The 57,671-nt window shown below is 40.1% G+C and carries 57 protein-coding genes (1 of these 57 running past the window's edge); 12 read left to right on the top strand and 45 right to left on the bottom strand.

Going from position 1 to position 57,671, the window contains the following annotated elements; all coding sequences use genetic code 11:
* Together CUU64_RS15065 and CUU64_RS15060 are read left to right on the top strand one after the other, a co-directional pair.
* A protein-coding gene (locus tag CUU64_RS15065) for a PucR family transcriptional regulator (RefSeq protein WP_101634413.1) crosses the window boundary here: on the top strand, positions 1-1,267 show its 3' portion. 398 nt of this gene lie to the left of the window's left edge; the window shows 1,267 of its 1,665 coding nt (coding positions 399-1,665); its start codon lies beyond the left edge, outside the window; it ends in the stop codon at positions 1,265-1,267.
* A gap of 154 nt (positions 1,268-1,421) precedes the next feature.
* A complete protein-coding gene (locus CUU64_RS15060) occupies positions 1,422-2,390 on the top strand; it encodes a bile acid:sodium symporter family protein (RefSeq protein ID WP_101634412.1) in 969 nt (322 codons plus the stop codon).
* 269 nt (positions 2,391-2,659) lie between these two features.
* On the opposite strand, the gene CUU64_RS15055 is transcribed toward CUU64_RS15060, so the two are convergent.
* Together CUU64_RS15055 and CUU64_RS15050 are read right to left on the bottom strand one after the other, a co-directional pair.
* Complete coding sequence (locus CUU64_RS15055) at positions 2,660-3,061, bottom strand: YidH family protein (protein WP_101634411.1); 402 nt, start codon at positions 3,059-3,061, stop codon at positions 2,660-2,662.
* Positions 3,058-3,210, bottom strand: a complete 153-nt coding sequence (locus tag CUU64_RS15050) for a GrpB family protein (RefSeq protein ID WP_101634410.1) — start codon at positions 3,208-3,210, stop codon at positions 3,058-3,060. The genes CUU64_RS15055 and CUU64_RS15050 overlap by 4 nt, the downstream gene beginning before the upstream one ends.
* 273 nt (positions 3,211-3,483) lie before the next feature.
* Between CUU64_RS15050 and CUU64_RS15045 the strand changes: the two genes are divergently transcribed.
* Together CUU64_RS15045 and CUU64_RS15040 are read left to right on the top strand one after the other, a co-directional pair.
* Entirely contained in the window at positions 3,484-3,951 is a 468-nt protein-coding gene (locus CUU64_RS15045) for a hypothetical protein (protein WP_101634409.1), read from the top strand.
* A gap of 286 nt (positions 3,952-4,237) precedes the next feature.
* Complete coding sequence (locus tag CUU64_RS15040) at positions 4,238-4,555, top strand: winged helix-turn-helix transcriptional regulator (protein ID WP_101634408.1); 318 nt, start codon at positions 4,238-4,240, stop codon at positions 4,553-4,555.
* A gap of 458 nt (positions 4,556-5,013) precedes the next feature.
* On the opposite strand, the gene fsa is transcribed toward CUU64_RS15040, so the two are convergent.
* The 7 genes from fsa to CUU64_RS21725 form a co-directional block, all read right to left on the bottom strand.
* The gene (gene fsa / locus CUU64_RS15035; protein WP_101634407.1) at positions 5,014-5,682 is read right to left on the bottom strand and encodes a fructose-6-phosphate aldolase; all 669 of its coding nucleotides are present in this window, start codon (positions 5,680-5,682) and stop codon (positions 5,014-5,016) included.
* A 149-nt stretch (positions 5,683-5,831) separates the two neighbouring features.
* Positions 5,832-6,725 carry a phosphogluconate dehydrogenase (NAD(+)-dependent, decarboxylating) gene (gene gnd / locus CUU64_RS15030; RefSeq protein WP_101634406.1) on the bottom strand — a complete coding sequence of 298 codons (894 nt, stop codon included), beginning with the start codon at positions 6,723-6,725 and terminating at the stop codon, positions 5,832-5,834.
* Positions 6,726-7,134: 409 nt separating this feature from the next.
* Complete coding sequence (gene tkt, locus CUU64_RS15025) at positions 7,135-9,129, bottom strand: transketolase (protein ID WP_101634405.1); 1,995 nt, start codon at positions 9,127-9,129, stop codon at positions 7,135-7,137.
* A 31-nt stretch (positions 9,130-9,160) separates the two neighbouring features.
* Complete coding sequence (zwf, locus tag CUU64_RS15020) at positions 9,161-10,663, bottom strand: glucose-6-phosphate dehydrogenase (RefSeq protein ID WP_101634404.1); 1,503 nt, start codon at positions 10,661-10,663, stop codon at positions 9,161-9,163.
* Positions 10,664-11,016: 353 nt separating this feature from the next.
* Positions 11,017-11,667 (bottom strand): ribulose-phosphate 3-epimerase, encoded by a 651-nt coding sequence (rpe, locus tag CUU64_RS15015; protein WP_101634403.1) that lies wholly within the window; start codon positions 11,665-11,667, stop codon positions 11,017-11,019.
* Between the two features lie 210 nt (positions 11,668-11,877).
* Positions 11,878-12,564, bottom strand: a complete 687-nt coding sequence (gene rpiA, locus CUU64_RS15010; protein WP_101634402.1) for a ribose-5-phosphate isomerase RpiA — start codon at positions 12,562-12,564, stop codon at positions 11,878-11,880.
* 106 nt (positions 12,565-12,670) lie between these two features.
* Positions 12,671-12,805: a BA3454 family stress response protein gene (locus CUU64_RS21725; RefSeq protein ID WP_142383638.1), complete on the bottom strand. Its 135-nt coding sequence runs from the start codon at positions 12,803-12,805 to the stop codon at positions 12,671-12,673.
* A 505-nt stretch (positions 12,806-13,310) separates the two neighbouring features.
* On the opposite strand from CUU64_RS21725, the gene CUU64_RS15005 reads away from it, so the two are divergent.
* Both CUU64_RS15005 and CUU64_RS15000 read left to right on the top strand, forming a co-directional pair.
* Positions 13,311-13,799, top strand: a complete 489-nt coding sequence (locus CUU64_RS15005; protein WP_180954620.1) for a YndM family protein — start codon at positions 13,311-13,313, stop codon at positions 13,797-13,799.
* Between the two features lie 209 nt (positions 13,800-14,008).
* Positions 14,009-14,713: a thermonuclease family protein gene (locus CUU64_RS15000; RefSeq protein ID WP_219621876.1), complete on the top strand. Its 705-nt coding sequence runs from the start codon at positions 14,009-14,011 to the stop codon at positions 14,711-14,713.
* Positions 14,714-15,246: 533 nt separating this feature from the next.
* Here the strand turns inward: CUU64_RS15000 and CUU64_RS14995 are convergent.
* From CUU64_RS14995 to CUU64_RS14985, 3 genes are all read right to left on the bottom strand, one after another.
* Entirely contained in the window at positions 15,247-16,908 is a 1,662-nt protein-coding gene (locus tag CUU64_RS14995) for a glycerol-3-phosphate dehydrogenase/oxidase (RefSeq protein WP_101634400.1), read from the bottom strand.
* 150 nt (positions 16,909-17,058) lie between these two features.
* Positions 17,059-18,555, bottom strand: a complete 1,497-nt coding sequence (gene glpK, locus CUU64_RS14990; protein WP_101634399.1) for a glycerol kinase GlpK — start codon at positions 18,553-18,555, stop codon at positions 17,059-17,061.
* A gap of 236 nt (positions 18,556-18,791) precedes the next feature.
* On the bottom strand, positions 18,792-19,349 hold the full coding sequence (locus CUU64_RS14985) for a glycerol-3-phosphate responsive antiterminator (RefSeq protein WP_101634398.1): 558 nt from the start codon (positions 19,347-19,349) through the stop codon (positions 18,792-18,794).
* A 515-nt stretch (positions 19,350-19,864) separates the two neighbouring features.
* Here CUU64_RS14985 and CUU64_RS14980 point away from each other — a divergent pair.
* A complete protein-coding gene (locus CUU64_RS14980) occupies positions 19,865-20,026 on the top strand; it encodes an aspartyl-phosphate phosphatase Spo0E family protein (RefSeq protein ID WP_101634397.1) in 162 nt (53 codons plus the stop codon).
* A gap of 228 nt (positions 20,027-20,254) precedes the next feature.
* On the opposite strand, the gene CUU64_RS22070 is transcribed toward CUU64_RS14980, so the two are convergent.
* Entirely contained in the window at positions 20,255-20,416 is a 162-nt protein-coding gene (locus CUU64_RS22070; protein ID WP_180954619.1) for a hypothetical protein, read from the bottom strand.
* Positions 20,417-20,896: 480 nt separating this feature from the next.
* Between CUU64_RS22070 and CUU64_RS14975 the strand changes: the two genes are divergently transcribed.
* Positions 20,897-21,307: an excalibur calcium-binding domain-containing protein gene (locus tag CUU64_RS14975; protein WP_101634396.1), complete on the top strand. Its 411-nt coding sequence runs from the start codon at positions 20,897-20,899 to the stop codon at positions 21,305-21,307.
* Between the two features lie 65 nt (positions 21,308-21,372).
* Positions 21,373-22,002: a class D sortase gene (locus tag CUU64_RS14970; RefSeq protein WP_101634395.1), complete on the top strand. Its 630-nt coding sequence runs from the start codon at positions 21,373-21,375 to the stop codon at positions 22,000-22,002.
* A 271-nt stretch (positions 22,003-22,273) separates the two neighbouring features.
* Here the strand turns inward: CUU64_RS14970 and CUU64_RS14965 are convergent, their stop codons facing one another.
* The 4 genes from CUU64_RS14965 to CUU64_RS14950 are packed head-to-tail and all read right to left on the bottom strand — an operon-like array spanning position 22,274 to position 26,977.
* The gene (locus tag CUU64_RS14965; RefSeq protein WP_101634394.1) at positions 22,274-22,603 is read right to left on the bottom strand and encodes a cupin domain-containing protein; all 330 of its coding nucleotides are present in this window, start codon (positions 22,601-22,603) and stop codon (positions 22,274-22,276) included.
* A gap of 2 nt (positions 22,604-22,605) precedes the next feature.
* Entirely contained in the window at positions 22,606-24,348 is a 1,743-nt protein-coding gene (locus CUU64_RS14960; RefSeq protein WP_101634393.1) for a hydantoinase B/oxoprolinase family protein, read from the bottom strand.
* Between the two features lies 1 nt (position 24,349).
* Positions 24,350-26,395 (bottom strand): hydantoinase/oxoprolinase family protein, encoded by a 2,046-nt coding sequence (locus CUU64_RS14955; protein ID WP_101634392.1) that lies wholly within the window; start codon positions 26,393-26,395, stop codon positions 24,350-24,352.
* 39 nt (positions 26,396-26,434) lie between these two features.
* Positions 26,435-26,977 (bottom strand): helix-turn-helix domain-containing protein, encoded by a 543-nt coding sequence (locus tag CUU64_RS14950; protein ID WP_101634391.1) that lies wholly within the window; start codon positions 26,975-26,977, stop codon positions 26,435-26,437.
* 779 nt (positions 26,978-27,756) lie between these two features.
* Between CUU64_RS14950 and CUU64_RS14945 the strand changes: the two genes are divergently transcribed.
* Positions 27,757-28,062: a helix-turn-helix domain-containing protein gene (locus CUU64_RS14945; RefSeq protein WP_180954618.1), complete on the top strand. Its 306-nt coding sequence runs from the start codon at positions 27,757-27,759 to the stop codon at positions 28,060-28,062.
* A 344-nt stretch (positions 28,063-28,406) separates the two neighbouring features.
* On the opposite strand, the gene CUU64_RS14940 is transcribed toward CUU64_RS14945, so the two are convergent.
* From CUU64_RS14940 to CUU64_RS14845, 21 genes are all read right to left on the bottom strand, one after another.
* Complete coding sequence (locus CUU64_RS14940; protein ID WP_101634389.1) at positions 28,407-30,398, bottom strand: oxidoreductase; 1,992 nt, start codon at positions 30,396-30,398, stop codon at positions 28,407-28,409.
* An 18-nt stretch (positions 30,399-30,416) separates the two neighbouring features.
* Positions 30,417-31,424: an ABC transporter permease gene (locus CUU64_RS14935; protein ID WP_101634388.1), complete on the bottom strand. Its 1,008-nt coding sequence runs from the start codon at positions 31,422-31,424 to the stop codon at positions 30,417-30,419.
* A gap of 3 nt (positions 31,425-31,427) precedes the next feature.
* Positions 31,428-32,921 (bottom strand): sugar ABC transporter ATP-binding protein, encoded by a 1,494-nt coding sequence (locus CUU64_RS14930; RefSeq protein ID WP_180954617.1) that lies wholly within the window; start codon positions 32,919-32,921, stop codon positions 31,428-31,430.
* A 63-nt stretch (positions 32,922-32,984) separates the two neighbouring features.
* On the bottom strand, positions 32,985-34,094 hold the full coding sequence (locus CUU64_RS14925; protein WP_101634386.1) for a substrate-binding domain-containing protein: 1,110 nt from the start codon (positions 34,092-34,094) through the stop codon (positions 32,985-32,987).
* 98 nt (positions 34,095-34,192) lie between these two features.
* On the bottom strand, positions 34,193-35,209 hold the full coding sequence (locus CUU64_RS14920; protein ID WP_101634385.1) for a LacI family DNA-binding transcriptional regulator: 1,017 nt from the start codon (positions 35,207-35,209) through the stop codon (positions 34,193-34,195).
* A 902-nt stretch (positions 35,210-36,111) separates the two neighbouring features.
* Positions 36,112-36,345, bottom strand: a complete 234-nt coding sequence (locus CUU64_RS14915) for a hypothetical protein (RefSeq protein ID WP_101634384.1) — start codon at positions 36,343-36,345, stop codon at positions 36,112-36,114.
* A gap of 151 nt (positions 36,346-36,496) precedes the next feature.
* A complete protein-coding gene (locus tag CUU64_RS14910; protein ID WP_101634383.1) occupies positions 36,497-38,023 on the bottom strand; it encodes a glycine betaine uptake BCCT transporter in 1,527 nt (508 codons plus the stop codon).
* A 69-nt stretch (positions 38,024-38,092) separates the two neighbouring features.
* Entirely contained in the window at positions 38,093-38,761 is a 669-nt protein-coding gene (locus tag CUU64_RS14905) for a hypothetical protein (protein WP_101634382.1), read from the bottom strand.
* A gap of 203 nt (positions 38,762-38,964) precedes the next feature.
* A complete protein-coding gene (locus tag CUU64_RS22065; protein WP_180954616.1) occupies positions 38,965-39,129 on the bottom strand; it encodes a hypothetical protein in 165 nt (54 codons plus the stop codon).
* Between the two features lie 132 nt (positions 39,130-39,261).
* The gene (urtE, locus tag CUU64_RS14900) at positions 39,262-39,957 is read right to left on the bottom strand and encodes an urea ABC transporter ATP-binding subunit UrtE (RefSeq protein ID WP_101634381.1); all 696 of its coding nucleotides are present in this window, start codon (positions 39,955-39,957) and stop codon (positions 39,262-39,264) included.
* A 2-nt stretch (positions 39,958-39,959) separates the two neighbouring features.
* Positions 39,960-40,703: an urea ABC transporter ATP-binding protein UrtD gene (urtD, locus tag CUU64_RS14895; protein ID WP_101634380.1), complete on the bottom strand. Its 744-nt coding sequence runs from the start codon at positions 40,701-40,703 to the stop codon at positions 39,960-39,962.
* On the bottom strand, positions 40,672-41,742 hold the full coding sequence (gene urtC, locus CUU64_RS14890) for an urea ABC transporter permease subunit UrtC (protein WP_101634379.1): 1,071 nt from the start codon (positions 41,740-41,742) through the stop codon (positions 40,672-40,674). Before urtC ends, urtD begins: the two co-directional genes overlap by 32 nt.
* A 10-nt stretch (positions 41,743-41,752) precedes the next feature.
* Positions 41,753-42,652: an urea ABC transporter permease subunit UrtB gene (gene urtB, locus CUU64_RS14885; protein WP_101634378.1), complete on the bottom strand. Its 900-nt coding sequence runs from the start codon at positions 42,650-42,652 to the stop codon at positions 41,753-41,755.
* Positions 42,653-42,733: 81 nt separating this feature from the next.
* Positions 42,734-43,960, bottom strand: coding sequence for an urea ABC transporter substrate-binding protein (urtA, locus tag CUU64_RS14880; protein WP_101634510.1), 1,227 nt, complete (start codon positions 43,958-43,960; stop codon positions 42,734-42,736).
* A gap of 356 nt (positions 43,961-44,316) precedes the next feature.
* Positions 44,317-45,141 carry an urease accessory protein UreD gene (locus CUU64_RS14875; protein ID WP_101634377.1) on the bottom strand — a complete coding sequence of 275 codons (825 nt, stop codon included), beginning with the start codon at positions 45,139-45,141 and terminating at the stop codon, positions 44,317-44,319.
* Positions 45,134-45,751, bottom strand: coding sequence for an urease accessory protein UreG (gene ureG / locus CUU64_RS14870; protein WP_101634509.1), 618 nt, complete (start codon positions 45,749-45,751; stop codon positions 45,134-45,136). Before ureG ends, CUU64_RS14875 begins: the two co-directional genes overlap by 8 nt.
* Before the next feature lie 30 nt (positions 45,752-45,781).
* Complete coding sequence (locus CUU64_RS14865) at positions 45,782-46,450, bottom strand: urease accessory protein UreF (protein WP_101634376.1); 669 nt, start codon at positions 46,448-46,450, stop codon at positions 45,782-45,784.
* Positions 46,443-46,889 (bottom strand): urease accessory protein UreE, encoded by a 447-nt coding sequence (locus CUU64_RS14860; protein ID WP_101634375.1) that lies wholly within the window; start codon positions 46,887-46,889, stop codon positions 46,443-46,445. Before CUU64_RS14860 ends, CUU64_RS14865 begins: the two co-directional genes overlap by 8 nt.
* Positions 46,890-46,903: 14 nt before the next feature.
* A complete protein-coding gene (gene ureC / locus CUU64_RS14855; RefSeq protein WP_101634374.1) occupies positions 46,904-48,613 on the bottom strand; it encodes an urease subunit alpha in 1,710 nt (569 codons plus the stop codon).
* A 1-nt stretch (position 48,614) separates the two neighbouring features.
* Positions 48,615-48,938: an urease subunit beta gene (locus CUU64_RS14850; RefSeq protein ID WP_101634373.1), complete on the bottom strand. Its 324-nt coding sequence runs from the start codon at positions 48,936-48,938 to the stop codon at positions 48,615-48,617.
* 18 nt (positions 48,939-48,956) lie between these two features.
* A complete protein-coding gene (locus tag CUU64_RS14845; RefSeq protein ID WP_101634372.1) occupies positions 48,957-49,259 on the bottom strand; it encodes an urease subunit gamma in 303 nt (100 codons plus the stop codon).
* 130 nt (positions 49,260-49,389) lie between these two features.
* On the opposite strand from CUU64_RS14845, the gene CUU64_RS14840 reads away from it, so the two are divergent.
* Positions 49,390-50,004, top strand: a complete 615-nt coding sequence (locus CUU64_RS14840) for an urease accessory protein UreH domain-containing protein (protein WP_101634371.1) — start codon at positions 49,390-49,392, stop codon at positions 50,002-50,004.
* A 221-nt stretch (positions 50,005-50,225) separates the two neighbouring features.
* Here the strand turns inward: CUU64_RS14840 and CUU64_RS14835 are convergent, their stop codons facing one another.
* Positions 50,226-51,485, bottom strand: coding sequence for a sensor histidine kinase (locus CUU64_RS14835; RefSeq protein WP_180954614.1), 1,260 nt, complete (start codon positions 51,483-51,485; stop codon positions 50,226-50,228).
* 494 nt (positions 51,486-51,979) lie between these two features.
* Here CUU64_RS14835 and CUU64_RS14830 point away from each other — a divergent pair, with 494 nt between their 5' ends.
* Entirely contained in the window at positions 51,980-53,509 is a 1,530-nt protein-coding gene (locus CUU64_RS14830; protein WP_101634369.1) for an amidase, read from the top strand.
* Between the two features lie 154 nt (positions 53,510-53,663).
* On the opposite strand, the gene CUU64_RS22685 is transcribed toward CUU64_RS14830, so the two are convergent.
* The 6 genes from CUU64_RS22685 to CUU64_RS14805 all read right to left on the bottom strand — a co-directional run.
* On the bottom strand, positions 53,664-53,975 hold the full coding sequence (locus tag CUU64_RS22685) for a hypothetical protein (protein ID WP_257985544.1): 312 nt from the start codon (positions 53,973-53,975) through the stop codon (positions 53,664-53,666).
* Between the two features lie 52 nt (positions 53,976-54,027).
* Positions 54,028-54,291, bottom strand: coding sequence for a hypothetical protein (locus CUU64_RS22680; protein ID WP_257985543.1), 264 nt, complete (start codon positions 54,289-54,291; stop codon positions 54,028-54,030).
* A 113-nt stretch (positions 54,292-54,404) separates the two neighbouring features.
* Complete coding sequence (locus CUU64_RS14820) at positions 54,405-55,478, bottom strand: mechanosensitive ion channel family protein (RefSeq protein ID WP_101634368.1); 1,074 nt, start codon at positions 55,476-55,478, stop codon at positions 54,405-54,407.
* Positions 55,479-56,001: 523 nt separating this feature from the next.
* A complete protein-coding gene (locus tag CUU64_RS14815; RefSeq protein ID WP_101634367.1) occupies positions 56,002-56,457 on the bottom strand; it encodes a carbohydrate kinase family protein in 456 nt (151 codons plus the stop codon).
* A gap of 241 nt (positions 56,458-56,698) precedes the next feature.
* Positions 56,699-56,962, bottom strand: a complete 264-nt coding sequence (locus CUU64_RS14810) for a stage VI sporulation protein F (RefSeq protein ID WP_101634366.1) — start codon at positions 56,960-56,962, stop codon at positions 56,699-56,701.
* Positions 56,963-57,566: 604 nt separating this feature from the next.
* On the bottom strand, positions 57,567-57,671 hold a 105-nt coding region (locus CUU64_RS14805; protein ID WP_142383637.1), incomplete at its 5' end, for an IS3 family transposase.

Below are 57,671 nucleotides of genomic sequence, written 5' to 3'. Positions count from 1 at the left end.
AGAACGTTCCAATCATATCCGAAAACAGTTGATTGAACAGGTGCTTGGCCACGGAGGACTTCTGGAAATAGCCCGTTTATTGGTGAATTTTGTACAAAATCCAGTTGCGATCATTGACTTGGCTTCCAATCAGTTGTTTTCTTCCTACTCAAACATGCCGATTCTGACTGGCACCGACCCCGTTTCTGGACTCTATCTGCCCGGAAAAGATGAGGCACTTACAGTGATTCAAGAAATCCCGAAAATTTCCCGCATCCGGGGGAGCAACCCCCGGGTAATCGTCCCGATTGAAGCCCTTCATACGAAGACCGGTTATATTGTATTGCTGGAAAAAAACAGGCCCTTTTGTCCGGAAGATATCATCCCTCTAGAGCAAGCCACCATTGTAGCCGCATTGGAAATTGAAAAAATGGAGGAACATCGAAAAGCGAAACGAAACCTAAGGCATAATCTTCTTCGCCAAATGTTTGAAGACGACTCTTTCTCATACAACATGGCTAAAATGTCATTTCAAGAGGTCGGCTGGGAGCTAGGAGAACATTATGTTGTCACAGCTATCGATATACATATAGAACCAAAAAATCCCGCCCATCCAATGCGATCGATTTGGGAGATAAAAGAGTATATTTTAAGGAATTTCTCACGCCTTTTTACTTCAGGTGTCATTATAGGCCTTGATGGTGGACAGCGCTTAATCGTTTTGCATCCAATAAATCTAGAAAGAAATACTAATGCTGAACTAGATCTGTTTACAAAGGAATTGAAATCGAAGCTATCCTATCTGTTGAAGGAAATGGGTCAGGAAACCGCCTTTCTAAACATTGGAACAGGTCGGTTCCACGAAGGATATAAGGGGATTCATATAGCTTACAAAGAAGCGATTCAAGCATTAACAATAGGTTTACGGATTTTTGGCCAAGATCATATCACACATTTTTCCGAGCTTGGGCTATATAGAATTTTCCATCACGAAGCAATACGCAGTGAGCTTGAATTATTCTTTCAGGAAATGCTCAACCCTCTTATATCAAACCAGAAGGAAAACAAAGAATTACTTGAAACCTTGCGTGTCTTTTTAGAAACGGGTGGAAATTACAGATTAACGGCAAAAAAATTATTCCTGCATCATAATACCGTTCGTTATCGAATTGAATCCGTAGAAAAGCTGTGCAACGTTGATTTAAAAAATGATAATGACCGTCTAAATTTAGCGATCAGCTTAAAACTCCTTCCTCTTTTTAAAACGGCTGATGATCCATTCGTTTAACAAAATGATCAAATACTTCAAGCTCTTTTGGAACCTGCTCACCGAGCCTATTATCACGATATTTTCAGTAATCACCAATATTCTTTATATTGCAACAATTCATTTTTTTGTGTAAGATATACCTTGTCGAAAAAACAGATTGGTGGTAAACAACATGAAAACATTAGAACGCATTAGTCACTTTGTAGGGAACACGTTTGCGATTTGGGTGCTATTGTTTGCGGCTCTCGCTTTCTTTTCTCCTTCTACTTTTACTTGGATCGCTCCATACATCGTTCCCTTACTTGGAATTATTATGTTCGGAATGGGATTAACCATATCCGCTAATGACTTCAAAGAGGTACTGAAACGTCCAAAGGATGTCGCCGTTGGCGTTGTAGGACAATTTGTAATCATGCCTTCCCTCGCCTTCATATTGGCAAAAGCTTTACAACTTCCGCCGGAAATCGCGGTAGGCGTTATATTGGTAGGCTGCTGCCCAGGTGGAACGGCCTCTAATGTTATGACCCTTTTAGCCAGGGGCGACGTTGCATTGTCTGTAACGATCACTTCCATTACTACACTTCTGGCACCGATTGTCACTCCTGCTCTTATCTTGTTTCTTGCACGTGAATGGGTGCCTGTCGATGCTGGTGCACTGCTTTTATCCATTGTAAAAATGGTGCTGCTTCCAATCCTGCTTGGGTTTATTGTACAGAAACTATTCAAAAAGCAGGCTGAAGCAAGTGTTAAAGCCCTTCCGCTTGTATCCGTGGTAGGAATTGTGGCAATCGTTTCAGCTGTCGTAGCGGGCAGTCAAGAGCAAATCGCCAAAACGGGATTAACGATCTTCGCAGTTGTTGTATTACATAATTTGCTAGGGTATACACTTGGATTTGTATTCGGGAAAATCTTCAAAATGGATTTATCCAAGAAAAAAGCGGTTGCCATCGAAGTAGGAATGCAGAATTCCGGATTGGGAGCGGCTATAGCAACACAATTTTTCAGCCCGTTGTCAGCCGTACCATCAGCCATTTTTAGCGTATGGCATAACATATCAGGACCTATCCTTGCAACGATTTTCAGCAGGATGGGAAAAACCAGAGGGGATTCTTTGCATTCTAATTCCCTAAATCAAAACTGATAAAGATTATTAGAATAGTAAAATTTTTCTAACATCGGCCTCTTTCCGGCATACAAACGGGGAGAGGCCGTTTAATCTTCTGTTAATTATTTTCCTAATTAAAGAAATGTTTTCAGAATGGTTCATAGTTCACCGAGTGCAATTGCCTTATTTTAAATGGAAAGCTATACAGCCATCACATTGTGAGTTTATAAAAACACGAAAAAACCCTAATCCCAGTATTGATTGGGAATAGGGTTTTTAAAGTCTGGTGCAATGTTACGGTATGTTTAATATTTTATAGATAGAAAATAAATGATAACCATGAAGACAAGAATGATAATGAGTGTTGAAACAATGGTAACTTGTACGTTTGAAGGTGAAAACGTTTCTTCTATAATTTCTCGTTTCTTACGCACATAGTTTTGGGTGGCCAATAAAACAATCCCAATTCCCAGAACACACGCAAAAAGCCCTAACACAATACTTATCATATCAATCATTTCATTACGGACACCTATGGTAAAATGTAAGCTTGTCGTAAGAAATCCAACGCCAATAATTGACACAACTGTTCTTATCCAGGCCAGATATGTTCTTTCATTCGCTAAATGTTGTTGAGCGTATTTTAATTGATTTTTTTCTTTGATAGATTCCTTTTGTTCGTGCTCTCTCTTCGATTTTGTACTCATCTGATCTCCTTTAAGCCGTTTACAGATGTACTGCCAATATGATGGATATGAATGATTTCAGGACCGAAAATCTCATGTAAAAGCTTGGCTTCTTCCTGAAACTTCAAAATCCATTCCTCGTTAAAGGATTTTACTTCAACTTTTCTCATGTAGATCCCCCTTCCCTCTTTTAGACTCCTATCTATTTTACTAAACACTACAGTTAAATAATAATTTTTATAACAAACCTTGCCCTTTTTCCTAAAGACTAATATGGACAGCAGGTGGTAAATTCACTTAGCTTTTATAAAATATCCAAGCTTATTTATTTGAAACTGGTTTTCTTTTTAATTAAAATAAAAATAACAAGGTTACTATTTGTGCATCTGTTACTTTTTAGTTAGACAACATACAGCATCACAATAAAAAAGCGAGGTGCCAAAATGAACTTGTTAGATTCAAAGGTCATTCATACAAAATTTGAAACAGAAATTTTTATAGATGAAAGCGAAAGCATCGAACTACGTAGCGTCCATTTCCCCAAAAAAGACCTCCGTTATTATGAATGCATGATCGGCCTGGATTTAATCAGAATTAGGGATAATAAATTTTATGGCTGGGAAAAAAACTATTTTGGAATTAGAATAACTAGTGACATGCAATCCATTGCCATCTTCGAACCCCATCAGCAAAGTATTTTTGCAGTGAAAAACGAACAGGAAACGCAAGGGACGAAAGAGTTGGTGGATTATGTCCTGACAGAATCCCATACATTTAAGAAAATGATTACTAAGAGGATTGAGCAGCTTAGACAAACCAATGTTGTCACTGAAGATGATATAAAAGAAGTTAGAGGAAGACTGGAACTGCTAGAAAAACTTCGAGATATACGTCATGAAGATATTGAATAGGCATTTCAAAGCAAAATAATGGCTTGAGAGTCTCTTAGCCAGTGTTTGGAACATTTTCATCTGGCGAAAAAACAGAATATAGTTTGTTTTTTCCCCATACTTATCAACCACTGTTTCCCCTCTTCAAATCCTCAAATGTCAAGGAAAAAATTCCTTACTTACAATCTTTTATTCAAATTAGACATTTTTGTTAAATATCGAGAAAATACCTTTTTTACCAGATTTAAAATGGTTACAATAAGTGCATAAGATATGTTTCGTGCAAATCAAAAGGAGATGAAATCGGATGGAAGAACAGCCAAGCTTATGTCCCAAGGTTGAAAAGAGCTTTGAACTTATCGGAAAACGGTGGACTGGTTTAATTATTTATGTATTAATGAGCGGACCAAAGCGTTTTAGTGAAATCCATACCATGATTCCCGATTTGAGCAAACGTATGCTCAATGAGAGAATGAAGGAATTGGAGGAGCACAATATTGTTGTGCGCCATGTCATTACTGATCGTCCTGTAAGGATCGAATACTTACTTACGAAAAAAGGAACGGAATTGGGGAAGATTCTTGGCCCAATTAGCGATTGGGCGGAAAGCTGGATCAAAGATTAACCTCCATGCCTTATTAGGCAGGCGGTGTTAGATCGATAAGCTCTCTTATCATTAGAAAAAATCTGAGATTTACTCATTGTACTTAAGACCAGCTTGGTTATAGAACATCACGGAGAAAGACATCAAAGATTTCCGGAACGAGCGCACGAAATGAAAGAGGATGCGATTACAAGGACTAAAGAAGCAGCGGCACATTTTAACATTTCAAAAGATTCAGCATAAAAAACCCCCTTATCGGTGAGAGACTGATAAGGGGATTTTCATTTGCCAATCTATTTGAATAACCATCTCACCTATTCTGCTTGCTTATCTTCCAATCCTTTAAACATCTTGTTGATCATTCGGACCTGACAACCATCATCAGTCCGCTGAGTTCACGCACTCAAATGATCAACTTCACTTTGTTTCATAAAGGAAAAAGCATTAGACGAAACAGTCATCCGGCATGAAAATTTGACTTAATTTTTAACAGCATTTTGCCAATCGGCAGCAAATTTTTCAATGCCTTGATCAGTTAGTGGATGTTTGGAAAGCTGTTCGATGACTTTGTATGGAATGGTCGCAATATGTGCCCCAGCCAAAGCCACTCGGGTTACATGATCCGGATGGCGGACAGAAGCTGCAATAATTTGTGAGTCCAGATTTTGGATTCGGAATAATTCAGCGATTTTTGAAACCAATTGCACACCATCTTCAGAAATGTCATCCAGACGGCCTAAGAATGGTGAAACATATGTAGCGCCTGCGCGTGCAGCCAATAGCGCCTGGTTCACTGTGAAAATTAGGGTAACATTCGTTTTAACGCCCTTTTTTGCTAGATAACGAGTAGCCTCTAAGCCGGCTAGAGTCATAGGCAGCTTGATTGTAATGTTTTTATCTCCGCCATTAATTTTGATCAACTCATCTGCTTGTGCAATCATATCTTCTGCAGTAACAGCATCAGGAGTGACTTCGGCAGAGACGGATTCAACTTCAGGCACAGCTTGAAGGATTTCACCGATACGGTCTTCGAATTTCACGCCCTCTTTTGCAACTAAGGAAGGGTTCGTAGTAACTCCTGACAATACACCAACTTTGTACGCTTTTTTAATTTCTTCTAGGTTTGCAGTATCAATAAAAAATTTCATGTTCCTTAACCTCCATTTTTATAAGAAAAGCGCAAGCACCCTTTAAGAAATGTCAAGATGCCGATGTTAATATACAAAATTACTGGGTCCTTGCGCTAGACATGAATGAATTATACAATACTTTGAATACTATTGGTAAAATAAGCTACTTATTTCTTTTCTACAGCATGTCCACCAAATTCATTGCGAAGGGCGGCTACTACCTTGCCTGTAAACGTATCGTCTTCTAATGAACGATAACGCATCAATAAGGACATGGCGATAACAGGAGTAGCTGTCTGTAAATCCAAAGCTGTTTCCACCGTCCACTTGCCTTCACCGGAGGAATGCATGATCCCTTTGATTTCATCCAGCTTCGCATCCTTGGAAAACGCGTTTTCTGTCAGCTCCATGAGCCATGAGCGGATGACGGAGCCATTATTCCAAACCCTCGCTACCTTTTCATAGTCAAAATCGAATTCGCTTTTCTCTAATACTTCAAAGCCTTCGCCGATGGCAGCCATCATGGCATATTCAATTCCATTGTGAACCATTTTCAAAAAGTGGCCGCTTCCTGCTCCTCCAGCATATAAATAGCCATTTTCCACAGAAGTGTCACGGAAGATCGGCTCAACGATTTCCCATGCTTCGCTGTCTCCACCGATCATGTAGCAAGCTCCATTGCGCGCACCTTCCATACCGCCGGATGTTCCTGCATCCATAAAGTACAAGCCTGCTTCGTGTAACTCGTTATAGCGGCGAATCGATTCCTTATAGTGTGAATTGCCTGCCTCAATCACAATGTCACCTTTGGATAATAATGGTGTTATTTCACCGATAACGGAGTCTACAACCCCATGAGGAACCATAATCCAAAGAACTCTTGGAGTGTCCAGCGATTGAACGAGCTCCTGTAGGCTAGAAGTTCCTTTGGCGCCATAAGACGTCATTTCTTCTACCGCGTTAGTATTTAAATCAAACGCGACTACCTCATGTTTATGATCAATTAAGTTTTTTCCAAGGTTTAAACCCATTTTTCCAAGGCCGATTAGTCCGACTTGCATTCTCATTTCCCCCTATAGTTTCATCTCTGTTGTTATTCTTCGTTCCGCAATAAAGGAAATTTCACTTGCCCTGATTCCTGGCATTTGATCCTGATGTCTATGATGAAGGACATTTCACTTGCATGACTCCAGGATTTTGTCCTTCATGAGCGATGAAGAACATTTTACTTACCTGACTCCAGGATTTTGTCCTTCATGAGCAAGGAAGGACGTTTTACTTGCCTGTTTCCTGGATTTTGTCTTTCATTTGCGGTATTTCATTTTCTATATTTCTATTGATGACACCGTTAGCTTCCTATGAAGGTTGACGATAGAAACAATTCGATTGAAACAATTACATCCTTTTTCCCTCATAGGAACCCTCACATTATGCTACAATGCTCGTTGACTTCTAAGCTTAATAGTAAACTTAAATCTTTAATAATTCTTTTGCTGTTTGAACAACGTTTTCTGTTGTAAAGCCGAATAGCTCCATGACCTGATTACCAGGAGCTGAAGCCCCAAAAGTATCAATAGAAAGTACTTTTCCTTGCAGGCCTGCAAAACGTTCCCAACCTAGAGAGATGCCCATTTCAAGGGAAATTCGTTTTGTTATAGAAGAAGGAAGAACCATTTCCTTATAATCTTCTGGTTGTCGATCAAACAATTCCCAGCTTGGCATAGCAACGACTCGTACAGATACGTTTTCTTTTTCTAATTCCGCTTTTGCGTTAACAGCCAATGAGACCTCTGAACCGGTTGCCAACAAGAGTACGTCCGGTTTTTCGTTTGTTTGTGTCAATACATAAGCACCTTTAGAAACATTTTCGATATTGCTCTTTGTTTCTTCATACACCGGCAGGTTTTGACGGCTGAGGACAAGCGCAACAGGACCATCCGTTTGCTGTAAAGCATAAGCCCAAGCACTCGCTGTTTCATTCGCATCAGACGGGCGGATGACAGTAAGCCCCGGAATCGCACGTAGGCTGGCTAGATGCTCGACTGGCTCATGAGTTGGACCGTCTTCACCAACGGCAATGGAATCGTGCGTCAACACATAGATGACAGGTAATTTTTGAAGAGCTGCCAGGCGGATGGATGGGCGCATATAATCGTTAAATACGAAGAATGTGCTCACAAATGGCTTCACGCCTCCGTGAAGGGCCATCCCGTTTCCAGTTGCCGCCATGGCGTGTTCCCGCACGCCAAAGTATACATTCCGTCCGCTATACGACTTCACCGCATAGGCATCTTCACCTTTGATATCAGTCATAGTTGAATGAGAAAGGTCGGCGCTTCCTCCAAAAATAGCAGGAACTGATTTCACATAATGATTGATCGCTTCCCCGCTTGCTACGCGAGTTGAAATCGACTTTCCAGCTTCATAAGTTAGTATGTCTTTTGCTTCGATCAGAAATTCGCCTTTGATGGCTTGTTCCAATTCATTAGCTAATTCAGCATTCGCTTCTCGGTAAGAGTTGAATAGCTCATTCCATTGATTTTCTTTTTCCATGCCTTTTTGTTTAAGTTCTGCAAAATGGCCCTTAACTTCTTCCGGAACAAAGAAATCTTCACCGTAGCCCCAACCGTATGCTTCTTTTGTAGCGATCGCTTCTTCAATGCCAAGCGGTGCACCATGAGCTTTGTTTGTGCCGGCCACTTTCGGGCTGCCGTAGCCGATAATGGTCCTGATTTCGATAAGTGTTGGCTGGTCAGGATTTTGCTTTGCTGCTTCAATGGCCTTCGTGATATCTGCCACGTCATTGCCGTCTTCCACACGCAAATATTGCCAGTTGAAAGATTCCGCTCTTTTTTGAACATTTTCTGAGAATGAGAGATTTAATTCCCCATCCAATGAGATTTCATTTGAATCATATAAAACGATGAGCTTGCCAAGTTTCATATGGCCAGCCATAGACATGGCTTCGTATGAAATCCCTTCCATCAGATCCCCATCTCCAACGAGGGCGTAAGTATAATGGTTAACTACCGGGAACCCATCTTTGTTAAATTTCGCAGCTAAATGCGCTTCAGCCATAGCCATTCCTACCGCATTCGCAATTCCTTGCCCCAGAGGACCTGTGGTAGCTTCCACCCCATCTGTGTGGCCGAATTCCGGATGGCCCGGTGTTTTACTGTTTAATTGACGGAAGTTCTTCAGATCTTCAATGGATACATTGTACCCATTCAGGTGCAGCAAGCTATATAACAAGCTGGAACCGTGGCCGGCAGAAAGAACAAATCGATCCCGGTTAAACCACTTGGCATTTGCAGGATTATGGTTTAAATGATTCGCCCATAATGCATAAGCCATAGGGGCTGCTCCCATCGGAAGGCCCGGGTGGCCAGAATTGGCACTGTTGACTGCATCAATAGATAAAGTTCGTATTGTATTAACGGCTAATGATTCGATGTTTAGAGCCATATTTTTTCCTCCTCGTGGTGTCTTTTCTACATTAAACGGATAAGGCTATTTCATCGGTTTCCGAAGGATCTTCATCCAGCCACCAGTTGAATCCTTCCTCTTTCAGCAAGTTATGGGCTGCCTCGGGACCATAAGAACCTGAAGGATAGGAATGAAGAGGCAACAGTTTTTCTTCAAAAGCCTCTATAACAGGCTGTACCCACTGCCAGGACAATTCAACTTCCTTCCAATGGGCAAAGAATGTAGAATCGCCGCGGATGGCATCAAAAATCAATCGTTCATAAGCTTCCGGTACCCCTTTTTGCTCAGCAGAAAAGTTTACCTTCACTGGTTCGATTCCACCGTTATTGAATGGATTTTTACTATTCAATTGCAGCGTAATATTTTCATTCGGATTGATTTCAATAATTAACAGATTAGGATTTACATTCCCTTTCTGGTTTTTGTACATCTCTTTGAGGGAGTTTTTAAATTCAATTACAATACGTGTCGATTTTTCTTTCATCCGTTTTCCTGTTCGGATATAGAACGGAACACCGCTCCAGAAAGGGTTGTCAATCAGCAGTCGCGCGGCAACAAAGGTATCGTTGTTTGAAGAAGCGTCGATTCCAGGTTCTTCTTTATATCCAACAACCTGCTGCCCGTTAATGTTCCCCGCACCATATTGTCCACGTATCACGTGTGTACCAACTTCCTCTTTGCTGAGTGGACGAAGGGCTTCAAGTACCTTAATCTTTTCTTGACGTATGTTGTTCGCGCTGATTTCTTCAGGAAGATGCATGGCTGTCATCATGACCATCTGCAACATATGGTTTTGGACCATATCACGAATTGCACCGGAGTGATCATAATAACCGGCTCTCTCTTCTACACCCACCGTCTCGCTTGCTGTAATTTGGACATTGGCAATATACTTGTTGTTCCATAAAGCCTGAAGGATGGGATTTGCAAATTCAAGGGCTTCCAGGTTTTGAACCATTGGTTTTCCAAGGTAATGGTCAATCCGATAAATTTCCTCTTCGTCGAACGCTTTGCTAAGTTTTTCATTTAGCTCGCGGGCTGATTTCAAATCATGGCCAAAAGGCTTTTCAATAATGAGACGCTTCCATCCATTGGTAGAACCTAAACCACTGTCTTTAATATTTAATGCGATCAAGTCAAAAAACTCAGGTGCAACGGATAAGTAGAACATCCGATTGTCCGGAATGTTCAATTCTTTTTCACGCCGCTCGACAAGCTCTAAAAGTTTTTGGTAGTCATTCTTATTTGTTGCATCAAAGATACAATAACGGAAGGCTTCAAGAAACTCGTCCATTTTGTTCTTATCGTCTGGTAATCTTCTGGAAAATGTCTCGATCGATTCCTTGACATTAGCCTGGAAATCGGAATCCGACATTCCTCTACGGCCTAACCCAATGATTGAAATGGGCCCAGGCAATTTATCTTCCACAAACAGATTATATAACGCTGGGTAAATTTTTCTTTTCGCTAAATCCCCTGTTGCCCCAAATAAAACAAAGGACATCGATTCCATGTTCGTTCCCCCTTATTTATGTAACTAGTTTTTATGCCTTTGTCGGGATATTCATTAGATTGCAGGTAGCTAGGCACAAAGAACGCACACGTACCAGAGGAATCTTTATCTCCCTAAAAAAACAAACATTACAGGAATTTTTTATTCAATTGGTTACTTTTCATAACTATAGTAAACCTGCTTATTTTAAGCGTCAAGCAAAATGTTTAAAGTAAAACCAATAAGTAAAAGACACAATCTTCCGAATTGCGAAACATAAAAATGAAAGCGGTTAACTAATTAATAATACACAAGTTACTATAAGTGCACTAAAATACATAGCGACTTCTGTTTTATGCCTATTGCTGCCTATTTTATATGTTGTTTCTTATGGCTTCAATCGCGGCTTTTCGATCGCTTTGCCCATAAATAGCAGAGCCTGCAACAAGAACATTCGCTCCGGCCTCCACGCATAATTTAGCCGTTTGTGCCTGAATGCCTCCGTCGACCTCAATTTCAGTTGATAACCCGCGTTCCTTGATCATCCTAGACATTTGCTTGATTTTTGGCAAAACACTTTCAATGAATGTTTGTCCACCAAAACCGGGATTTACAGTCATCAATAAGACTAAATCAATATCCTGGAGGATTTCTTTCACTTGCTCGACCGGAGTACCCGGATTTAAAACGACCCCTGCTTTTTTTCCATATTGTTTAATTAGCTGGATCGTGCGGTGCAAATGAGGGGACGCCTCAACGTGAACCGAGATGATATCAGCTCCGGCTTTAGCGAACGCAGGAATATAAACATCCGGCTTTTCAATCATTAAATGCACATCCAAAGGCAATCTTGTGACAGGACGGATTGATTCCACAATAAGTGGACCAATTGTGATGTTAGGCACAAAATGGCCGTCCATTACATCTACATGGACATAATCGGCGCCACCGGCCTCTACTTCTCTTATCTCTTCTGCCAGCTTGGAAAAATCAGCAGACAGGATAGAAGGTGCTATTTTAACCATTTCATTCAACCTCGCATTTTCTTTTGGATTTCCTGTGATTCATAACGGAAATGCCCGACTAATAGACACATAGGATGTTTGGGCGAAAAATTACATGTATCAGCGGAAATTGATATGTACCAGTGAAAACCCGTTTTATGAGCGAAAATTACTATATCAGCGAAAAATCAGATTTATGGGCCAAGTCTCGGTTAGGAGATTTTCGCAGCATTACATCCCGTTTTCTGATTTGCGCTCCTTCAATATAATTTCTTTGTTCTCGTTCAATGTAATGACTTTGTCAGCCATACGGACAAATAACCCGTTTTCGACAACACCCGGAATCATATTTAGACTTTGTTCCAGTTTTTCTGGATCAGAAATCTCCTTGAAATCACAATCGAGAATATAATTACCGTTATCAGTATTATATGGTATCCCTTTTTCGCGACGCAGGCGTGGATTGCCTCCCAGTGCGTGGATATGTTTTGCAGTCATTTCAAATCCAAAAGGAACAACCTCGACAGGAAGTCCAAATGCTCCCAATGTCTTTACCTTTTTGGAAGAATCAGCAACAACAATAAAAGTATTGGCTGCGTGTGCGATGATCTTCTCACGCAAGAGCGCCCCGCCACCTCCTTTAATAAGATCGAAATGATCGTTCACTTCATCCGCTCCGTCCAGTGCCAAATCAATTCCATCAATCTCACTAAAAGTCACAATCGGAATCCCGTGCTGTCTTGCCAGTCGTTCTGTTTGGATGGAAGTGGCAACCCCTTTAATGGACAGGCCTTGTTGAACAAACTCGCCAAGCTTTGCTATCGTATAAAAAATTGTTGAACCCGTACCTATTCCCACAACCATGCCATCCTTCACGAACTCTGCCGCTTTTTCACCAACCATCCGTTTTTCATTCACTTTGTTCACTCTCCTTTCGCGTTAAGTTTCTTCCGCTAAGTAATTTCTCTTTACATCTTTTAAAAATAGAAGAGAATTTGTTAGTGATTCCCAATAGAAATCATCTTTATCTTGCCCATTGTTTTCTGACTTGTTCTTCGGCCAGGTTCAGGATCTCATCTTGCCGGGCCTTGCCGTTCACAACTACGTTGGTTTGATATTTGTGTCCATTTAGGTTCACGACTACTGTTATTTCTTTCATCCTTTTCCCTTCTTTCTGTATTCAGATTTAGAGTAACTTTTTTTATTTAGGTTACATGACGTAACTATAATAGTCCTCGTGATAAACATCGTCAACAAAAAAGCGTGAAGCTACTTACTATGTACTTTTCTATATATTTTTCGGTATCTACAACTGTACCTTGAATAAATATTGATTCAATCAATTCTGTATATGGGTTACTAAAAGTGTGTATGATACCAAGTGTGGGAAACATTAATGAAACCGTCGATATGTATGTTATTAAGCTCAGATATGATTTACATAACTACAGGCTTGTTAGGCAAAGCATTCCGTGTACTGTCATGAGACCGAAATCTCTTATTTCGTGTGCTTCGATATATCGTTTTTTCACCATGAAGGAATCCTACAAACAAACCGTTCATTTAAACAATCGGCATACAGACACTAAAGAGCCATGAGTCGAATATTCCTCGAATAACACTCTCACATATCTGGAATCATATTACAAAAGGAGATGGATGAAATGCGACATGTGATTGCTTTTTTAATTAAGTTTCTTTCCACACTTGTTGTTCTTGGGATTATTCTTGGAGTGGTATTTGATTATTCGGTCGGCGATGTGGTGTATATTTCCTTCGGGTTAAGTGCAATTGGCTATCTTTTAGGTGACCTCTACATTCTGCGAAGAACAAGTAACACGATTGCGACTATTGCAGACTCCGTATTGGCATTTCTGGTGATCATGTACATCAGTTCTATCGTAACTAATGAAGCTTACTTGGTCACGGCGTCATTGTTAGGAGCTTCGTTTATTACCATTTTGGAATTCTATTATCATCGGATTGTCCCTCGAAGAGAAAATGAAAGACAAGCAACAAACACAAATGAGAACCGCAGGGTAAACAACGCTAAATTTCAAACTGAGGCATCAGAAGACCTTGCGATTGCTAGACCTGACGTAAGAAACGCAAAGGAAGAAAATAACCACGATCCAAATACAAATAAGGTATAAAGGTACCCAATTAAAAGATTGGGTATTTTTTTGCCTATCATCTCCGTATCAACGTATCTTCGAAACCCTCAAAGAAGCATGGCCGCTCCCGACTAACTAATGTTAAAAATTTCGAATGCAATATTGGTTTGATTTACCATCCTTATATATCCATTTATATGGTAATATTAGCATGTTACTTAATTACCAACATTATAAAGGTGGTTATTATGCGGAAGGTAAAAAAATTATTGCTTGTGGTTGTAACCTTTGTACTTTTATCTATTTTCCCAAATCAGTCTGACGCTCACTCTGGGGGATTAGACAAATTAGGAGGACATTTCCGGAATTCTGATTGTGCCTATTTATTACATAAGCCTACTAGTTTAGCCAAAACAGCAAAAAGCAAAGCTCAATTGCTTACCCTAATTAAAAAGCACAGCAGCAACTCTTGTAAGAATAAGCTTACAGTGAACAAGATCTACCTAGAAGACGGCTATAAGCTGCCAAACGGTACTGCACCAACACCGGCACAAACTTTAAACACAAAATATACAGCAACTCTCTCCAGCTGTGTAGATGGAGATACAGCCAATTTTAAAATCAATGGCAAAGTAACAAAAACCCGTTTCCTTTTCATTGATACGCCGGAGTATACAACAACAAAAGAAAAGTATGGAAAAGAAGCAAGCAATTACACATGCTCCCGACTGAAGCAGGCAAAGAAAATTACGCTGGAGTTAGATGGCAAAGATAAGTACGACAAGTACAGCCGTCTGTTAGCATGGGTCTGGGTTGATGGAAAGCTTCTCCAAGAGGATATTACGAAATCTGGTTGGGTTGAAGACTTTTACGACTATGGCACGTATCGATTTGAAACCAGGATCCGTTCAGCAATGACTTATGCCAAGAAATATCATAAGGGAATGTATTAAGGCATTAACAAAAAAGAATTTCTATGTGAACGGACGATAAAATAACGAGGCTTCCAGCAAGTCGGTTTCTCTGACTACCCGGAGCCCCGTTTCTTTTTTTATAAAATAAATGTGAAAATGCCAAATTTAAACATAGTGAGGACAACAATCCCCTGCTTGAATCATTCCATTTAAAAAGATGATTGCTTTCTTTACTTTAACTCATTTATTTGTTTCGTTAACTCTTTAAATTTCTTATCAAGTTCTCTGTACCATGCGTCGGTTGGGCTGATAAAGCTAAGCTTAGTAGCCAATAAAAAACCCTCCCAGTTATTTGGAAGGATTAGCCGTACCTTAACATAATCAAATAAGCTATGTACGATTCGTAGCTCAACAATTTATAGGTAAATGGGGAGACTAATCCTATTTCTTTCATTTGAAATATTTGATTTCAAAGTTAAAAAATAAGATTAGTTATTCACCGTTCATCCATCATCCCTTCAAGATTATTGAATCCGGTATAGCACAACCGGACATGTAAAAACAAAAGGAAGCTATTCTTCTGATACAGGAATAACAGCAGCTCTTAATGCCTCCTCCAGCGAGGACATATATTGATGTTTCTCATGGAAAGTCCAATTAAATCGGTCTGCTAAATAGGTGATTACTCCATTCTTCCACTTTTTTACGCTTTGAACAGCAAATAAAGTGGCTCCAGTTCTACGGTTAAAAAAATCGATTGGTGTAGCAATCATTTCTTGTTCAACTGAATAAAGCAGCTTAGCAAATATGTCTAAAGGCAATTGATATTTTTTTGCATCAACTATATGATCTTTCAATAATTGAAACACCGTTTGACTATTGGAACCATATATTCTTGCTAGTTTTACCGCTTCATCCTTAGTCAGACCTATTTCAACACCTTTTTTGGTTTGATCCGCAACAAATGACTCAAATCGTTTTGAACCGCCGACATCACCACCTGAAATAGGGAGATGCTTTGTTATACAAGAATCAAAGATGAGTCCCTCTTCAGAACGGAATTGTCGAGCGAGTAAATCAATTACCGTTTCAGCCATTTTTCTGTAGCCTGTTAGCTTACCGCCTGCAATCGTGATTAAACCTGTATCCGACTCCCAAATTTCATCTTTCCGGGAGATTTCTGATGCACTTTTTCCTTCTTCAAAGATAAGTGGACGGACACCTGCCCAGCTGGACTCCACATCTTTTTCACTGATTTTCAGTTCAGGGAACATATAGTGTATGGCATCTAATATATAAGAACGATCGCTTGCTGTCATAGAAGGATTTACAACATCCCCACTATAAAACGTATCCGTGGTTCCTACATAGGCCTTCCCCTCACGCGGGATTGCAAACACCATCCGACCATCTGGCGTATCAAAATAAATCGCTTGTTTTAAGGGGAAACGCGACTGGTCAATGACTACGTGAACTCCTTTAGAGAGCTGTAGGAACTTCCCTTTTTTGGATTGATCCATCACGCGAATTTCATCAACCCAAGGGCCCGCTGCATTCACAATTTTCTTTGCACGTATTTCATACTTTTCTCCCGTTAATTGGTCCTGTACAAGAACACCTGATACCCTTCCATTTTCATAAACAAGCCTTAATACCTTTGTATAATTGCAGGCAGTTGCCCCTTTTTCCACCGCAGCCTTTATCACCTCAATGGTAAGCCGCGCATCGTCGGTACGGTATTCAACATAATAGCCGCCTCCTTGTAAGCCGGCTTTTTTCAGAAGTGGTTCTTTGGCTAATGTCTGCTCTGAAGATAGCATCTTTCTTCGTTCAGTTTTTTTAACACCTGCCAGGAAATCATATACACGGAGCCCAATTGAAGTACTAAATTTTCCAAAAGTGCCGCCTTTATGGATGGGCAATAGCATCCATTCAGGGTTTGTCACATGCGGTCCATTTTCATATACAATCGCCCGCTCTTTCCCGACCTCTGCAACCATTTTCACTTCATATTGTTTCAGGTATCTAAGCCCCCCATGAACCAATTTCGTCGACCGGCTAGAGGTACCCGCTGCAAAGTCCTGCATTTCAACAAGGGCTGTTTTCATTCCTCTTGTCTGGGCATCGAGGGAAATCCCAGCTCCTGTAATTCCCCCGCCAATTACTAAAACATCGAATACTTGATTCTTAAATTTGTTTATAAAATCGTTACGGTTTAGGTTTGAAAATTGCAAAATGGATCCCTCCTGATGTTGATTTTCCAAATTAAATAACAAAAGACCACAAAACACACTATCAATATGATAATGTTTTTGTGGTCTCTCCGAATCTCCTGCCAAATATTAACTTGGATTCATTTTACCATAAAAGAATTCAGTTGAATATTAATTTGCTTTAAAAACCATTGTTGCATGTACCGCTTTTTTCCAACCGTTATATAAATCATCACGTTGTTGAGCCGTCATGTTTGGAGAAAACTGCCGATCAACGGACCATTGCTTCGCTATTTCCTCTCTGCTTTCCCAGAAACCAACAGCAAGTCCTGCGAGGTAGGCTGCTCCCAATGCTGTTGTTTCATTTACGACAGGCCTTTGTACCGGAACATCCAAAAGACCGCTTTGGAACTGCATGAGGAAATTATTTTTAACTGCTCCTCCATCGACACGAAGGGTTTTCAGTTCAATTCCTGAGTCAGCTTCCATAGAAGCGATCACATCTTTCGTCTGGTAAGCCAATGACTCTAATGTTGCCCGGATAAAATGCTCCTTCGATGTGCCGCGGGTTAAACCAAAAACAGCCCCTCGAGCCTCACTATCCCAGTATGGCGTGCCTAAACCTACGAAAGCCGGAACTACATAAACGCCATCTGTTGATTCAACCTTTGTTGCATAGCCCTCGCTTTCCTTTGCATCTTGCAGCATTTTTAATCCATCACGAAGCCACTGAATGGCAGAACCAGCCACAAAAATACTACCCTCAAGTGCGTATTCCACTTTGCCCTTCAAGCCCCATGCTATGGTGGTTAATAATCCATGATCAGATGAAACAGCATTTTCTCCGGTATTCATTAACATGAAGCAGCCGGTACCATACGTATTCTTCGCCATTCCTTTTTCAAAGCATGCCTGTCCAAATAGGGCGGCTTGCTGGTCACCCGCCGCCCCTGCAATAGGAACCTCTTTGCCAAAGAAATGATAATCGGCGGTGTTTGCATAGATTTCAGAGGAAGGTCTAACATCTGGGAGCATTGATCTTGGGACGCCTAAAATTTCCAGCAATTCATCATCCCATTTTAATTCATGGATGTTGAACAATAAGGTTCGGGATGCATTGGAGTAATCTGTTACATGGGCACGGCCCCCAGAAAGCTTCCAAATCAACCACGTATCAATCGTTCCAAACAATAACTTTCCTTGATTCGCTTTTTCACGTGCCCCTTCCACGTTGTCAAGAATCCATTTTACCTTTGTTCCGGAAAAATAAGCATCAAGTAACAGCCCGGTTTTTTTACGAAAAAGGTCATTATAGCCTTTTTCTCTTAACTCTTCACAAATTTCTCTAGTTTGTCTAGACTGCCATACAATGGCATGATAAACCGGTGTACCCGTTTCCTTATCCCAAACGACAGTTGTTTCGCGCTGATTTGTAATCCCAATTCCTGCAATTTGTTCGGGTTTTATGGACGATTCGGACAGGACTCCTGCAATTACTGAAAGAATAGAACCCCAAATTTCATTGGCGTTATGTTCCACCCAGCCTGGTTTCGGAAAATGCTGCGTGAATTCCTTTTGAGCGATATGTACAATTTCACCATTCTTATCAAAAATAATCGCTCGAGAACTTGTTGTCCCTTGATCGAGAGATAATATGTATTTTTCCAAGATACTCCCCTCCGTTAATTAAGCAGACTACTTTATTTTGATTAATTCTAACCAACTATATATGTCTTGCAGGACTCTGCCATAGATAAAAAGGAGACCCACGGACAGACCTAAACCTTCGAGTTGGTTGCTGTGTGAATCTCCATATCTCCGTTACTATTATATGTGTAGTCTGAATATGCACTTCCTGTGGTAAGTATATAATTCCATGAAAAACGGTGTCAATCACTTAATACTTATTCTGTGCCTTCCGAAAACAAGTCCCATAATTTCCGTTTTGAAGTGGTGATGGCTGTTGCCCCTGCCAAAAGGGCTGCATTTACATCATCAGGCGTCCGGATTAACCCCCCGGCAAAAATGGGCAGGTTCACTCTTTCTTTTACTTCCGAAATGATGGCAGGCATAGCTCCAGGAAGGACCTCTATGTAATCAGGCTGGGTTTTTTCGATTAACTTATAGCTTTTTTCAAGAGCGTGGCTGTCAATGAGGAACATTCTTTGTACAGCAATAACCCCTTTCTGCTTTGCTTTTTGGATGACACTTGATTTAGTTGAAATCAACCCAAAAGGCTTGTATTCCTGACAAATATACTCTGTGGCGTATTCATCATTCTTCATACCATGGATTAAATCTACATGGTAGATCATCTTCTTGCCTTTTTCCTTCGCCATTCTATCAATATGCTTTAACTGGGCCATATGCATATCTAAAAAAACACCAATCTCGTAGGAGCTTTGCAAAAACGCTTCGAAGTCCTTCATGTTTGCGGAAGCAGGTAAAATTTTTTGTTTCATTTATTTAGTCCTTTCGGCAGTAACATGATTATTACGAATTTTTTCATCTTGCCTTATTGTTCCATAGAAGATACCACTAGTTTTTTAATACATTATGCATTATGTCCTTCATTGCGGACATGAAGGACATAACCCCGGTATTAGACAAATAAAATGTCTTTTATCGGGGATCTGAAGGAAAAAATCCTGGGATCAGGCGAGTTAAATATTCTTCATCCGTACATGAAGGACAACTCTAGAAATTAGCCAAGTGGATATGAACATAATTTTACTATAAAGTTACTAGTACCTCTCACATTTTTGAACCAGGATTTTAAAACATTTTTTAAGTTAAAAATAGTGGGGGTAAATTACGAAGACAATTGTTTGTATACTTCTTTCTCCAAAAAAAGTGGCGCTAACATCTATTGTCACAAATTCGTCAAATTTTACATTCATCACCTATTTTCTTTCATAATTTTACATTGTAAAATATTGTATTGATATCACATTTCTAGAAAGTGAGGATCTTAAGCATGACCAGTCAATTACTTACATATATGATACAAAAACGTAGAGCAAAAATGATTGATGCTGGATTAAAATATGGCTTAAGCTCTCCGATCACTGTACAAAGAAGCCAAGAGTTAGATTACCTTTTAAATATTCAGTTTAATCTTCGTAAATACTGCAGTTAAAAAGTTTTTACCCTTCTTTGACAAACTGATTAGGTGATGTTCCGGTTCCTTTAGCACGACATTAAATCGTTCCGTTATATCTCTTTATCCAGGGATCAAAGTTTGGTTTACTCACAAAAAACAAGCATCCATAAATGGACACTTAATTTTCAATATTTTAATCTACATTTGTTTTAGTCTTTCGCTATTGCCACTTTAAGGACAAATTATGTGCAATATTTGTTTTCGTCACTTACTTGAAGAATCGTCCTCAAGGGCCCTGGTTGTAGCTAAATCATTGTCTTTAGACTTAATATCAGTATCTTCTAATTCTGTTATTGAGTGGAACGAGTCATCCCAAGTAAATTCAAAGTTGTTTTTTGATTTTTCGCCAGTTGGATCATGTCTCAACTTTATCTCCTCCTTATGCTTTTACTCCTTCTTATTATTGGCTAATAAAAGAAAATTCATTTGTTCCATTAAAGGTATTTAACAAAATATCCCTTAGGCAAAAGCATAATGCCGCCATTCTTCTAACTTCGTTCATAAAGCTTTTCGCTCAAATATTTGATTTTTTACTTATATATTAGATTTTCGCTTAAATATCTATTTTTTCGCTTATATATTAAAGCTATGAAAAAACAAATGCACTCCCTTATATAAATCCATGCTATTACCAATGTTTGCATCTTCCCCCTCCCTCCTTTTTAACCCCGTAAAACGTTACAAAATATCAATTCCATTAGGTGAGCCTGTTTTCCTAATCCGTTCCGCGAAAAATAGGAAGAATTGTCTAAATATTGTAAATTATTATGGTTATCATTTGAAAATCTGTCGATATATCCCTAAGATGGTAAATGTATTACAAATACACATCAACGGAGGGAATTTATGAAGAATTGGTTTGCAGCATTTCTAGTTTTTGTCACATTGTTCACTGGGTACACACAAGCAAACGCTGAAGAAGATAGGGACTGCCCGCAATTTTCTAGCGGCGAAGAAGTGGCAAATTTTTGGGTGAGTAACGGCTATTCTGCCACAAATGACCCGCACCGTCTTGATGCAGATGGCGACGGCCTTCCATGTGAAACTTCGCAAGCTGATTTAGACCAGGCTGCCGCAACTCTAAACTCCAATGATGATTCCGACAATTCAGATACCGAAATGAACACATCTACCAACGCAAGTGAAGGAGAAGAAATGCCAGATACTGCTACCAACAACATGACCATGATTGGCTTTGGTGTCGCATTGTTACTAGCCGGCTCTGTGTTGGTGTTCCGGAAAAAGGAAACTAACTAAATGATTAATTATAGGAAGACGACAGGGCAGCCTGTCGCCTTCTTTACATGTAAGGAGACAAAAGAATGACACGATGGATAGGAATTTCCTTAATGCTTGCAGGTTTGATAGTTGGGGCTTATTTCTCTCTAGAGTGGCACACTGGCCGTTCAGCTGCTGAAAATCTGGACAACAAGGAACTGAAGAAATATCAAAAGATAGAAAAAGCAGTACATGAGGATATTAAGGTTTCAGACTTAAACGAGCAAGAAGCCCCTTACGTCAAGCAAACCTCATCTACATCTATGCACTACCCAAAAGGAGAACAGGTGGCCATGCTCGTGATTCCAAAAATCGGCCAAAAATATTCAGTATACTGGGGAACTGACGCAGATGTCCTGAAAAGGGGTGTGGGCATGTTTGTCAGTAACTTAACAACAACGCCGAAAGGCGGCGGCCATACTGTCCTAAGCGGACACCGGGATACAGTATTCTACAATCTTCATGAGCTAAAGGAAGGAGACGTCCTTAACGTGGAGTATGATGGCAGCCTATTCACGTATACTATCCAAAACATATTTATAACGGAAAAAAATGACCGATCTGTGATTGTAAAAAAAGGAGAACCTACATTGACGCTAACCACCTGTTATCCCTTTAATTATGTAGGAAATGCGCCTGAGCGATATGTAATACAAGCGATACTAATTCAATGAGAAATCCACAAAAGATAGTGACCTTTTGAGCCGCTATCTTTTTTGTTCGTATAACATCCACGCACTCTTATTAAATCGTTTCATTTTTATTGTACAGGAATGATGAAAATTTAAAGCCAATCAAAAAGCATATAGATACTGAATTTCCAGTAGGTGCTCATTTTGATGGTTGCAGATGTGAAATTTATTTCTCTATAAAAAAGAACAAACCTGATGTCAGTTTTTAATGCAGACACCAGGTTTGTCACATGTAAAACCTAAATAATCAACCTCACCCAACCAGCACCCAAATAATCTCACAATCTTCTTCACCATCATTGAAAGCAATATGCTCTTCGCCTGCTGGAATAAATGTGGCGTCTCCACTAGATATACGGTAAGTAGTACCGCCGCTCTCCACAGCAAGGGAGCCTTTTACAATAATGGAATATTCATTTTCTGTGTGCTTGGAGACCCCTTCAACAGGAACACGCTTCCCTGCAGGAATTGATACAGTACCCATCTTTAAATTTCCGCTCACATTCATCTTTTCGAAAAGGTTTCGCATTGGTACAGCAGAAAGTGGATCAACATCCACTTTGTCAATTTTCAACACTTCCATCCTTACGCCCCCCTTTTTTGCCTTTCTTCTGTAATTCCTTCAACAGCAAAAGATACACAGTGGACTAGCACACCATAATCCATTTTTGCTTGTTCAATAGTGATATAGCCATTTTTCGCATCAAGCGCCACTTTTTCAGCAGGACGGTCAAATGGGTGCCCATACCCTCCGCCTGTTGCCGTCATCAGTTTCACGACATCGCCTCTGTTTAACGGATATCTTGGGTAGATTCCAAACGGTCCGTCCACTTCACCATTTGCTTTTTCAATGATGAATTCATTTGCAGATCCTTCGTTAGCATCACCTACGCCCCAAGGCATGAATTGATTTCTGCCAAATGTAGCAGAGACGGTCTGGTTGTCTGTCATGGCTCTATATGAACGGATTACACCGGCACCACCGATGTATTCTCCTGCTCCTGCTCCATCAGTTCGAAGACTGTATTCATCAATCATGACACCATATCGTGTTTCAGCAACCTCAACAGGAACATTATACGTTTCACCGTCACCAAAACAGAATTGTCCTCTTGCACCATCCTGCCCTTCAGCTGCACCCCATCCGCCTACTGAAGGTTCAACAATAAGAAACGGTGAATTGGTATCCTGATGTAGGCCAGATAAAACAACAGAGCAAACGGATAGCAAATGTCCAGCTGATAGACGGTCAGGCATTACAGGGGCGAGTGCTTTCCAAATCAGGTCGGCTCCACCAAACATACTTTCCCAGTAAATCGATACAGGTGCCGGGCGTTCGGCTGACAAAACAGAACGTTCGTCGGTAATGACCTCGAGCAAACGGAAGACGCCGTCATTCGCATCCTGGGTAGGATTTGTGATCGCAAGGAAAATCGCTCTTACAGCTGAAACAAGGGCGGTGTACGAACAATTTATCGGTCCAGGTACCTGTGGGGAACTCCCGCGGAAATCAGCGATGAATTTTTCAACGGTTATCGTCACTTTTACCTTGATTTTAAATGGGCCGTTCTTAAACCCATCATCATCGATAAAATCTTCTGCTTCAAATATACCCTTAGGAAGCTTAGCTAGTTCTTTCCTAGCAATTTGTTCCCCGTGATCGAGCAAATGATTCACTGAATCCTTCAAGACTTCTTTGCCATATTTGTCACATAGCTCTTTCACCCTTTTATCGCCTGTTCTGAGAGCGGCAACCTGTGCCCATAAATCACCCAAAGAAAGATCAGGGAATCGGACATTGGAACGAATGATATCAATTAATGAGTCGTTCACTGTCCCTTCACTGAAAAGTTTTACACAAGGGAACTGCAATCCTTCCTGGAAGATTTCTGTCGCATCATTACTGAAAGAACCAGGATCCTTCCCTCCAACTTCCGTCCAGTGCGCTTTGTTGGCAGAGAAAGCAACAATCTCGCCATCATGGAAAATCGGCATAACCAGTCCGACATCCGAAAGGTGGGAGCCTCCTCCCCCATATGGATCATTAATGATAATGATGTCCCCTGGTTTCAATTGATCACCGAACTTGTCAATGGTTGTCCGCACCATAAATGAAAGCATGCCAATAAACCCTGTTACCCCGTTGCCCTGGGTAAGAAGCTGCCCTTTTGAATCCAATAAACCACTTGCATAATCCAGCGTCTCGTAAATGATCGGACTCATGGAGGTTCTGGCAAGCGCAATAAACATCTCTTCACCAATCGCGATTAACGAATCCTTCACAATCTCGAGTGTAAATGGGTCAACCTTTGTTTTCATTTGTGCCATCTTACTCCACCCCTGTATCAATGATTAAATTTCCATAAGAATCAACTGCCACACTCTGGCCAGGGTATAATACCGTTACAGCTGATTGTTCTTCCACGATCGCCGGCCCCTGAATTTTTGCACCTGAGCCTAATAACTGACGGTTGTATACATTGGTTTTAACCCAGCCAATTTCTTCGTAATAAACAGGACGCGTTTCTTTTAATGCTTCTTCTGCAGGCTTGTTTTCTCCACCGATCTGTTTTAATTGCGGTTTAACTACCTTACCAAATGCGGTTAAATGAAGATTGACAATTTCAACATCCGTACCATCTAGTTTGAAGGTGTAGTTTTGCTCATGAAGTTGTCCGAAGCGTCCTATAACATCTGCAATCGTTTCGCTAGTCCAGTTTCCTCCTGGCACAGGTACCTTTACCGTATGTTCCTGTCCGGTGTATCTCATATCAGCAAAACGGGAAAAGACTACGCTGCTTTCTTCCATCCCTTCTGCTTTATATTGCTGGTAGGCTTTTGATTCCAACTTGTCCCACTCTTTATTCAGCACTCCTGCTTCCGTATTCGCCAGACTCTTGATATAGGTTTGAATATAGTCATGTCGCAAGTCTGTCATAAGCATTCCCCAAGCCGAGAAGACGGAGGATGCCACCGGAACAATCACCTTCTTAACGCCCAATTCTTTGGCCAATGCTGTTGCATGCATGGAGCCGCCGCCGCCAAAAGCCACAAGGGTAAAATCTTTTGGATTGTGACCTTTTCTAATGGAAATCAACTTTAATGCATTCAACATGTTAGAGTTGGCGATCCGAATGATGCCAAGTGCTGCTTCTTCAACGGATAATTCATAATGCTCCGCTACTTTTTCCTTTATCGCATCTTTAACTTGTTCTAAATCCACCTCAAAGTCAAAGTTTTCCGGCGAAAGGCGCCCAGTTAAAAGGTTAGCATCAGTTGTAGTAGGTTCTGTACCGCCTTGGCCGTATGCTACCGGACCCGGTACTGCCCCTGCTGATTGAGGACCTACTTTTAGTGATCCTGCATCATCGATCCATGCGATAGAACCGCCGCCATTTCCGATTTCCACGATGTCGACAACTGGAACCTTGATAGGGTAGCCAGCATTCCGTTCATTTTTTTCAATGAAATAGTCTGTAGATACCTTTACCTCCCCTTTATTAATGAGGGAGCATTTCGCTGTTGTACCTCCAATATCAAATGCGATAATATTTTCCTCGCCCAAAATTTCACCCAGGACGGCTGCCCCGTAAATGCCTGCTACAGGACCAGATTCAACCATGTTAATAGGCGTTTGCTTGGCACTATCAAACGTAGTTGTTCCTCCATTTGATTGCATGATGTAGTTCTGGCTTTCCGTTTTGCCCTCCAGCAGTTTTCCATGAAGGCGATCTACATAGGAAGCAGCAATTGGCTTTACATATGAATTAAAGACAGCCGTACTTGTCCTTTCGTATTCACGCCATTCTTTAGTCACCTCATAGGAGGCAGTTACAGCTACTTCAGGCCACAATTCTTTAATCAGTTCGACTGTTTCCTGTTCATGGGAAGAATTTACATACGAATGTAAATATGAAACGGCTATTGCTTCGACTCCCTCTTGTTTGAAGTATTCAATGATTTCCTTGAGCTGCTCAATATCCAATGGGGTAACTACTTCCCCTTTATAGTTCAGACGCTCGTCAACTTCCTTTCGTAGATACCGATCTACAAATGGAATTGGTTTTTGATAGCGAACATTAAAAAGATCAGGCCTGTTCCCTCTTGCAATTTCAAGTACATCCCGGAAGCCCTTCGTCGTAATCAGGCCGGTTTTAACACCCTTCCTTTCTGTTAAGGCGTTAATAATGACAGTTGTGCCATGTATGAAGGTTTTGATCGCCGTCTGGTCGATGCCGCTCTTTTCGATAACATCGATGACCCCTTTTTCAAAATTGGGAGGGGTTGTATGGCTCTTTGCCACTCCAATTTCCCCATCCTCTAACACGTAGACCAGGTCTGTAAATGTACCGCCAATATCGGTTGCTACTCTCATAATAATCCACCTTTCTGGTAAACTCTTTCTCTAGCACGGTCAGAAAATAACCGGTGTCAACACGCATAATAAGGTTGTTTCATCATTTAAAGGATTTTCGACAAAGTGAGCGCATGTTGAAGGAAAATGAATCGAATCCCCTTTTCGGACAAAATATTCTTTTCCATCCACATTAAAAAGCGCTCCACCCTTTAGGACATAATAAAACTCTTCGCCAGGATGGCTATAATTCTGGGTCTGTTTCTGATTCGGCGCCAAGGTTACCAGGAGCGGTTCAATATTTCTTCCCTGGAATTCCCCGCTTAACCGGGTATATGTAAACTGAGAACCTTCTATTTGAAAAGGCTTTTGTTCACTTTCCTTGATTATGTAATTGGCATTCGAGTAATCCTCAAAAAACTCGGTAATATTCACCTGCAGCGCATCCGCAATTTTCTTTAATGACGTAATCGCCAAGGAGGAGGCCCCTCTTTCCACTTGTGACAGGAAGCTAACAGAAAGCTCTGACTTCTCGCTCAGCTCCTTAAGCGTCAAACCATTTTTGACCCTCAAATCCTTTATCTTTTGGTAGATTTCATCCATACCATGCTCCTTTTATGCAAGACTCAATATTCCCGCTTTTGTTCTATAAAACTATAGTCAGTATTACAGAAAATATTTATTATTTTGTAAAAATTCTAGTAATACTGTAATTTTGTTTCATATTACCATAATTAAATTGTAATTGAAAGAAAATTTCAATAAATTAAAATTCGCGAATGTTATAAGACTTTTAACACAGATTACACCAACTGCCAGATCTTGACACACAAACCTTATATTGCAGTTTCTTGCTGTCGTTTTTCCTGTTTTAAACGATCGGCTTCTATTTGTTTCTCTATTCCTCCGTTGGAATGTTATATTAACGCACAATGCTATCACTGCGCAGTTCTTCTTAGTGCTCCCGGCATGGGTGAACAATATGGAAATAGGTTTCATCTACATAAAACAGTAAAAACATGTTGAAACTTTTAAAAGATGTATAAAGATGAAGGACCACTGGATGACGATATGTTCTACTCTAATTGTGGGGTATTAGCGGACGAAATAATCACAATTGAATTACTATTGAAGGTTTTTTCGGGGTACAGCTATCAAATCAATTATACAGAGCAAAATACATCGATTTCATTTTCTAATTTTCTCTGAATGGGGCATATGTTCGATTTAAAGTGTATCATTTAATAGTTTTAACTCACCCTATAAATGACTGAAAGGATTCAGGTTATAAATGGTGAATATTTATGGACTTTTAAAATAACAATTTTATAATAAGTTTAAAGCGAAACAACTTTAAAACAAAAAAAGGTATGTGGTGTGTTATGTATAACATCGGAGAAAGAATTAAACAGATAAGACTAGACAAGGGACTTACAAAGGAGCAGCTAGCCGCTACCTTAGAATTAACAAATGGTTACGTTTCACAGCTAGAAAGTGGCGAAGCTATTCCGAGTGTTTTCTTTCTTTACAACCTGGCAGATATTCTAGAAGTTCAAATCCATGAGTTTTTTACTAGTGAATCTCCTAAAGAAACAAAATGGAGAGAGGTAACTGATTACTTTGAGAATCACGATATAGGACCAGAAGAAGTGATTAATTTGTTTAAAGTCTTACGCAAGCTGAAATAGATGAATTACTATTATTGTTTATTTTACCAATCGTTCAAGACTACAAAGGGTATAGCAAATCATATTTCAAAGAGAATTGTCTGGACAGCAGTAAAATAAATAATATTAAAATGCAATCCACTGTATTCAGATACAGTGGATTATTTATTATATAACAAAAACCCCACTTCAGTTAGAAGTAGGGTAATCGCTGGGATCTCGATTTCAATGCTTAACATAAAAATATAGTAGGTTGGATTTGAATACACCGTTACTTTATTGTTTAAAATAAAGCATATACACATATTTTGTAGTTCATCCTATGCTCCCAAATTAAAATGCGATTCTAGAAGAATAGCTCCAAACTAAAGTTTTCGTCCCATCATTTCACCTTCCCAGATGGCTTGCTCAATCATCCTTGGAGAAACCGAATCACCAACCCTATATACTTCATTAATTTTGCCTTTCAATGACTTATACAGATCTTGTCTGGAAAGATTATATGTGATGTAAATAAATGTATCGTATCCTTTTAGTTCTATCTCTTGGTTTGAATACACATTCCTAATAGTTGCCTGATCTCCATTTATTGCTACCAATGCATGATGAGGAGTCATAATTACATTCATCTTTGAGAGACGTTCTAACAGCATCGTCCTGTTGCTAGGCTCTAAGTTTTGGCCTACATACAGTAATGGGGTAACAATATTGACGTTTTTTCCTTCAGAGGCTAACTGTTCAGCGAGACCCCCCCCCTTGAATTGACCTCCTCCGTCAATAATCAAGACATTCTCCCCAATGACTGCTCTTGCTTCCAAGACATCATAAACGTTATAAACATTGTCCTGCTCCGAGCCTGGTACATTGATTTGTGCGGAGCACGAACCAGTGGCAACAACTATGGCATCAGGTTGAAGGGCCAGAACACTCTCAACGGTAGCATCTGAGTTGTACATAACTTGAACACCTAAACGATTGATTCGTTTAACAAGATGATCAGAAACCTTAATGAGTTGATCTCTATAAGGCAATGTGCTTGCAAGCTGCAGCTGGCCTCCCAATCGGTCAGTCTTTTCAATAAGGGTGACATGATGGCCACGTAGTGCCGCAATTTCACTTACCTTTAATCCTGAAGGTCCTCCGCCAATTACGACAACATTTTTTCTTTCAACAGCCGGCTGTAATGTGCCAATACCCAAGGTTTTTTCACGCCCAGCTGCCGGGTTATGGATACAGCGGATCGCCTTATCCTGCATAACCTGATAAATACATCCATCATTACAGCTGATACACTCTCTTATATCTCCAGCATTTCCGGTCAGCGCTTTGTTTGGAAGCTCAGGGTCAGCTATCAGCGGTCGAGCCATTCCAATCATATCAGCCTGGCCGTCTGCCAATATTTTTTCAGCCTGCTCTGGTGTTGTTATTCGTCCGAATGCCACAACAGGAAGCTTAATATTTTCTTTCAAAGCGGCACTCATGTGTACCGCAAATCCCTTTGGGACTGCTGCAGGCGGTATTTCCATCTGAAAGCTGGAGAAAGTTCCTGCATCGGTATTGATATATGTAACTTGGCCTGTTTTTTCAAATGTTTTTGCAAGCTTGACGCCATAATCGAGATTGTAACCCCATGTAGTATATTCATCCAGGCAGAGACGGATGCCTACAGGGAATTCATCCCCTACTTGTTCCCTTATGGCAGCGATGACTTCTAATGGCAAACGTAGTCTATTTTCATACGTCCCGCCATATTCATCTGTACGTCGGTTAAAAAATTCAGATACAAATGAACGCAGCAGACCGTCATGTGCTACTTTAATTTCTACTCCGTCAAAGCCGGCCTGCTTAAAATGAAGCGCTGTTTTAGCGAAGCCTTCGATCACCTCATGAATGTCTTCAATTTCCATTTCTTTTGTATTAAATTGACTTGAGGGTTCCGGCATTTGAGTAGGCGCATATAATAATTCGGGTGGATTTTTTAACGTCGTGTGTCCTCCATGATTAATCTGGCCAAAAATCTTTCCGCCGCTTTCGTGAACAAGTTCTGAATACATTTTAAGCTTTGGAACAATATTGGGGTCCCAACCATGTAAGAAGCGGTCTGACATTTTTCCGGATGGGGAACAAGCGATTGCATACATAATAACAAGTCCTGCACCGCCTTTTGCCCGCTCAGCCAAATATAATGCATCGCGTTCTGTCGGTGTTCCATCCTCTGCCGCAAGAGCGTTAAAATGCGGGAGAAAAACGATTCTATTTTTAATGGTGACGTTACCTAATGTAATTGGTTTAAAAAGATGCTCAAAGTTATTTTTTTCTCCACTTGGTTCCAGCTTTTCGATTTCGATGGTAGTCATCTCTGCTTCCCTCCAATTTTAAGCTTCTTCCCTACGTACCCATATATCTAAAACTACTGCCAATCCAATAATGGCACCCTTGATCATTAGTTGATAAGCGTATGTCATACCCAATAAAGTAAGACCATTACTTAGAACACCAATTATTAACGCTCCTCCCAATGCTCCGATAACTGTTCCGTAGCCGCCGCTAAACTTTGTACCACCAAGAACAGCAGCCGCAATGGCATCTAGTTCCCAACCTGTTCCAGAGTCGGGCAAGCCTGCTGACAGACGGCCTGCTAAAATAAGTCCGCTAAAAGCAGAAAGCAATCCACTGATTACGAACACCATAATTTTCACCCGTTTTACATTGACTCCTGCTAATGAAGCTGCATGTGCTCCTCCACCGGTAGCATAAATATGTCTTCCAAAAACAGTTTTATTCAATGTATAGTGGGCAATCAATAGAATAGCGGCGAGATAAATAAGGACAATCGGGATTGGGCCAATGTTCATGGTCGCCAAATCCACAAAAACAGTTGAGTTAATAGTTATTGGTGCTGAACCAGGACTTGATGCTAAGGACATTCCTCGCAATATCGACATTGTGACCAATGTTGCCAGAAAAGCGGTTACCTGAACCTTCACAACCATCAAACCATTTATTAACCCGATAAAAGCTCCTATGAGCAAGGATATAATTATAATCAAAAATGGGTTTAATCCAGTTTGTAGACCAATGGCTGTTGTCATACCTGTGATACCAATGATTGCACCTACTGATAAATCAATTTCCCCAGCAATAATGACATAAGTCATCCCAAACGCAACAATGGCAATCATGGCTGTTTGCCTAACGATATTCATAAAATTGGTAAAGCTCATAAAATGTGGGGAAAGATAACTGAAAATAAGGACCAATAATACCAAACCTATAAAAATAATCGTTTGCGATTGACCCAATATACTTCTAAACTGTTTTAATGTATTTTTTTCTCCTAAAGGTGCTTTAGCGATTTTTGGTTTTTGTATTTCCGGAGTCATAGATTAAGCCCCCCCTGTAGAGTAGTAAAGGATGTTATTATCGTTAATCTCTTCTCCAACAAGTACTTTTTTGACTTGTCCGTCATAAAGAATCAGTGTACGATCCGCTAAAGCAACAAGCTCCGGCAATTCAGAAGAAACGACGACAATCGCCATCCCTTGTTCTGCTAAAGTTCTGAACAAAACCTGCAATTCAGTTTTTGCAACTATATCGATCCCCTGGGTCGGTTCATCCAATAAAAGCACCTTTGGTTTTAAATTTAGGCATCGAGAAATGACGACCTTTTGCTGATTTCCCCCGCTCAATTTCCCTACAGGTTTATTCCGATAGGGTGGCTGAATGTTAAGACTAGCTATATTGTCGGTTGCTATTTCTTGTTCCTTTTTTTCTTTGGTAATTCCACCTGGAAAATAGTTAGACAGATTAGTTAAAGTTAAGTTTTTCTGTATGGACATGCCGGGGATAATCCCTTCATTTTTCCTGTCTTCAGGCACCATTATTATGCCATTTCTAATTGCATCCTGAATGCTTCTAATGTTGCAATCCTTACCTTTTAACTTTATAATCCCTGAAGAGATTTGATCCATTCCTGCAATAGCCCTTAAAATCTCAGTTCTTCCACTTCCAAGCAAGCCGGCAATTCCGAGTATTTCTCCTTCATACACCTCAAAGCTAATGTTTTTATATTTGTTAAATGAAAGGTTTTTTACTTCCAAAGCAGGTGTTCCTGAAAATCTCTTTATCTGCTTTTTAGTAGCCAATTCATTGAAGTGCTGATTGCCAATCATCATATTAATAACCTGTTTTGTATCCATATCCTTTGTATTCGCAGTCTTAATTTTTTTTCCGTCACGAAGAACAGTCAGCCTATCAGATATCTCAAAAATTTCATCCATCCTGTGAGATACATATACTATTGCAGTCCCTCTGGATTTAAGTGTTTTAATAACTTCAAATAGTTTTTCCTGCTCTTCTTTTGTTAATGCTGTTGTTGGTTCGTCCATAACTATAATCTTTGCCTCACTTGAGATTGCGCGGGCTATTTCGATTACTTGACGCTCACCAATGCTTAGACTGCTAACTTTTTTAGCGGGATTTATAGTAAGTCCTATACTTTCGAGAATGCCTTTTGCTTCTTCTTCCATCTCCCTTTCATTCAGCGCAATTCCTTTTGTTTTTTCTCTCGATAAAAACAAATTGGCCGCAACCGTAAGATTTGGCAGAATGCTTAATTCCTGGAAAATCATAGCGATACCAAGTTGTTGAGATTTCTTTCTAGAATTGATTTCAACTTCCTGGCCATCAATTACTATTTTTCCTTCTTCCGGTTTATAAACACCAGCAAGAATTTTCATTAAGGTTGTTTTTCCTGCCCCGTTACCTCCTAACAAGGCATGAACTTCTCCCTTTCGAAGGGTGAATTCTACTTTGTCACAAGCCTTTGTACCAGGGAAGATTTTTGTTATATCCTTCATTTCCAGTACATTTTGTTCCAACATTAATCCCCCTTAAAAGATTTGGGTTAGAGTACTAACCCAAATCGATTTAGATGATAGAACTTATTTATTAAAAAATACTTTATCGTAGACTTCGTCTACATTATCAGATGAAGTAGCAAGTGTTGGAACCGTTACATATTTTGGAACTTCACCGCCAGCCATTTTCTTTAACAAAGCAAGGGTTTTATATTTTCCTTCAGCATAAAGATCCTGGGAAGAAGTGAATACAACAATTCCACCTTCTTTTTGCATGCCCTGTGCAAGGTGATCGCTTAGATCATGTGTTACTACAAGAACATCATCACGACCAGAAGAACGAACAGCTGCTTCCATACCTAGGGCAGGGGTTTCATAAACTCCAAACGCTCCAACTATATCCGGATTTGCCGTCATAATATTTTCGAATTCCTGCTGAGCTTGGTCAGCCGTATCAGCTTGGCCTCTCGCTACAATTTTATAACCTTCCTCTCGAACAGCATCTTCAAAGCCTCTTACTCTTTGTTCACAGGTTAATATGTAAGAACGTAATCCAACCGTGGCTAAAGATTTGCTTTTAATTCCTTTTTCTTTTAACTCTTTGACCAATGCTTTACCTGCTTCAAATCCCCCACCATAACCATCAGGGTCTACTAAACTTACAAACTCTCCTTGATTTGGCGGTCCTCCACCTAATACAACAGGAATCTTGGCATCATTTAATTTCTTAACGGCCGGGCCAAAGGCAGCAGTATCTACTCCAATGGCAACTACACCATCCACTTTTTTCAGGATTAAGGATTCAACATCACTGATTTGCTTATTTAAATTTCGTTGAGCGTCTACTAACGTATATTTTCCTCCAAAGGATTCTACTGTTTCTTTAATAGCTTGCCCGATCACTTTTTCTGAGGCGATATCTCCAAAGTGAACAGAATAACCAACATAAGGCTTCATCTCTTTAATTTTTTCAATCTCAGCAGAAGTAAGTTCCAATTTTTCTACGCCAGCTGGTTCACCAAGTGCTTGCTCTTCCTTCAAAGGTGGTAATTTTGCAAGTCCCTCTTTCGCAGTTTTCTCCGTTGCAGCAGAATTTGATGAGTTATCCTTTGTAGTTACGTCCGCACAGCCTGCAAGTATACCCGTACTTAATAACGATCCAGCTAAGATAGAATAAGCAATTTTTTTCTTCATAGTTAATCCCCTTCATTAAAGATATTTTTTTGTAAGTGTCTACAAAATTGGGTTTAATTTTATCTACTGAAAGACTTTTTTGATAAAAAATTAAGTAGTTAAAGTTGAAATTTACGACCCGCTTTTGCTCCGCAAGAATCGCGTATTATAAGATGGTCATCAAGCATAAATTGTTTTTTTGGCAATTCTTTTGTTTCAATTAGTTCAAGCAATAACTCCATGGCCTTATAGCCAATTTGGTACATTGGTTGCACAATCGTGGTCAATGCCGGTTCGACAATTTCTCCAAGTGAGACTCCATCAAACCCGACGATGGCAACATCATCTGGAATACTCCAACCATTCTGTTTTATTGCTTTTATTGCACCGACTGCCATGTCATCACTTGCTGCAAATACGGCACTAGGTGGTTTTTCTAACGCCATGAATTTAAGCATCATGTTAAATCCAGATTTGCTAGAAAAGTCACCTTCTTGTATAAGTGAAGGTTCCATCGGTATATCATTATGGGCTAAGGCTTGATAATACCCTTTCAGGCGATCACGGCTTAAAATATTGTCCATAGGTCCAGTAATTAAACCAATACGACGGTGTCCCAATGTTATTAAATGATCCGTCGCTTTTCGGGAAGCGCTTACATTATCGATTGAAACAGTAGGTATAAATGAACCTTCTAAATACTCACATGCTAAAACTACAGGGTACTGTTCTGACCATTCCTTTATAAATTCATGTTCCACTCTAGCCGTAAGGAGAATCGTTCCATCTATTTGCTTTTGAGGGAGCAGTTCCAAATAATCCTTTTCACGATTCGGTTGATTGTCTGTATTACCTAGTAATACTTTGTAACCTTTCTTGCGTGCAACATTTTCAATTCCTTTTAGAATCTTTGAAAAAAAGGGATTTGTTATATCCGGAATGATTACCATAATGGTTTTTGTTTCCATCCTACGCAATTGTCTAGCTAAAATATTAGGTCGATAATTCAATTGATCAATGGCATCTAACACTTTTCTTTTAGTTTCATCTGCAACATTTACCTCATTGCCTAGTACACGTGATACAGTTGCGGGAGAAACCTTGGCCAAATTAGCGACATCTGTAATACGAACCATTTCCTATTCCTTTCACCCCAATTGATTTGGAAAGACCATTGATGCATTCTCTAAACACTTCTTCCCCAACCCGCCAGCAGAAGTTATTTATTGCTTTTTTTACAATTTCATTAGCATGAAATGCATTTCAAATAGTAAAACTTAAAGATAAAATAAAAGAACTTGCCTATTATTGAGTATTTGCCTCCTTTTGTTTGATTGGTAATTTAACTGTTTATTTCATGAAATGGATTTCAGCAAAATGAAAATATCTAACCTTTAAATCATCCTAGCATGCTTGATTTTATTAGAACAATAAAATAAATTCCAAAAATTCTGACAACATTTTTCGACATTTTGTTATCAAACGATGAAATCGTTTTCGTTTTTGTTTTGTTATATATATTTTTTATATATTCTAATGCCTTTGAAAGCAACATGACAGAATGTAATCCTGCCTGTCCGTCTTCAGCAGCATTGATTCAGATTTTCCTCCATGTGGTATAATTTACCTTCTTGGTTATACTACAAGTATTGAGCTGGTGTTTCAATTAATCAAGTAAGGTCTTAAAAACGGTTGCTACGTTCAACTAGTGGAAAGATTTTATTACAGAAGATTTATAAGAGGAATCCTTTTATTACCTTTAATATATTAGGACAACACAGATTTGGACGGGTGAAGTCGCACTCCACCCGTTTCCAGTTCATAATAAGAACTTATAGATGTTTTTACAAACTTATTTCGACACATTTAATTTGTCACGATATTCAATATTTAGGTATGAAACGCGCGTTCATTGTAAAATTCCATATTTAGTTGCGAAAGTTTCAGCTTTTGTTGCGAAGTCCCAGATTTTCATGCAAAAACAAATGTCACATCAATTTCACACGCACGGAGATCATGGTTATGGGTTGAGTATCATCTATCTTGGCATTCCATCGAATGCTTCCATTAGTGAATTTACCGCTTTGTCAAAGTCAACAAAAACAAAATTATCTTTTGATGATTCTAATAATGAACCATTATAGCCATATGCTCGAAAATACCCCTCTGCTGTAGGATGTTCCTCCACTGAGCCGATTTCATAGTCAATTCCTTCAACATTCATGATCACATCTGTTAAGCCATGATCAACAACATCTAATCTTATATCCATGGTTGTCCATCCTTTATACGTTTTTATTTGTACGCCTTGTTGTTAGTCTATTTATGGACGTTAAAGAAATATCTACTCTTTTATCACATCTCAAGATGTTTATTTTCCCAATCGTCGACCCACTCAGGTGCATTTAATTTGTTAACCAGTTCTATGAACGTTTCACACTTCTTTTATTCCCTCTTTGTAGTTCTGCCTCGTTTTTTAACCCTCTCTGCAAGGAGTAGCACATGATTACCATGATAATGGCAAATGGAAGGGCTGCTGCGATGGAAGCAGTTTGCAAAACGTCTAAGCCTCCAGCCAATAGCAATACAGCGGCTACAGCAGATTGGATGACACCCCATGTCATTTTAATTCTGTTTGAAGGATTCAATGTTCCGCCTTCACTTAACATCCCTAATACGAATGTTGCGGTATCGGCAACTGTTATATAATAGATTGCGACCACAGCAAATCCCAGAACGCTTAACAAGGTACTTAATGGCAGATAATCAAAGAATGTAAAGATGGACAGGTTTACGTTTTCAGCGATATTCTTGGCCAATTCATGATTTCCCTTATTTTGAACGAGATCAAGCGCTGAACCTCCAAATACAGACATCCATAAACATGTTCCGAGAGTGGGGACAATAAGTACCCCGACCACAAACTCCCGTACTGTCCTTCCTTTTGAAACCCGGGCAATAAACATGCCGACGAATGGTGCCCAGGCAATCCACCATGCCCAGTAAAATAATGTCCACGATGCTATCCATTCCTTATCGCCAAATGGATTTAACCTTAAACTCATTTCCAAATAGTCACCAAGATAAAGACCCATTGTATTAAAAAAAACTTGAATGACAGTCAATGCAGGACCGACAAACAATATCAAAAGCATGATTGCAACTGATAAGATAATCGCGGCGTTGGATAAATACTTTATTCCTTTTTCTAAGCCGGTATTAATGGAAATTATAAAAAGGACTGTTGCGACGATGATCACAACCAACTGGATAAATAACGTATTAGGAATGCCGAATATGTCATGCATTCCGGCTGTAACCTGCATGGCCCCAAGTCCCAAAGAGGTTGCGATACCGAAGACTGTAGCAAAGATAGACAGAATATCGATCGTTTTGCCTATTGGCCCGTGGATTCTGTCTCCTAAGATCGGATGGAATACTGAACTGATAGCCGCCGGGAGTCTTTTATTGTATTGGAAAAAAGCAAGGGCTAATCCAATAACAGTGTATATCGCCCACGGGTCAAGGCCCCAATGAAAAAAAGTGAATTTCATTGCGGTGTTGGCTGCCTCAGCGGTATAAGGCTTTCCATACGGAGGAGCTGTGTAGTGAGTGACCGGTTCAGCGACACTCCAGTACACAATCCCGATACCCATACCGGCACCGAACAACATTGCCAGCCAGGAACCTGTACTGAAATCCGGCTTGTCCGTTTTCCTGCCGAGACGGATATGGCCATACTTGGAAAACAGTAAATAGATGGAGAAGACCACAAAGAATAGGGTAGCCCCAAGATAAACCCATCCAAGATAATCAATCGAGCCCTGATACACGGCGTTGGTCACTTTAGTAAGATTTTCTGTAAAAAAAACTCCCCATAGAATGAAAATGAGGGTAAGCAATAAGGAGATAATAAAGACACTATTTTCTTTAAATTTGTTGTTATCCATGGAGACCTCCTGGCAATGTTGAAGACTATTGTGTTTTTTAATAAAAATATATATCCATCAAAAGGCTGCTCAGGTATTAAACGGATTATATTGGAATTCCCACTTATCGGTATCCATCAACTCTTCATGCTTAAGCTCCACTCCACCTCCAAGGTAAATCGTTTTCCCTTTGATTGCCACTACCATGGCTTCAAAAATCTCATCACTATCCCTTTTTTTATAGACATCCCCCAACTGCGTAGATAGCTCGCCGTAAGGATGAATGATTTGTTGGCCAGTGTCTTCCAGGTTTTCTTCTTCAAAATTTATCATGTCTTTATAATCTATGGGATGGCTGTCAGGAGCACGGCCAGGTACCATTAATAAATATTCATTATGCTTGATTCCATTAGAGTCACTGGTGATGATCCCTTTTCTATCAACAGTTTCCACCACTTCAATTTCATTTAATGAATAATGGTCCAGTGTGTCGGGTGTCGGATTATTAATTAAAATATAATCTCCTGGTGCAGGGTTTTGATTATTTCTAAGCGTATAGACCTTATGATCAAAGATAAAGCTGTCAAGCTCTTTTGGAATATACTTTTCCACATGAACTGCTTTGGTTATATGCTGTGATAAGTCCCTAAGCTTGACAAGATGAACAGACAGCTTAAACATTGGTTTTACTCCATATACTCTGTGTAACTCGTTGTTAAAATATACAAATTGCCCTTTTCTTACCTGATATAATTTCAAAAGTAAATCCCCCTTCAATTTAAGTTTAAAAGGTTAACATAAGTAATAAGCGTGGAGGGCTGGTGCATAGTTTTTGTGATTTCAATTATTATTAGGATGTCTTTTTATAGAAAAAACATGTTGTTAAACTCTTTCATCGCAGGAGTTTTAGTCATTTTATCCCGCAAATAAAAATACCAGCCTTTTTTCAAGCTGGTACTCCCTCATTTATTTATTTCCTTTATGTCGTGCGCCCTTTTGTTTTCTTTTAAAATTTGGGTAATCTCTCCCATATCACCACCAGCACCCATAACGCGAACCATATCCAGCATATCAACAGATTCTAGCTCTTCATCAATTTTATTATTGTCTTTTTCGTCCTGTTTCATATTGCCTCCAGGTTTCAGTTTTTGATTAGCATTTCCTTTTTAATCAGGAATACTCTGTATGAAAACAAAGAATATATTAGTATATGTGAAGGTCCTCTGTCAGGATAGTATTTTTACTGCTTCCTCTACAATTCAGACAGTTAGGTGGGTTTTTAACAGGTTTACATCAATCGAGGAAGGCTTCCCTTCCAGAATTACAGTCCCCCGGTCTAATACATATAAATAGTCCGCATTCTCCAAAAGAAAATCGATGTTGTGGTCAACCATAATGATGCCAATATCTTTTTCCTTGACCAATTGAATAATAACCTCTTGGATTTTAGATACAATCGAAGGCTGTATCCCTTCTGTCGGTTCATCCAGCAATAAAACAGAAGGATTTCCGACAAGGGCGCGCGCGAAGGCAAGTTGCTGCTGCTGACCCCCGCTTAAGTCGCCGCCTTTTCGCTGAAGCATTTCAAGCAAGACAGGAAATAATTGAAAGACTTCTTCAGGAAGTAATGGTTTTCTTGTATTTTGGGCTTCTAAACCCAGCAATAAATTTTCCTCTACAGTTAAAGTGGAAAATATCTCCCTGCCTTGGGGGATGTATCCGATCCCTTTTTTCACACGTTTTTCGGGTTCGGTCTTAGTAATGTTGAAATGGTCAATAGAGATGGTGCCACCTTGTGATGTAAGCAGTCCAATAATGGTTTTTAACAAAGTCGTCTTACCGACTCCGTTGCGGCCTAGAACGCCGACAAGCTCGCCTCTTTCCACCTGGAGGGATATATTGTGGAGAACCCGGCTTTCCTGGTAGCCCGCCGCAACATGATCAACTGTTAACATAACTATTCCTTCTTTCCCAGGTAGATTTCTGCAACTTCTTTATTTTGGCGAACCTCTTCCATCGTTCCTTTACATAAAACTTTCCCTTCACTCATAACCGTAACTATCTCTGAAAATTGCTGCACAAAATCCATATCATGCTCCACAATAACTACTGCACATGTCTTGGCAATATCCTGAATCAGCTTTCCAGTCCTTTCTCTTTCATATCCGCTCATACCGGCAATCGGTTCATCCAGGAGCAGCAGCAACGGATCTGTTACAAGCTGCATGCCTATTTCAAGCCATTGTTTTTGGCCATGCGATAAAGATCCCGCTTTAATGGCCCTCAGTTCATACAAATCGACAAAATGAAGAATTTCCTCTACCTTTTTAACTGATTCTGCATTCAATCTTCTTTTAAATAAAGTGGCCGTCCGTTCGGATGACAGTACTGCCAGTTCTAAATTTTCTTCGACAGTTAAATCGAGGAATACAGAAGGGGTTTGGAATTTCCGTTTTACCCCAAGCCTTGCAATTTCAAATTCCTTCTTCCTGGTTAGCGATTCTTGCTGGCTAAATATTATGTCCCCGCCTAATGGCTTCGTCTTTCCGCAAATTACATCTAGTAAAGTCGTCTTACCTGCACCATTCGGCCCAATCAAAAAATGCACTTCATTCTGATGGATTTCCAAGTTGACCCCTTGAAGTGCCCGGAATCCATCAAAGGAGACTTCAACTTCTTTGCATGACAGTATCTGCTTCATTTTTTATTTCCTCCACTTCCTTGGGCCGTCTTAGTCTTTGCCGTACAGAGTGATAAAGCCCGACAAGACCATTCGGCATGAATAAAACAATACTGATAAACATAAATCCTAATAAAAACAACCAGTAGTCAGGATAATTTTCACTAAAGAAGGTTTTGGCACTGTTGGTTACAATCGCACCGATAATGGCTCCAATCAAGGAAGTCCTGCCGCCGATGGCTACCCATAACACCATTTCAATGGAAGGAATAATTCCCATCATTTCAGGAGAAATCAATCCAACTTGAAGGACAAACAATACACCAGCTATTCCGGCAAATGCAGCGGAAAGTATATATACCAGTACTTGATAGATGGTGGTGTTATACCCTAAGAAGCGCGCCCTATTTTCACTATCCCTTACAGCAATCAATAATTTCCCTGCCTTTGTCTGAATGATATAACGGGATAAGAGAAAAATCATAAGTAGCACTGCTGCTGTGATAAAATATAAAATAATTTGTGTCACAGGATCGGTTAAAGAGATTCCTAGGACCGTCTGGAAGTTTGTCAGCCCATTTGTTCCTCCTGTCCATTGCTGGTTGCCAATGCACAACGTAACGAAGATCACTACTATCGCTTGCGAAATCAGCGAGAAATAAACACCCTTGATTCGGTTTTTGAACGTTAAATAACCAATAACAGCAGCTAAGAATGCAGGCAACAAGACCGCAGCACCCAAAGCAAAGCCAAAACTGTCAAATGGTTTCCAGAACCATGGCAAAGAGGCGATACCGCTCCAGCTCATAAAGTCAGGAAGTGAACCAGTTGCTGCTTCCATTTTTAAATACATGGCCATGCAATAGCCACCGATCCCAAAGTACACCCCATGTCCAAGGCTTAAAATACCGGTATAACCCCAGATTAGGGAGATGCCAATCGCGATGATTGCAAATGTTAAGAATTTCCCTAATAACGAAAGCCGGAATTCCGTTAAATAAAACGGGGCCAGAAACAGGGCGAGAAAAATGATCCAGTTGGAATACGTAAGTTTTTTCACGTTTACCCTCCTAATCTAGCGTACGTGTTTTTACTGTTACAATACCTGAAGGACGCCATTGCAAGAATAGAATAATAAATAAAAAGACAATAACTTTAGCCGTTGTGGCACTTGACGAATATTCTACAAAGGTAGAGATCAGGCCAACTCCGAATCCCCCAAAAACTGTGCCGATAATTTTCCCAATGCCGCCAAATATGACAACCATGAAGGCATCAACAATATAATAGGTTCCTATAGTAGGACCGATTGAACCAATGGCAGTTAACGCACACCCAGCGACTCCAGCTAAGCCGGAACCAATCGTAAAAGCCATTGCATCAACCTTTCGGACGGAAACACCAAGACAGGATGCCATCGGACGGTTCAAAGTGACTGCTCTGATTTTTCGGCCGGATGCCGATTTTTCAAGATACATATATAATAGGAAGACACTTAGAGCAACAATCGCTAAAATAAACAGCCGTTTATATGGCAGTACAGCACCTAAGACTTCCACCCCTCCATCAAGCCAGGACGGGGCAGCCACCGCAACGTTAGGGGCCCCGAAAATGGTTCTTGCTGCCTGCTGCAGAATCAAACTGACTCCCCATGTAGCGAGCAAGCTGTCCAAGGGCCGATGATACAGATACTGTATTAGAAATTTTTCGATTAAATATCCTATAAATCCAGCAACCAAAAATGAAATCGGAATCGCTATAAAGTAATAGTAAGAGAATAGCGATGGGAAATATGTTGAAAAAATATTTTGTATAACATAGGTGGTATAAGCTCCAATCATGATCAATTCTCCGTGTGCCATATTTATGACCTTCATTAAACCAAATGTAATCGCCAGGCCTATGGCTATCAAAAGCATGATCGAACCTAAACTGATCCCATTAAACAACTGAGTAATGATATTTTCCATCCATTCCACCTCCATCAGGAAGAAATCCTATTTTCTCAGAGAGAAAGAAGGATTATTCCTTCCTTCTCTCTGAGACGTCACCTAAAGTCCTTTAGCCCATTCGTATGTTTTTAAGTACGGATCCGGTTTTACAGCTTCTCCTGAATTCCAAAGCTCCTTAAATTGCCCATCAGCCTGGATTTCACCAATTCGCACTGTTTTATAAACATGCTGTGTCTCTCCGTCAATTTTCACTTTTCCGCCTGGTGCATTAATTTCGATACCGTCGGATGCTGCCTTCACTTTATCTACATCAAATGATCCAGCTTTTTTTACAGCCTCTGCCCATAAATGGACGGCAAAGTAGGCAGCCTCAATCGGATCATCGGTAACGCGGCCTTCTCCATATTTCTCTTTGTACTTCTTAACAAACTCCTTGTTTTCTGGAGTCTCAGTTGTCTGGAAGTAATTCCAGGCTGCTAAATGTCCTTCGAGAACTTCAGCGCCGATTCCGCGAATTTCTTCTTCAGCAATACTTACACTAAGTACCGTTACATCCTTTGATGTGAGGCCGGCATCTTTTAACTGTTTAAAGAAAGCAACGTTGCTATCTCCATTCAATGTGTTATAAACTACCTCAGGTTTTTCCTTTTTAATTTTGCTGATCAAGGTACTATAATCCGTGTGGCCCATTGGAGTATACTCTTCGCCCAGCAGTTTGCCGCCCTCAGCCTTCAGTTGCGCTTTAATGATTTTATTGGCGGTACGCGGGAACACATAATCCGATCCAATGAGGAAGAAGTTCTTCCCTCTGTTTTCTAACAACCAGGATACAGAAGGAACGATTTGCTGATTGGTTGTGGCGCCTGTATAAAATATATTTGGCGACTGCTCCATCCCTTCATATTGAACCGGGTACCAAAGCAAGCCATTGTTTTGTTCAACTACTGGCAGCATGGATTTACGGCTGGCGGAGGTCCATCCGCCAAAAATAGTAGCTACCTCATCCTTCTGTAAAAGTTTCTTTGCTTTTTCAGCAAAAGTAGGCCAATCTGATGCTCCATCCTCGACAATCGGTTTGATCTGTTTTCCCAAGAGCCCTCCCGAAGCATTAATCTCTTCAATGGCCATTAATTCAGCGTCTCGTAAGGAAACCTCACTTATTGCCATCGTTCCGCTAAGGGAATGCAGGATTCCAACTTCTACTTCTTCAGAACCGCTCTCTTTTTCCGTTGCTTTGGCTTTTTCAGCTTCTCCCTCTTTATTTACAAGATTAGAAGCAGCACAGCCAAATGTACCTAAGGACAATATCACAATAAACATCATCATGAATGCGGTTTTTAACCATCCAACTTTTTTCATTCCCAAACCCACTTTCCTTCGATTTTAATTATATAAATGTGTATAATTAAAATCAGGCATGTGCTAACCGTTTTTATGCCTGATTTGCAAGGGGTATCTTATGGCAGTAAGATACTCCTTTTTCTTTTCAACACCTCCTGTTATTCTAAGTGAATTATTTATACATGTTATGTAATGAAACCTAACATAACTTAATTATATGGATTTTTCTGAAAATTACAATGAGTAATTAGAATTTTATGGGATTATTTTTCAGAAACGTTAACATATCTAATTTTCATGGATTCAATTTTCGGATTAAAATAAAAAACATTGGGTAAAGATCACCCAATGCGTTGAACAGTTTGTATTTGTTTTAGAGTATTTTGAAGCAGTTTGTAAACTGATGTTATAATTTCTTCCACGATTCCAGTATTATTAGCCAAAATCCTGATGCAAACTCCCTCAATGTATGGCAAAGCGGAAATGCCTATCTTAGCAAAACTCTTCTGGGCTTCGAGTGATTTTTTTATGATCTCCTTCATGTCAGAGTGCAACGAATCACTAATGACAAATAATGACCCATAATGGGTATATGAATCCAGATAGCCAATCCTGCTGAAATCCTCTTCAGGAAGAAGTCTTAGACGGTCCAATACTGCCATTTGCCCTTCGTAAAAAATCTTTACTTCAGACCGATATTCTTTATAAGAAAAAAATTCACCGTCCGGAGACCATCCCGGCGTCAAAATTTCAGCCAGAAAAAGGGTTGCCCCTTTTTCCATCGATATTTCAGTCTTTTGATAAAACCTGGCATCTTTATATAAAATAGTGGGCTCGGGAATAAAACTCGCAAAAGAACCTTTTTCAAGAAACATCCTATTTTCTTGAATCGGTGGAGTATCAATCGTACGGTAAATTTTTGTGGCTCCCTGATTTCTTAAAGAAACGATGCTGCCTTCCCTAGCATGAAGTTCCAGCCTGTATGCATCGCCATTCACATAACCGCCGCCAGTGCTTAGCAAATAAAGAGTAGCTTGACAGTCATCATCTAAATACAAAGGATGGGTAACTTTAAATGAGCCGTAGTGAAATTTGCCGGGTACAATAATCGTTCTTCCATTTTGTTTTGCAACTTCCAGCTTTGCATATCCGGTCCACTCACCCATGCTCCAATCCTACTAACATACACTCTTTTTTAATCCATCCAATCACATGGCCCAACCCGATATCTTCCTTCAAATTTGTAAAAAAGAATGGCTTGTCACCGCGTGTAGATAGGGTATCTTTTTCCATTACTTCCAGGCTTGCGCCTACATAAGGGGCCAAATCAATTTTATTGATAACAAAAAGGTCGGACTTGATCATTCCTTGTCCGCCCTTACGTGGAATTTTCTCCCCCTGGGCCACATCAATAATATAAATCGAAAAATCAACAAGCTCCGGACTAAAGGTGGCTGCGAGGTTGTCACCGCCGCTTTCAACAAAAATAATATCCAATCCGTCATGCCTTTCTTCAAGCTCGTCAATCGCAGCAAAGTTCATGCTTGCATCTTCCCGGATCGCCGTATGTGGACATCCCCCGGTTTCCACACCGATAATCCGGTCTTCTGGTAGCACGCTGTTCCTTACTAGAAAAAGTGCATCTTCCTTCGTATAGATATCATTGGTGATAACCGCCAAATTGTATTCTTGATGTAAAGCGCGTGTCAGCCGTTCCACCAACATCGTTTTGCCGGCGCCAACAGGGCCCCCGATTCCAATTTTCACTGTCATTATGTCCAACTCCATTCTCTTTATTTTGGTTGACTAAGACATGAACAAACGAACATTCAGATCTTCATGAAGCATTGCGGATAATTCCATACCAGGGGGTGAAGTTCCTAAATCATCAATCTTAAGTAAATCTATTTTAATCAAAGCTTTTTCAATCTCCTCTTGAAAGGAAAACAGAAGTCTCTGCCCATCGGTTTGACCGAGCGGAATTCCCCTGACCGCATTTTGAATCATTGATGAAATAGAATTGTAAAAATAAGATGATAGACATTCACTTTTTGCAATCCCAAGTTCCTTACAAAACAAACTAAATACTAACGCAGGATGTCCAAACGCCGTTTTTCGCTTGATTTTTGTACGATAATTTTCTAAAACATCAGAAGGATTTAATTGGATCAATAGCTCCAGCATCCTGATACCAATCCGTTTCGTACCTTCCCTTGTCTCGCGCGAAAGGGAAGATACGTAGAGCATTCTGTCTAATTCGAATACGTCACAGCCATCAAAGAGCAATGCCGAGGCTAATCCGTCATTATAGCAAAGAACACCATGCAAATAGGAGTTCAGCCATCCTGCAAACGTCTCTGTATTATAGACCTTCCCATCCTGGATATAGGTTTCCAATCCGAACGAATGGGAAAATGCTCCCGTTGGAAAATTTGAATCACAAACCTGCATCAATGTAAGGGCTGTGTTAGTCATGAGAATGGCCAATCGGGCGAAACGCTTCTTTCAATTTACGCTCTTCCCTTGAAAATAGGACGTTATGCTGCGTGAGCATTTCTTCTATTAAATAATCATATTCCACGATCATTTCGTTCCCGTAAAATTGCGCAGGAGTGTGGCGGTTTCCAATCTGATGTGCTATAGTCCCCATCATTTCAAGGGTTTCCGGGCGAATGACCAGGACGTCATTCGATAAAACATCTACAATGATCGCGTTTTTTTCATCCATAAATAAAATATCGCCACGTTGAAGCGCCCGTTCCTTGTTCAGTCTGATCCCCAGCTCACGGCCATGGTCTGTTTTAACCCTTTGTATCCGTTTCAACAAATCACTGCTCTCCAGGTACACCCGTTCATTATGAAGATGGTTAACCGATATTTCTTCTATATTTCCAACTACTTTTTCGATGATCACAAGAAGCCCCTCCTTTAAAATAAATGGTATCTCTGTGCCATCGGAACAACTTCCAATGGTTCACACGTTATTAAAGTTCCATCAACCTTTACCTCATAGGTTTGCGGATCCACATCGATTTCAGGTGTCCCGTCATTCCATTTCATATCTTTTTTCGTCAGGCTCCGAATGCCTTTGACAGGTTTGATCACTTTTTTCAAACCCAGCATCGATTGAATTCCACTTTCATATGCTGCCTTTGATACAAATGTCATGCTTGTCGTGCTAGTCATTTTGCCAAAGGAACCGAACATCGGACGGTACATAACAGGCTGAGGGGTAGGTATGGACGCATTCGGATCACCCATCAAACTATGCGCAATGCCCCCTCCTTTTAAGATCAGTTCTGGCTTAACTCCAAAAAAGGCAGGGTCCCAGAGAACCAGGTCGGCGAATTTGCCAGGTTCTATCGAGCCAACATAGTCTGAAATCCCATGGGCCAATGCAGGATTTATTGTATATTTGGCAATATATCTTTTGATCCGGAAGTTATCTCCGTCGTTATATTCTTCCGGCAGCCGATTCCGCTGCACTTTCATCTTATGGGCTGTCTGCCAGGTTCTCGCAATCACTTCCCCTACCCGCCCCATAGCCTGGGAATCAGAGCTAATCATACTGAAAACTCCTAAATCATGGAGGATATCCTCAGCTGCTATCGTTTCTTTCCGAATACGAGAATCGGCAAAGGCCAAATCTTCAGGAATGGATGGATCAAGATGGTGGCAAACCATTAACATATCTAAATGTTCGTCGACCGTATTTTTTGTAAAGGGCCGGGTCGGATTGGTCGAGGACGGAAGGATATAATCATAGCTTGCTACTTTAATAATATCCGGAGCGTGTCCGCCGCCTGCCCCCTCGGTATGATAGGTATGGATTAAACGTCCATCGATTGCCCGCAATGTGTCCTCCACAAAGCCGCTTTCATTTAACGTATCTGTATGTATAGCAATCTGGACATCATGTTTGTCTGCAACCAGTAAACTATGATGGATGGCCGATGGAGTGCTTCCCCAATCCTCATGCAGCTTTAAACCAATTGCCCCGGCTTTAATCTGTTCCTCCAAAGGAGCGGTGTGTGAAGCATTGCCTTTTCCCAAAAAACCAATATTCATTGGAAAGGCTTCCGCAGCTTCCATCATACGGTGAATATGAAAGGCACCCGGCGTGCATGTAGTGGCATTCGTTCCTGTTGCAGGCCCAGTACCTCCCCCAATCATCGTAGTCACACCGGAACTTAGCGCTGTCTCAATTTGCTGGGGACAAATAAAATGGATATGCGCATCAATACCTCCCGCTGTAAGGATCTTTCCCTCTCCGGCGATTACCTCCGTCGAGGCTCCAATAATGATATTGACACCATCCATAACCAAAGGATTGCCCGCTTTACCGATAGCAAAAATATATCCATCCTTAAGCCCAACGTCCGCTTTATAAATCCCCGTATAATCAACAATGACGGCATTTGTTATAACAGTATCTACACTTTCAGCACGAACTGCCAGCGGATGCTGGCCCATACCATCACGAATTACCTTTCCTCCACCGAACTTTACTTCGTCTCCATATGATGTGAAGTCCTTTTCAATTTCGATAAATAGCTCTGTATCTGCCAACCGGATTTTATCTCCTGTTGTAGGACCGAACATGGAACTGTATTGCTTCCTGGACATTTCGAAACCCATGTTAAGAACCTCCCTTCCCACGCAAATCACCATCAACTTTATTATTAAAGCCGTACACCTTCCCTTCCCCGCCAAAAGGGATGAGTTCAACATCCTTTGGGTCGCCAGGTTCAAACCTGACAGATGTGCCGGCAGGAATATTCAGCCTCTTTCCATAGGCTTTTTCCCTGATGAATTCCAGGCCTTCATTCACTTCGAAAAAATGAAAATGCGATCCCACCTGAATTGGCCGGTCACCCCGGTTTAGCACAGTGCAGCTGGTAATCTCCTTCCCTTCATTACATGTAATGGAATCCTTCCGCAAAACATATTCCCCCGGAATCATGGAATCCCCTCTCTTCCTCTATTTAATAGGCTGATGCACAGTTACAAGCTTTGTCCCATCAGGGAACGTGGCCTCTACTTGGATATCCGGAATCATTTCAGGAACGCCATCCATTACGTCCTCACGCGTCAGGATGGTTTGCCCATCCCTCATAACTTCAGCAACCGTTTTACCATCCCGCGCCATTTCCATCAACTCATATGTAATCAACGCGATAGCTTCCGGGTAATTCAGGGACAATCCTCGCTCCTTTCTTCTCCTAGCTAAATCAGCTGCAACAACAATCATTAATTTTTCTTGTTCTCGGCTTGTTAGTTTCATATTTTCCTACCTTTCAACAAAAAGCTAAGTTTATGTTACATTTTCTAACATTGTTATGTTATAATCATTATCATATAAGTTAATGAAATTTTCAATATTTTTTATCAATTTTATGAAATGGGGTTTTACAATGGAATTTACACTTCTAACTACTTTACTGCTTGGTCTGGTATTGGGCTGCACCCATGCTTTAGAGCCTGACCATGTCGCTGCAGTCTCCACAATGGCAGGGGAAAATAAAAAGCTTTCCCGTTCATCGTTAACCGGTGTATTTTGGGGGATTGGCCATACCTTCACATTATTTGTGATTGGCTTAGCTGCCGTTCTATTAAAGGCTAATATACCTGCTATTCTCCAAAGCTCTTTTGAATTTTTCGTGGGGATCATGCTCGTTGCATTAGGGTGTTTATCTTTATATCAATACAATAGAAAGAAAGAACATCCGATACATAAAGCACGTAATTACCAGAAAGCTACAGTAATAGGAATTATTCACGGGCTCGCCGGTAGCGGAGCCATGATCGTGGCCACGGTAGCAGCCGTTGACACAGCCCTCCAGGCATGCCTTTACATATTATTCTTTGGAATCGGTACTGTAATTGGGATGTTCATTTTCAGCAGTATCATTGCCCTGCCTTTTATTCTCGGCCAAAACAACCGGGCCCTGCATTCTAACCTGACAAAAGTCGTTTGCATGTTTAGCATTCTATATGGCTTTTATCATATGTATAACGTGATTTCTTAAGCGGGAACTTTCATTAATAAAGCACAAAAAAGGAGAATGGCCACCGCATTCTCCTTTTTTTGTGCTTCAGTTTTTGTTAATTCCCTTATAACACCGCTAAAAGCTATCCTCGCAAGCGGGCAGCTTGTTTGTTCTAGATCATAATGGCTTCGTTAACGCGCATGTGGAAAGGCAATAATATAGATGGTAGTAAAAAACTGATTTGATTACTCTGAATTTCTTCATTCATTTCTGTCTGACAGCGGAAATGTTAATTCAAAGACTGTTCCAGTTTTTTCGTCGCTTACTACCTTCCACTTTCCTCCCATTTCTTTAATAATCTGAAGGGTTACCATTAATCCCAAACCTGTTCCTTTTTCTTTAGTGGAGTAAAAAGGCAGACCTAGTTTTTCAATCTGTTCTGTGTTCATTCCTTCCCCATCATTTGAAATGAAGATATTGACCTCGCTTTTGTTTGGAACTATCTTAATTTCAACTTTTGCTTGTGCTGCTTCAATCGCATTTTTGATGAGATTAACGAACATTTGCTGTAACCTTCCTGGATTCCCCAGTATTACAGCCTTCTCAGTGACATCTTTAGAAACATTCACGTTATGGAAAGTCGCATAGGATGAGAGCGAATTCACTGATTTTATTGCCTCTTGTCCAATATCAACAGGAGACATTGTTTGGATGATCTGATTTTTTCCTAAAGACAGGTAATCAGAAATGATATAATTTGCACGATCCAATTCTTCCAAACTGATAAATACATATTCTTTTTCGGCTGAAGATAAGTTCTTGGATCCTGTTAACAGTTGAAGAAATCCTCTTACACTTGTCATCGGATTTCTGATTTCATGGGCTACACTTGCTGCCAGCTGACCAACCACTTGCATTTTTTCATTTCTTTGAACTTCTTTTATCAGCGCCATCTTTTCCCGATGCGATTCCATCAAGTAGATGGAAAACCAGGCCATAATCCCATTTTCAACAACGAAAACAACGTAATAAACGGTGGTTCCCACGTTCAGTGGTTCAGTTATAAGTAAAACTGCAATGATCGGAAGCGTTGCTGACGTGAAAGCAACGAACAGGATCGACCGATAAATCTTCTTTTTTTGGCTCCAAGAATGGAAATTCTTTTGAAACCAACAAATACCTATAAGGGAGATAGTCATCGCAATAAATCCCGGAATCATTCCCACGCCTGCGTACAGGAAACGAATGATAAAGAAACATGCCGTAACAAAAATCCCTACACCGGTTCCTCCATAGATAAAAGATAAATACCAGGGGACCATTCTCAAATCCAGACGTATCCCTGGATCACAAATGATTGATACTACAATGGTTAAAGATAATGTAAAGGCACATACGACTCCCCATAGTATATTCTCCCTCGTTCTCCCCTTTCGATCACTTGATGTTGCCAGATAGAGGATTATAGGAATTAATACAATTAACATCTGGAGAAGAAGTCGATCATATTGAAAATCCATATAGCTACTCCTGTGTGATGAATTGTCCATGTTAGATTATGAAACTAATTATTTCTTTTTTCTAAACTAAAAATCATAAATTACACCAAAATTTTGATAACTTAAAAAAAATCGGCATATAGATTAGTATACTATATTTTTTATGCACTAATAAGTTTATATTTACGCGTGCTAGATATGTATAAGAATGCAGACAGCCAACGCTTTTTTTGTAACAACAAAATACAGTAAAGATTCGAACATCAATGAGGCCTGCTTCCTTTCTATTCCATATACCATATATAAATTTTCTTTGCGGTTAATAAGTACCTTATCTTGTGATAACTGGAACCTTAATTAAACAGGCAGAATTTCATCTTTCTCCATTTTTTATGTCAGATTATCTAACAAACTTGTTTTAATAAGCAAGGGACAGGCATAAGATGGAAAGTGAGAAAAGATTCTAGTATTGATGTTGTTCTAGAATCAAACTGTCGAAGGAGAGGGAAAAAATAATGGAAAATAGTATGTTAGTTAAATCTACAAAAGAAGAATTTCGTTTTTCAGAAGTGAGCGTAAATGAACTCTTAACAGGATATAAGGAAGGCGCATTTACAGCAGAAGAGGTTACCCAGTCCTTTCTAGATCGAATTGAGGAATTTGAGGATAATTACAATGCTTTTACTTTTATGAATCCTAATGCATTAGAAGAAGCTAAAGAAATTGATCGTTTGCGCGCTGAAGGAAAACCACTTGGGCCTCTGGCGGGAATACCGATCGTCATAAAGGAAGCTGTAGATGTCGCAGGCTACCCTTCTACATTTGGCTGGGCTCCTCTCAGCAAAGATAGCGGGGGCATTGAATTAATGCCCGAAAAGGACGCAACCGTTGCAGCACGCCTAAAAGAAGCGGGTGCGATCATCCTAGGAAAGACAAATATTCCTGCCTTCAGCTGCGCTTATAATGCTAACAATAGTTGGGATGGCCCTACCTATAATGCAGTAAATCGCGAACTTTCCCCTGGTGGCAGCAGCAGCGGTACTGCCATGGCTGTATCAGGCAACTTTGCCGTGCTTGGAGTCGCCGAAGAAACAGCCGGTTCAATTCAAGTTCCTGCTGCAGCGCAAGCCTTGGTTGGCATTAAGCCATCCTTTGGATTAATTCCGTCAAACGGTGTGACTCCCCTTGCAGGCAGCACAAGGGATGTGTTAGGACCTCACGCCCGTACGGTTGAAGATGCTGCCATCATGCTAAATGTGATGGCTGGATATTCTGATGAAGACATCAAAACAGAAGGTGCTAAGGGTAATGTTCCTGATGCTGGATACCCAGCTTTCCTGGATGGAGCAGCACTTAAAGGAAAACGACTTGGATTGTATGGGGCAGGGTGGCGAACAGAGGAACTTTCCAAAGAAACACAAGAATTGTATGCCCGTGCCATTGACGAATTAGAAGAACAAGGCGCTGTAGTGATAGCAGATCCTTTTGCTGGCACAGGTTTTGCTGAGTATATGGCCTCAAAAAATGGATTTATCGGAATGGAAACCTTCTTCTATGATCTTGAAAAATACTTAAAAAATGCAAATCCTGAGCTTTCCATACAAGAAGTATTTGAAAAAGCGGGAGAAGTTCCTTGGGCAGAAGGAGGTCCATTAAGTTTAGTTTCCGATTTTGTTAATGCTGAAAAAGCAGCTGTAGATCCAAGTGTTTTACCAGACTTGACCGAATTTAATGAGGTGAAAGCGGAACTGCTGCGGATTATCAACACAGTGATGGAAAAACACCAGCTAGACGGGTTCGTTTACCCACAGATGCCTGAGGCGTTTCCGACACGTGAAGTTGATAATGTGAAATCAACCACTATCTCAGAAATCAACATAAGCGGGTTGCCATTGATCACAGTTCCTGCCGGTTATTACGAAAATGGTTCTCCTTTTGCTCTGGCCTTCTTTGGCGAGATGTGGAGCGAAGCAAACCTCATTGGGATGGCTTATGCGTATGAACAAGCTACAAAGCTTAGAGTTGCGCCAGTTCTTACTAAATAATCGGTAACATAAGAATACTCCCTATTTGACAAGATAGGGAGTATTTGTGAAATTGCCAATGTGGCATTTAACATGCTTTACGCATTATTGTGCACTCAAGAATTCAAAAATTTTAACTATCTTTATATGCCGCTAAAATTCTCTCGATTCCTCCTTACAGTGATACAAAAACTAGTAGCAGTGTGTATGCAGCCACCCCTATGCAAAACCACGCTAAACTGCTATCTCTCTCCTCTGGCAGTTCTTCCTTTAATACGTTGAGTATGACTCCTCCAGCAAGAAAAGCGACCAAAAAAGAGATGATTATTTCATTTACTTCAACAAAGACTCCTGTTAACCATCCCAATAGTACCGCAAATGTCAAGAACAAGCGTCCATACTTATCATAAATATGTTGATGATCCCGTCTAAGCCCCCGGTCATTTGTAATGAAGTGGATGCACAGCGCGATAAAGTAAAATACCATTCCCCATTTACTTCGGTATTCCTCTCTTAGTAAGAGGTACCCGATAATCGCATTATAGACAAAAAAGGAAGAGATATGGATCCAGAATACCCCCGCAGATGGAACCTCTTTTTTGTTTTTTTTTTGATTTTTTCACCATTCTTTCAAGTCCATAAAAGATGACAAGTCCAAGCAAGGCAATCAAATAGATGTGATTTTCAAAATAATTTCCTATTTCACCGTTTATAGAGCCCTCAACTCTCTGTTGATAATCGTTTAATTGCGGCAGCAAATGAAAGAACACATAAGAGACTGCCACTCCTCCGGCGACAGACAAAAAGCGGCTCCGCGGCGTTTCCCTAATAAAAGTCATGTATTTAGATAAAAAGTGGATAAGCGCAAAACCGACAGCAAAGAAAAAGCTTAACGAAAAAATAGGAAGTCCCTCCTTTAGCCACTATCTCCCTTATGCTCAAGCTTGTGATTTTCACTATATAAAATAGGCTGCATGCCGTAAGGAGCGAGCTTAATTTTTTCCTGTAGAAATAAATGGGAGATGGCGTGCCTCAGCTTACTTTCGATTTGTTCCTTTATTTCAAAATCAACAACCGGGATCTCTACCAAGAAATCCATGGCATGATTTCGAAAATCAATAAACCTAATATCCGCTTCGGGGTCATCCAGTATACCGTACGAGCTGTCCTTTACCTGTGTCACTGCTTGGGAAAGAATATCGTCTATCCTCTCCGTATCAATTCCATATTCAACACTTACCTTCACCTGTGCCATCATCTTTGCTCCCGTGCGATTTTTAATAATATTTTCAATAAAATATTGATTGGGAACAATTAACGTACCTTCCTTGGCAGTCTTCACCACGGTTGACCTTAAGCGGATTTTCTCCACTCTTCCCACCTTATCATTTACCTGAATAACTTCCCCTACCTCAACCGGTCTTTCAAATAAAATAATAATTCCGGAAACAAAGTTCCCGGTTATGTTTCTCATACCAAACCCAATCCCAATCCCCAAGACTCCAAATATGGCTCCTAGTGCTGTTAAATCCACACCCACTGTAGTAAAACTTATACCAAGAGCCGTTATCATCACTATATAATAAATAATTTGATTGATGGTATAGCCCATCCCCTGATCCACACCATAATATTTATAAAAAGGATTCAGCAGGCGTTGTGTTACTATTTTAATGAGCTTATGGACAAGTGAAACAATCAAGATGACAACAAGGATAAGGAAAACAGAAACATCAATATCGCCCTGCGTATATAACGGATGGAACATCCACTCTTCTTTTGAAAAATAAAACAAGAATAGAACAATGATGGAATAAAAGGTGATCCACCCTAACCACGAACTTAAGGAATGATAGAAACGTCTCTTAAACTCTGGCTCTTTTTTCGTGCGAGTAGTAAGTAACCATTTTAATAGGAAGTTCCCTATAATGATCAATAATAAATACAAAACAAACCACAAAAAATGATGGACAGAAGGAAAATTGAACATTTTATATCACCTTAACTTATATACTGCCTAAACGCAGGAAGTTTGTAGACTCCTTTATGTATAAAGTAATCCCTAGTTAGAAGATGTATGGGAGGCAGAAATGACGTCATGTCACTACTCTTTCTTTACCTTCTTGACAATGGATGTAGGCAATATACATTTATGTACTTCTAAACACAGACTTCAAGTGTCAATCTCTTTGGATTTTTTTCTACTTTATACTCGTAACCTATCTTTATTACTGTTAAACCTAATTTTTATGCTGGTAGCTATCCCTACACCCATTTATAGTTAAGAAGAAAAGGAGATATCAACTGCCATTTAGATACCTACGCTTTCTGATGAGGAGTTAATTAAATAAATAAATAAATAAGAGAAGGCTAAGCAACCTCCCGATATGATTATTCATTTTAAATTATGTATTATTCCTGTTCTTCCCCTTTCAATCTAGTAAAATGTCCATTTTTCCGAGATGGCTAAAAGCCCTGGCAGGAATGACAAGGCTTCGATACTTTATTTTGATTTATCTGGTTACCATCTGATGGCCACTTTCAATTCTTTTTACTTCCTCAAGGGTAGGAGCTCCTTCCCAATCCCCTTTAAATTGTGTAGCCAAAGCTCCTAGAATATTTCCCCTTTCTAGTGCTTCCTTCAATGTTTGGGCAGGAGTTGTACCATTTATAAGTTCCGGATCGTCCAACATAACAGATAGGAAGCCGGCTGCAAAAGCATCTCCCGCTCCTACTGTATCAATCACATGGTCTATCCGATAAGGCGATGCCTTTATAGAATGGAAGTTTGTAAACCCGATTGATCCTTCTGAGCCTAGTTTCATTCCTACTATCTTTACACCCATATCCAGGAAGTGTGCCCCGTAAGACTCAACACTAGATTCGCCCAGAAGGAATTCCGCTTCCTCGATGCCAGGAAGAAAGATGTCACATAAAGGAATTAGAGATAGAAGCTCTTGTCTAGCCACTTCTTCATACCAACTTTATTGCGTAAGTTCAGGTCGAATGAAATCGTTCGTCCAGCGTTTCCTAGAGAAAATAAATAACCTGAGTCCATACGAATACAGACTCAGACTATTTACAACAATCTGGTTTATTACTGTCTATTGATCGGCTTTTACAATACAGGTCCGCTTCATGTTGCTCTCTGTTTTATAACTGTGGGTACAATTAATATTGTAGTCTCGTTTTTTATTTAGAGTTATATTATTATTTCTTTTTATTATTATTAAGCATTTTCGCGAGTGTACCAAAGTTAAGATTTTGGCCATCTTTCAGGATGAAATTTACTATTTCATCCTGCTTTTGCTTGCTGATCGGCTTATTTGCCAATTTGGCGACATCTCTTACCATTTTCCTTACAGTTGTTTCATCCTTAAAGTTTGCACCTTGCAGGGAATTCGCCAGTTTAAACACATCACCCATATTTACTCCCGTTTTGTCTCCCACGTTTTTAAAGAAGTTATTATCCATTTGATCCCTCCTTCTAATTTATTGCTATTCTATGTGGCATGGTGGACAAGGGTGAATGAGAATAAAAATATGGGAAAATGACCATGTTTACTTTTTCACACTCTGGGGCTGTCCAGAAAGTCCTTTATGCGGGTGGAACCCTCCCAAAATAAAAACCCAAGAATGTTGATATAACAGCATTCTTAGGTTTTGCTTTTTTAACATTTGTGCTGAAAAAACTACTTTTCGGACAGCCCCTATCCTAGTAATTTCCTAGGCTAGTTCCTCGACTGCATAGGCATTAAAGTGACGTGATATTAAAAAACACGCACTTTCAAAAACGGGCGATCACTTTTATAGCTTGTACATATTATAAAAGTAAGCCATACCTTTCCTGTAAGGCTTGATATTAAAACAATTGAGAAGGAGTGATTACCATGGGTGAAGAATACGGAAGAGGCAGAGAGGCTGCATTTGTTCTTGTTATTTTCGTTCTGTTGGTGATTATTTTAGGTTTCTCTTATATCTACTAATAGTATCTATATCAGAAAAAGCCTAATAAGTGGCCAAGCCCATGGTGGTACGAGCCTATTGTGAGGTGACCCCAAAAAGTTAGAGTTTTATATTAAGCAGCTAATTGGCTGGTATGGATGCGGTATTGAACCGGACTCATGCCTGCCAATTTTTGCTTTATACGCTTGTTATTATAATAATTGATATACTCTTCAAT

It is taken from the genome of Bacillus sp. V5-8f (genome assembly GCF_002863565.1).
GTDB lineage: Bacteria > Bacillota > Bacilli > Bacillales > DSM-1321 > Peribacillus.
Note: the sequence above shows the minus strand (reverse complement) of the source record. Positions and strands in the feature narration are given on the sequence as shown.

Coding starts and splice junctions, on each gene's coding strand:
- CUU64_RS15060 (WP_101634412.1), top strand. CDS start 1,422: ATGAAAACATTAGAACGCATTAGTCACTTTGTAGGGAACACGTTTGCG.
- CUU64_RS15055 (WP_101634411.1), bottom strand. CDS start 3,061: ATGAGTACAAAATCGAAGAGAGAGCACGAACAAAAGGAATCTATCAAA.
- CUU64_RS15050 (WP_101634410.1), bottom strand. CDS start 3,210: ATGAGAAAAGTTGAAGTAAAATCCTTTAACGAGGAATGGATTTTGAAG.
- CUU64_RS15045 (WP_101634409.1), top strand. CDS start 3,484: ATGAACTTGTTAGATTCAAAGGTCATTCATACAAAATTTGAAACAGAA.
- CUU64_RS15040 (WP_101634408.1), top strand. CDS start 4,238: ATGGAAGAACAGCCAAGCTTATGTCCCAAGGTTGAAAAGAGCTTTGAA.
- fsa (WP_101634407.1), bottom strand. CDS start 5,682: ATGAAATTTTTTATTGATACTGCAAACCTAGAAGAAATTAAAAAAGCG.
- gnd (WP_101634406.1), bottom strand. CDS start 6,725: ATGCAAGTCGGACTAATCGGCCTTGGAAAAATGGGTTTAAACCTTGGA.
- tkt (WP_101634405.1), bottom strand. CDS start 9,129: ATGGCTCTAAACATCGAATCATTAGCCGTTAATACAATACGAACTTTA.
- zwf (WP_101634404.1), bottom strand. CDS start 10,663: ATGGAATCGATGTCCTTTGTTTTATTTGGGGCAACAGGGGATTTAGCG.
- rpe (WP_101634403.1), bottom strand. CDS start 11,667: ATGGTTAAAATAGCACCTTCTATCCTGTCTGCTGATTTTTCCAAGCTG.
- CUU64_RS21725 (WP_142383638.1), bottom strand. CDS start 12,805: ATGAAAGAAATAACAGTAGTCGTGAACCTAAATGGACACAAATATCAA.
- CUU64_RS15005 (WP_180954620.1), top strand. CDS start 13,311: ATGCGACATGTGATTGCTTTTTTAATTAAGTTTCTTTCCACACTTGTT.
- CUU64_RS15000 (WP_219621876.1), top strand. CDS start 14,009: ATGCGGAAGGTAAAAAAATTATTGCTTGTGGTTGTAACCTTTGTACTT.
- CUU64_RS14985 (WP_101634398.1), bottom strand. CDS start 19,349: ATGAAACAAAAAATTTTACCTGCTTCCGCAAACATGAAGGACTTCGAA.
- CUU64_RS14980 (WP_101634397.1), top strand. CDS start 19,865: ATGACCAGTCAATTACTTACATATATGATACAAAAACGTAGAGCAAAA.
- CUU64_RS14975 (WP_101634396.1), top strand. CDS start 20,897: ATGAAGAATTGGTTTGCAGCATTTCTAGTTTTTGTCACATTGTTCACT.
- CUU64_RS14970 (WP_101634395.1), top strand. CDS start 21,373: ATGACACGATGGATAGGAATTTCCTTAATGCTTGCAGGTTTGATAGTT.
- CUU64_RS14965 (WP_101634394.1), bottom strand. CDS start 22,603: ATGGAAGTGTTGAAAATTGACAAAGTGGATGTTGATCCACTTTCTGCT.
- CUU64_RS14960 (WP_101634393.1), bottom strand. CDS start 24,348: ATGGCACAAATGAAAACAAAGGTTGACCCATTTACACTCGAGATTGTG.
- CUU64_RS14955 (WP_101634392.1), bottom strand. CDS start 26,395: ATGAGAGTAGCAACCGATATTGGCGGTACATTTACAGACCTGGTCTAC.
- CUU64_RS14950 (WP_101634391.1), bottom strand. CDS start 26,977: ATGGATGAAATCTACCAAAAGATAAAGGATTTGAGGGTCAAAAATGGT.
- CUU64_RS14945 (WP_180954618.1), top strand. CDS start 27,757: ATGTATAACATCGGAGAAAGAATTAAACAGATAAGACTAGACAAGGGA.
- CUU64_RS14940 (WP_101634389.1), bottom strand. CDS start 30,398: ATGACTACCATCGAAATCGAAAAGCTGGAACCAAGTGGAGAAAAAAAT.
- CUU64_RS14935 (WP_101634388.1), bottom strand. CDS start 31,424: ATGACTCCGGAAATACAAAAACCAAAAATCGCTAAAGCACCTTTAGGA.
- CUU64_RS14925 (WP_101634386.1), bottom strand. CDS start 34,094: ATGAAGAAAAAAATTGCTTATTCTATCTTAGCTGGATCGTTATTAAGT.
- CUU64_RS14920 (WP_101634385.1), bottom strand. CDS start 35,209: ATGGTTCGTATTACAGATGTCGCTAATTTGGCCAAGGTTTCTCCCGCA.
- CUU64_RS14915 (WP_101634384.1), bottom strand. CDS start 36,345: ATGGATATAAGATTAGATGTTGTTGATCATGGCTTAACAGATGTGATC.
- CUU64_RS14910 (WP_101634383.1), bottom strand. CDS start 38,023: ATGGATAACAACAAATTTAAAGAAAATAGTGTCTTTATTATCTCCTTA.
- CUU64_RS22065 (WP_180954616.1), bottom strand. CDS start 39,129: ATGAAACAGGACGAAAAAGACAATAATAAAATTGATGAAGAGCTAGAA.
- urtE (WP_101634381.1), bottom strand. CDS start 39,957: ATGTTAACAGTTGATCATGTTGCGGCGGGCTACCAGGAAAGCCGGGTT.
- urtD (WP_101634380.1), bottom strand. CDS start 40,703: ATGAAGCAGATACTGTCATGCAAAGAAGTTGAAGTCTCCTTTGATGGA.
- urtB (WP_101634378.1), bottom strand. CDS start 42,652: ATGGAAAATATCATTACTCAGTTGTTTAATGGGATCAGTTTAGGTTCG.
- urtA (WP_101634510.1), bottom strand. CDS start 43,960: ATGATGATGTTTATTGTGATATTGTCCTTAGGTACATTTGGCTGTGCT.
- CUU64_RS14875 (WP_101634377.1), bottom strand. CDS start 45,141: ATGGGTGAGTGGACCGGATATGCAAAGCTGGAAGTTGCAAAACAAAAT.
- CUU64_RS14865 (WP_101634376.1), bottom strand. CDS start 46,450: ATGACTAACACAGCCCTTACATTGATGCAGGTTTGTGATTCAAATTTT.
- ureC (WP_101634374.1), bottom strand. CDS start 48,613: ATGGGTTTCGAAATGTCCAGGAAGCAATACAGTTCCATGTTCGGTCCT.
- CUU64_RS14850 (WP_101634373.1), bottom strand. CDS start 48,938: ATGATTCCGGGGGAATATGTTTTGCGGAAGGATTCCATTACATGTAAT.
- CUU64_RS14845 (WP_101634372.1), bottom strand. CDS start 49,259: ATGAAACTAACAAGCCGAGAACAAGAAAAATTAATGATTGTTGTTGCA.
- CUU64_RS14840 (WP_101634371.1), top strand. CDS start 49,390: ATGGAATTTACACTTCTAACTACTTTACTGCTTGGTCTGGTATTGGGC.
- CUU64_RS14835 (WP_180954614.1), bottom strand. CDS start 51,485: ATGGATTTTCAATATGATCGACTTCTTCTCCAGATGTTAATTGTATTA.
- CUU64_RS14830 (WP_101634369.1), top strand. CDS start 51,980: ATGGAAAATAGTATGTTAGTTAAATCTACAAAAGAAGAATTTCGTTTT.
- CUU64_RS22685 (WP_257985544.1), bottom strand. CDS start 53,975: ATGGTATTTTACTTTATCGCGCTGTGCATCCACTTCATTACAAATGAC.
- CUU64_RS14820 (WP_101634368.1), bottom strand. CDS start 55,478: ATGTTCAATTTTCCTTCTGTCCATCATTTTTTGTGGTTTGTTTTGTAT.
- CUU64_RS14810 (WP_101634366.1), bottom strand. CDS start 56,962: ATGGATAATAACTTCTTTAAAAACGTGGGAGACAAAACGGGAGTAAAT.